Raw genomic sequence first — 46064 nt, 5'->3', positions numbered from 1 at the left:
TCCCACATTGTTATGAATCCTTTTGTTCCGCGAAAGATATTAAATTGACGCATATTAAAGACTTAATTAAAGTCTCATATGTATCTGAACTTATTCATACTATAGATTATCAACAGAAATCATTTTATCTATATAGTCTGAATCTTCTCTGGCTTCCTCAGTATCTGGACTGTAAAACTTAAGGGGAACAATATTACTATGCCACGCATCTAAAATAACGTCAGTAAAACGCCACATAGATTGAACTTCGTCTGTGCTTACAAATAATGTCTGATCTCCAAGTATGCAATCTAAAAGCAACTTCTCGTACTCCTCCACATATTGAGCCCTCTCACCGTTTCTCCTATAAATAAAATCCAAAGTTCTTTTTTCCATTTCCATATCAAGCCCCGGTTTCTTTGACCAAAATTCTATAGATATCTTCTCTTCCGGTTCAACTGCAAAAATTATCCTGTTTTTAAAATGTATTCCCGGCGGACATAAACAAGGAGTTTTATGTTTAAAAGTTACAATAATCTCTTTTATCTGCTCTTTCATACGCTTTCCGCTCTCCATTATGACAGGCACTCCGCCGAAACGAGAACTATCAAGATAAAAAAGAATCTTGAAATAAGTTTCTGTTTCGGAATCAGGCTTTACTCCTTTTATGTCCCTATAACCTTCATACTGAGCCTTGTAAGAATAATTTTTTATATCCTCTGTTGATAAAATTTTTAATGTTTTAAGAACATCAAAACGTTTTAATCTTATTGAACTAGAGTCAAAATTTAAAGGGCTGTCCATCGTCACCAATGCCAGCATTTGAAGTAAATGATTTTGACCTACGTCACGAAGAGCTCCTATTCCATCATAAAATTCACCTCTCTCTTCTGCGCCGACTTTTTCCAGCAAGCGAATCTCAATCTTCTCTATAAAATCTTTATGCCAGCTGTCTTCAAAAAGATTGTTAGAAAATCGGAAAGTTAAAATATTCTGAAGCATCTCCTTGGCAAGATAATGGTCTATTCTATAAATCTGCTCTTCACGAAAAAGCCTTCCTAAAAGATTATCCAAATCCTTTGCCGTTTCCGAATCTTTGCCAAAAGGTTTCTCCACCAAAACCCTAGTCCACCCTTCCGCCGGAGAACAAGGTAAAGTTAGCCCGGACGATGCCAGATTCTTTAATATCATTTCATAATTTACCGGCGGAACCGAAAGATAAAAAAGCTTATTTGAACATATCCCCCACGATATATCTATATCTAAAAGATATTTTGCAATATTTTTATAATTATCTTCATCGTTAAACTGCCCCGTCTTAAATGAAAAGACGCTGAGAAAAGAATGATATATATAATCCTCTTTGACACCATGACTTCTTAATATCTCACCGACGCGATTTCTAAAATCATCATCAGAAAGAACAGCCCGCGAAACGCCTACGACTTTAAAAAGCTTAGGCAAACGATCTTTCCTATATAAGTTAAAAAGAGCGGGGGCTATTTTCTTCTTCATAAGATCGCCAGTCGCTCCAAATATTACAAACACTGTGGGAATATTTTTAGTTTCATCTATTTTCATAATTATAACAATATAATACACTACAAAATGAAAAACGCCACCAAACAGCAGGATTTTTCACTTTATAAATTATATGTTATTATATTATCCATATGGAAAATGAAAAAGAAAATAAATTTGTAAATCTACCGGACGCAAAACTGTCTAGACTGCCTCATACAAGAAAAGAATTGTTAGAAGCTTCAAAAGAAAGAATCTCTCGCATAGGTAAAGAGTTTACCGCCGGTTTTGAATTTATAAACCACTACCCGAAATCCGTGACTTTCTTCGGCTCAACAAGATTAAATAAAGACAATAAATATCATCAAAAAGCGATACACCTTGCCGAAGAGATATCAAAACTGGGATATACTGTTGTAACCGGCGGAGGTCCGGGGATAATGGAAGCGGCAAACCATGGCGCCTACAACATAGGAGGACCGTCACTCGGCTTCAATATCCAGCTTCCTTATGAGCAGGTACTTAATCCTTATGTCACCAAATCACAAAGCTTTTATTATTTCTTCAGCAGGAAAGTGGCTCTTTCATTTTCTGCTGAGGCATATCTTTACTTCCCGGGAGGATATGGCACGATGGATGAATTTTTTGAAATATTAACGCTTGTCCAAACAAATAAAATACCGAAAGTGCCGATTGTGCTTGTAGGAAGCGAATTCTGGAAACCGCTTGATAAATTTATCCGCGAACATCTCTTTGAAAAATATAAGACTATTGATAAAAGGGATTTCTCTCTCTATAAGATCATTGATGACGAGAAAGAAATTCTAAAAATTATAAAAAGGGCCCCGATGAGAGACGAGTAAACTAAAACTAAAACTAAAAAAATAATCGGTAACCGCCGATTATTTTTTTAGTTTAACGCTTTTTATCTATATGATCCATAGCATAATCAAGACTGCCTCTTACTTTCTTCTTCGGATTAAAAATGCCGTTAGGGTCGAAAATATCCTTTATCTCTTCAAATATATTACACACCTCTTTTCCGTACATCATTTTAAGATATGGGGTGCGGATTAGTCCGTCATTATGCTCGCCAGTTATAGAGCCCTTATACTTAATCACCAATTTATAAACTTCTTTTGAAAGATTCTTTATTATATTTACCGACTCCGGGTTAGAGAAATCCATAAGCGGTATAATATGGAAATTGCCGTCTCCCACATGCCCTGCAACCGTATAGATTATATCGTAACGGCTTAAAAGATTATTTAATTTAGGCAAAAATTCCGGCAATACTTCCGGTTTTACAGAAATATCTTCAATAAAAGGCGCTGTGCGCAGCTTCTTCATATGTTGCCGTAGCAAGTTGAAACTCTCTCTTCTAAATGTCCAAAATTTTTTTGCTTCTCTTTCCGTCTTTGTAACTTTAGTTTTTAAGCCAAAATTTTCTAAACTTTCCTGCGCTTCTGCCGCCTTAGCCAAAGCCTCCTTGTCAGTATCAGCGGAAAACTCCGCGATTAGCACCATCTTAGGCACTCCGCCAGTGAGAAACATAAGAAATTCAGGCAAGAGGTCAAAAGCAAGGCGAAACATATTCCCGCTAAGACGCTTTAAAATAAACGGAAAAAGTTTTATCGCCACTTTAAAAGTATGGTCGTCATAAGACTCAAAACTATCCGGCTTATATTCAAGCACTTTATTTATCACTTGCGCCAAAGGAGCCATATCTTTAAGCATTATAACAAGAAGACGAGATGATTTCCTGGGCTTTATAAGTTTTAATTTTGCCTCAGTCACTATCCCTAAAGTCCCTTGAGAGCCGACTATCAATTTAGTAAGATCAAAAATCCCTTTTTCCTTATCATATACATTCCACAGATAATATCCTGCGGAATTTTTCGCAACCTGAGGCTTAGCCCTTTGGAGTAAATCATAATTGTTATCAATAAGTTTAAACACTTTCTTATATAGTCCTCCTTCAAATGTTTTAAGTTTCTTTTTTTCTTTTAGCTTAGACAAAGTTAAAGCCGAGAAACTATATTCATTACCGTCTGACAAAATAACTTTCAATTCTTCCACATAATTTTCCATCTTTCCATAAGCCAGGGTCTTTTCTCCTCCGGAGTTGTTTGCAATCATTCCACCAATAGCGCAAAGTTCACGCGAAGCAGTATAACAAGGTAAAAGTAAATTATGTTTTAAAGTCTTTTTCTCAAACTCACGATAAAAAACGCCGGGTTCTGTAATGGCGTAATCTCTTCCAATCTTTTTTATATGGTTAAAATATTTAGTAAAACCCAAAACAATAGAATCAGAAAGCGGACCTCCTGTCATATCTGTGCCAGCTGAACGAGCAGTAAGAGAGATATTATGACCTTTTTTTCTTTCTTCTACGGCAAAATTTACCAGATTTTTTATATCTTTCATATCTTTAGGAAAGATTACAAACTCAGGACGTATTTTAAATAAGCTTGTATCACGGCTATATTCATTAAGCACTTCTTCACTGGCACAGACATCACCGCGAACAAATTTTTTTATTTGTTTTAAACACTCTTTATAATCCATTTTAATTGATGTTTGAGACGAAGATGTTAATGTCCACGCTGAGTATCATCATAATCCCCGTTAAATATCTCAGGATTATTTTCTCCGGAGACATTTAAGAAGCCCCATAGCCCTCGGTCTAAGCGAGACAAAGCATGATCTACAAGAATAAATTTGCCGGGAACCTGTAAATCAAATTCTGTAATAACTGCGCCACCTGCCGGCACAAGAGTTGTCTGAATATTATTATGAGGCAGAGATCCTATTGCCCCTTCAGGATAGACACGGTCAAATATTTCACCGATGACATGAAACGATGAAGTGAGATTAACCCCGCCATTACCGACAAATAATCTTACAGTATCTCCTACCTCGGCATTCATATTATCAATCAGCGATTTAGTCTTACCATTGAAAACAATATACTGAGGACGGCTATCTATCATCGCCTTGCCGTCAAAAATCTGCAAACCCCTCTTGCCAAGAGCGCCACTTGTATAAAACTCCCCTTGCATTACATAAAACTCTTTATCAACTAAAGGCAGTCCCTCCTCCGGCTCTACCAAGATTAGTCCGTACATTCCATGAGTCATATGACTTGGCACATTAGCCGTAGCGCAATGATACACATATAACCCGGGATTTAAGGCTTTAAAAACCATTGTTTTTGATTCTCCCGGAGCGACATCTGTAAGAGTAGCTCCCCCGCCTGGACCAGTGACAGCATGAAGGTCTATATTATGATGGTGAAGACTTGATAAATTATTCTTAAGAGTCAACTCCACTGTATCTCCTTGTTTTACGCGAAGAAAGGGACCTGGTATTTTACCATCAAAAGTCCAGTAATTCATAACAATACCGGGAGCCATCTCGGCAATAACCTCCTTTGTCTCCAAATTGATTTTTACTGCCTCCGGCTCTGTCCGAATTATCGGAGGGGGAATATCATTCGGGTCGCGAGCGATATCTGAAACATGCTCCATATTATCAATCTCTTTGAAGAATTTTATTACATTGCCAAGCGGCAACACGGGCCCGTCTGCCGGACCAAATGAAGTAAGAGAAAATGGATATTGTATAGAGTTGGGAAGCCCTTGCGGCACATAAAGAAAAATAAATGCCCCGAAAAATATTATAAAAAGAAGTATCGCATCCCTAAGCGAATGGAGCTTTCTTAAAACTAAAAATAAAAATATCCCCGCAACGAGGATCACAATAAAAAGGCCGAAACCTTGAATGATTACAAATCTTATAAGAGTCAATATTTCCCACATAATATTTTTATTATACAATAATTAAAATATATGCAAAATAAAAATGTGTATAAGTTAGAAATACTGAAAACTTCACCTAGTTTACAAGATTACCCTACTTTTGAACCCTCAAGTATATTATCTTGAGTCTCAAGTAAAGAAAAGTTGTTATCCCCCGAGATGACTGCCAGTACCATGCCATTACTTTCCACCCCGCGGATGACTCTAGGCTCAAGGTTAGTGACAAAAGCGCATTTTTTACCAACTAGCACCTGCTCGTTCGGGTGATGCAAAGCAATACCCGAAACAATTGTCCTCGACTCTTCTTCTCCAAAATCAACTGACAACTTCAAAAGTTTATCTGTGTCAGGGATTTTCTCCGCAGATAAAATTTTCCCTATCTTAATATCTATTTTTTTAAAATCTTCGTAAGTCGCCATAAATTATTTACTTAAGTCTAATGTCTCGTCAATCCTAATCTGACTCACAAACTCGGGTACGTGACTTACCAACACCATCGCTCCTTCATACCTGTTTAATGCATTCGCAATAACAGGTATATGCCTAAAGTTAATGTGGTTAGTAGGCTCATCAAGGATAAGAAGACCGGGTTTTTGTAAGACAAGCTGAGCGAAAGCGACTAATCCTTTCTGTCCCTCAGATAACCTGCCAATCTTCACATTTATAATATCATCTCCAATAAGGAAACCGGAGGCAACCGCGCGCAGATTTTCTTCAACCACTTTTTCCATCACGCTTGCGAGCGCCTCATATACGGTATCCTCAAAGTTGAGGGTGGAAAAATCCTGTCTATAATAGCCGACTTTTACACCTTGCATAATCTTAGCGCCTTTCGCTTTCCATGAAGCGATAACTTCAAGCAAAGTACTCTTGCCTATGCCATTAGGCCCCGTCAATAATAGATGCTGATTCTTTTTTAGAGAAATCTTGGCTTTGTGTTCTGCGGGTTTATGATTCTTTATGACATTATACGACGATATATTTAAAATCTCTCCTACAATATCAGGCTGACAAGGAATCGCAAATGAACGAATAGTCCTATCTTCTTTTCTTACATCCACCTTAGCCTCTTCCATTTCTTCGGCCTTCTCTCTCATCTTTTTAGCAACCAATCTCATCTGTCCGCCTTTATTAGCGAAGAAATTCGCCTTATCTTTATTCTCTTGTATCTCTTTTGCCAGTTGCGCGTTCTTCTTATTCTCTTTTTCAATTTTTGCGGATATCTCTGCCACTAAATCAAAATAATTTCCAACATACTGTTCAACCTTGCGAGTGAAAACATCTAGGTACAAAACTCCATGGGTGAAAGCATTTAAGAAGTCGGCGTCATGGGAGATGACGATACAGGTCTTCTTATAATCAATCAAAAATTTTGTTAAGTGGGCAATCCCTTCTTTATCTAAATTATTAGTAGGTTCGTCTAAGAGAAGTATGTCCGGGTTTTGGATCAAAGCCCCCGCCATAAGAAGGCGAGCCTGTTGTCCGCCGGAAAAAGACTTAACAATACGCTTATGCGGAATGTTTAAATTAACCACATCGAGAACAGCGTCAATCCTCGGGTCGATGTCATACACTTTCTCTTGGAAGCGTTTTTCAAAAAATTCTCTTATCGTCAAATCCATCTCTTCGCGCGGGATAACTTGCTTAGAAGAAGCGATACTAACTCTTGGCGCAATATGAATAGAACCCGACTCAGGCTTAAGTTCGCCTTCAACAAGCCGGAAGATTGTACTCTTACCAGCTCCATTTTGCCCCATTAGTGTAATCTTTGACCCTCTTCTAATAGGAAAGCTCACCTCATCTAAGATGGGGTTATTATGCCCGTATTCAAAGGACACATCATCAAATCTAATTATAACTTCATTTTTTGCCATTGTTTTTTATATTAGTTAATGCCATATAATAACACGCATTGTTAAAAATGACAAGTGGATATTCCTAATTTACGTATTACGAGTTTTCTTTTTCTGAAACTTCTTTAAGAAGAGTCTCCTTTAATTCTTTAACTTTATCATCATCGTATAAAGAAACGGTAAAAACTTTCGGATTGATTTTCTTCATTTTTGCGATAATTTTTTTAATATAAACCGAGTCGTTTATAATGTCTGTTTTTGTAAGAACTACTACTTCTTTTTTAGTCATAAGTTCAGGGTCATACTCCTTAAGTTCTTTTCTGACTGTTTGATATGTTTTCACAGGATTATCATTCTCAAGCGAAATCAAATGAACTAGCATTTTTGTGCGCTTAATATGCCGCAAGAATTTATGCCCAAGCCCCTTGCCTAAAGAAGCTCCCTCAATAAGACCGGGGATATCTGAAATAATATAACCGAAACACTCGCCGAGATTTGGCTCAAGCGTAGTAAATGGATAATCCCCAATCTTCCCCTTGGCAGATGTTAAAGAATTTAAAAGGCTTGTTTTGCCCGCGTTCGGCAAGCCTATAAGCCCGATATCGGCAATAAGTTCAATCTCTATGAAAAAATCAGCTTCTTCGCCCTGTTTACCCGGTGTCCAATTCTTAGGACTGCGGTTTACGGAACTTTTGTAAACTTCATTGCCCTTGCCACCATTACCGCCCTTAAGCAGGAGAACCTTCTCACCCTCCTCTTGTAGGGATATCTTTTTACCAGTCTTCAAATTCGTAATTATAGAGCCGACAGGGAGAAGTATCTCCAAGTCTTTACCGGCCACACCAAAGAGACTATCACTTCCACCATCTTGTCCGCGCTCGGCTTTAAACTCTTTCTTAGCTCTATAGCGAGAGAGTATATGCACGTCACGAATAGCTACCGCATACACGGAACCGCCTCTTCCGCCGTTTCCACCGGCAGGACCAGCAAACTCTTTTCCCTTCTCATGCCTCCACCGGACAACACCGTCACCGCCACGCCCAGCCTCCATGTGGATTTTCATCTCATCTATAAATGCCATTTTGTTTTCCTGTTTCTTTTTTAATAATTCTCCAGTGGTAAATATATAGAGGCAAACCTATCAGTATCAAAGCCAAGTTTAAGGAAGCGTCTCTATGCCTCCTGGCAGATACCGGGTCAATCTCCGCCCTCTCTTTTTCCCAGTTTTTATAGTTTACCAACCATTGCTTTATCTCTGCTTTTTCTTGTTCTGAGAATTCCGCCGCATCTTCTGACTTCTCAAGACGCTCCGTGGGGTAAGGCGCGTAAAATGGCTGCCTGCTCATAATCCTCTGCTCCTGATCCGCTTTAGTAAAGATGAAAGTCTTAAGCCCCATGTCCACGAAGCGTACTCCGCCGACAACAAGAAGCGCCAAGCCAAGGAGCGTAAAAAGATAAAGATAGATTGTCCTGACAAAAGGATAATGATTCATAGTAAATATTATAGCTTATTTCTTAAATTGCGCCATATAAACGGCTCAATTCGCCGCGGCGAATTGAGCCGTTTAGACAAGTATACATTTTGATGCGGTCGCATCATTTTGTATACATTAATAATCCACAAAATTTTTATTCTTTTGAGGATTAATTATAAATAAATGAGTGCTTGAGTAGAAAAATTCTGGGCTCCTCGCGGAGCAAGGGATAATTTTTCACGAATATAACGAATATTATTTATTTAAGACGAGAACGGATAAAAATCTTGTGGATTGATTTAACTAGCCGACTTCTTTAGATACGCTTGCCTCTTTTTCTCCGGGAACCGCTCTATCGCATAGCGAAGCATGGTGCGGGGCATCTTTTTATAATGTTTTCTCAAGAAACTTTCTTCGCTCTCAAGTGAACGCTTCCCCGCCTCTCGGAGCATCCAACCTACGGCCTTATGAATGAGGTCATGGTCATCTTCTAAAAGGATCTCTGCTATCTTAAGAGTATCTCTAAACTCATCATTTTTTATAAAATTAAAAGTCGCGACAATCGCAATTCTTCTCTCCCAAAGATTCTTTGACTTAGCTAACTTATGTAGGACCTCTCTATCTTTCATGTTAGACAAATATGCCCCGACTATCTTGTCTGCCGACAAGTCAACCAGATCCCAATTATTTATAAAACGAGTATTCTTCAGATAAAAGTTAAAGATCTTTTTCATCTCGCCTTCATCACCTTCTTTAAAATTATGAACGAGGACAAGAAGCGCCACGAATCTTTCCTCGTGGATTTTTGATTTTAGAAGCTCACTTATTTCCGGAAAGCTCAACTTCTCATACCTAACGGCAATCTTCCTTGATTCCGGCACCGTCACACCGAGAAAAACATCCCCTTCTCCATACTGCCCCACTCCGGTCTTAAAGAAGCCCTGAAGCACTTTCGCTTTATCCGAGTCGGCTTTATTCCTTAGATCTTTTTTGAGCTTTTTAAGCATAAAGATTATCGTTTCCGATAATATAATGCGAGAGCTAAAACAGACCAAGAACCAAACACGCCTATTGCAAAACTAAACACGATAGGCAAATCTTTCAGATAAATACCGTATAATACCCAAATAAAAGTCCCAGTGCTAAAGATAATATAAGTTAGAATAGAAATATCTCCTGCAAATTTATTTTTATAAATCTTATATGCTTGAGGGAAATAACCAACAGACATAAGCACATCTATCAACGTTACTATTGTTTCTATCATAAATTAATTAATTTTTATTCCTGTTCACCCACCAGCCATCATCCTTGTCACCAAACCACCAATCATCTGAATCCGTTTTAACTATAACTTCAGCAAGCATCTTTGCTTCTTCAGTAAGAAATCTTTTAATAAGTGAAGGTATCCATGTCTTTGCTCTCTCATTGCCTATATCCACCTGTTCTTTTAGAGAAAGAAGGAGTTCTAATATATCAGCATCTTTGGCTAATTTCGCCTCTTTTGTTTCCCTGTCTTCATATTCTTTTATTGTCTCTTTTATCTCTTCTCCAAATGGCAATGGCTTCGTCAAATCTTTTAATGCTTCGTCTTCTTTACTTTCAATGTATTTTTGATGGACATAATTCAAATCTGAAATTCTTGTCTCGGCTAAATCATGAAATAGACACATTTTCATCACCTTAGAAGCATCTATACTCTTATCCATTGAAGCAAGAACGAATCCTATATAAGACACCCTATTTATATGCTCTGCCACACTCTGCTCTCCACTACCTAAAAAGAAAAAACCGCTTCTAGGCGTTTTGGCAAGCATACCAACTTCAAATAAGAAATTTGTTATATTCCCCAGATCCTTATTATTCATGTTTTTTATTATAACATAGCACCCCCTGAACGGCTCGACAGGATTGAGCCGTTCAGGGGGAAATAAACAATGTCAACCTGCCACGTTGACATTGTTTTTTTATCGTATACCCGTATCACAAGAAAGATTAACTTCCGACAAGACGGAAGGCTTGATAGTGACAGCCTGCTCAGAGCACCTCGGAAACATCTTCCCGCTCTTGGGTATCAAGACATAATCTCCCGGAGGGAGCATCACTTTATAATTGCCATCCTTATCACTCTCTATCGACGAGAAAAAATTGTCATTCCCTGTGCTAAATACATTAATGATGACAGCGTAAAGCTTGTCATTACAACTATCATCTCCTTCACGGACCACAGGACAAATAGGTCCAAGTAGCACCTTACCCACGACACCGGAATCAAACGGTAAGATATTGTTGACCTCATCTGTCTCATCATCAATAAGCTCGTTGCTGTTGTCTGTGTCGGCATCATTTTCTACTTCATCTGAGAATATGCGTCTTATAATCTCATTAACCGACGACTCGTCTATGACATCAATCCCCATTCTCTTGGACAGATTCATCAATAGCGTTTTATAACCGTCGTCTGACACCGTCTTTTCTGCTGATGTGAAAGGCTGACCTTTTGTCCTCTCATAATGAAGATTTTCTCCATCGAAAGTATAGATCCCTTCAAGCGAGGCGACACCGTCAAAGTCGGCCTGAGTGAGGCTGGGAAAAGCAGTTAGGAGTAGGAAAGAATCAAAGCCTTCAATGGGTTGCCCTACTCTCGCGATACCCTCTTCCCATAGTTCAATTTTAAATTTCTTATAGATCAAATCACCTGACACACCACGGTCTTTCTCGCCTTGAAGTAGTGATAACAGGCCAAGGATAACCACTACTAATATTAATATTAAAAATATTTTTTTCATCATTATCTAAAATAAATTGTCATCTCCAGAGCATCGTCGTGCTCCGGAAGTCCGGAAGGGTTATCTTTCTTCAATATCAATGCTCCTCTATTAGAAAACTCGCCGATAAACTCCGGTTCTTCAAACTCAAGCACCCCTCTAAACGGCACAAAATCCTCCGTCATCCATTCATCAAGAGCTGTGGCATAACTCTGAGCGATAATCCTGCCGTCCCAGTCAGTAAGGACAAGAGGGAAAGTTGCCTCAAAGAACCAGTACCCTCTCGCCTCCCCCTCCACTATAAGCGGGCTTGTTATAACCTGTTCCGGTAAAGGAGTGGTGACGCGGATGATGCCCTCTTTCTCAGCCATACTCGTCATATCCATCGGAGCTTCAGCCGAAGGACTGCTCCAGAAATAGAGTCCTATCAAACTGGCGATTAGTATTAAGATTATAACAATAATCTTCTTCATACTTACATTATGCTCCTTTACACTCCACCCCGCAAGACAAGCATACTCTCCGCTCAAACTACAGCACCTCGATGTATACATTTTGCAACGACCGCTTCATTTTATATACATTTGTATTTTAATTATTTGCTTATCTATAAAAATGAGAAATAATGTGCATCCGCCGCGGCGGATGCACATTATTGCATTATTGATGAATTCAGCGATTTAAAAATTGTTTTTTGCTAAAATTATGTTATAAATTAAGAATCCTGATATCAAACTAAGTTTGATACGGATAAATTGCCGGATCGTCTAATGGTAGGACATCGCCCTTTGAAGGCGAGTATCTTGGTTCGAATCCAAGTCCGGCAGTAAAGGACGAAGCAAGGCGAAGTGCTTTGCTGCCGGACTAGAAAAGCGCCTGCGCGCTTTTCATTGGATTCGAACCGCCGGAGCGATGTTGAGAGCGCAAAACCCGCGCGAACAACCGCGAGGCGCGTCCAGCGTTCTTATGAATATAATGAATTAGAAAAAGCGGGATCAATCCAAGTCCGGCAGTTTGGAACGGTAGTAAAAAACCTACGGACGTCGCACGTCCGTAGGTGCACGTCCGTAGGTGACGTCCGGATTTAATAAATGAGGATATAAAATAAAAATAAATCTAAAACCATGGGAAACAAAGTAATCAAGTTTAGAGATAGTTTGGCAAAGCTGATTCTAGCCGGTGAAAAAGATCTTACTTGGCGACTTTTTGATGATAAGAATTTTCAAAAAGGAGATGTCATAGATCTTATGAATTGGAATACTAAAGAAATATTTGGCAATGCAAAACTTACCGATGTATAGGAAAAGAAAATGAGCGAGCTGGAAGAAGCTGACTTTGACGGACATGAGAAATTTTCAAGCGAAGAAGAGATGTACCAAACATACAGAACATACTACGGAGACAAGGTCGGACCGGATACGATTGTAAAGATTATCCGTTTCAAGCTTCAGTAAAAATCTCATAATGAAATTAATTACATTAAACACATGGGGAGGAAAAGCCGGAAAAGAAAAGTTTTTAGACTTCTTTAAAAAATATAAAGACGTTGATATTTTTTGCCTACAGGAAATGTGGCTTCGTCCTCATAACTTCGGGCAACGTAAAGCCGGTGGCGTTGATTTAGTTTATGAACAACTGATGACTAAAGGAGTGCAAGAGATAGCAGGGGTCTTATCCGGACATACATCCTATTTCCATCCTCACCTTGCCGTCAACTACGGCCTCCAAATCCTCATAAAGAAAAATTTAAAAGTAATTGAAGATGGAGATATATTCGTATATAAACATAGAGGTTACGTCCCCGAAGGAGACCTTGGTACACACGCGCGCAATATCCAGTATGTAACACTGGAGACCGATGGCAGACTGATTACTATAATAAACTTCCACGGGCTATGGAACGGCCAAGGAAAAGATGATAGTGAAGACAGAATAAATCAATCAAAAAATATATTAGAATTTGTAAGCGGTCTCTCGGGCGACTTTATACTCTGCGGTGATTTCAATCTCCTTCCTGGGACCAAGAGTCTTAGAATGTTCGATGAGCACGGTCTCAGAAATCTGATCAAGGAACACAACATCATCTCTACAAGAACATCTTTTTATACTAAACCGATAAAGTATGCTGACTATGTATTTATAACTAATGGAATAGACGCGAAGGAATTTAAAGTATTACCGGAAGAGGTATCAGACCACTCGGCGCTTTTACTAGAGTTTAATTAGAGCCCTCTATCAAAGTGACACCTTGATATTATGATCCTAAACATGGCGCGCTGTAACCACATCGTGATAAACTATGACTATGTATAAACGATTACTGATTATAATTGGGATTGTCGCTGTTGCCGTGATTTTGTTTTGGTATTTTAGCGCAGTGCAAGAAGCCTTCTATGACACAGCTATATTTTTTGAAAGATATGTCAGGCAAAACGAATTATTGGGATTTTTTATTTTCTTATTGATCGCTATTTTGTCAGCGCTTTTAAGTCCACTTACTAATATACCGCTTATACCTGTCGCGGTGGCTCTCTGGGGGGTAGCACCCACTATGATAATTCTTTTTATAGGATGGATTATTGGGGATATCATAGCGTATTATGCGGGAAGACATATCGGCGGACCATTATTTCGTTATATTATTTCCATTAAACGTTTTGATAAGTGGGTTGTAGAAATACAAAAGCATACTCGCTTTTATATGTTACTCTTACTTCGCATTGCATTACCAGCCGAGCTTGGATACGCGTTTGGCATTATGCGTTATCCTTTTGCGAAATATATGGCTATTACATTCTTAGCTGAAATTCCATTTGTCCTTATCACCACATACGCAAGTGAGGCTATTTTAGCTGGTGAACGCCTAAAATTTTTCAGCCTTATTGCAGTTTTAATAGCTGTTTTTCTAGTGGCAATGCACATTGTGCGAGAAAGAAAAACTACAGAGTAAGAGCACAAAATAAGTAAACCTCTACTTGGAGGCCTCATCTCCAAGTGAGATAAAACACAGATTAAGTTAAGCGGATATTTTTACAAGAGCAAGTTCCAGAGGAAGATCCGGTAAGTAACTACTGCCAAGTGAATCATAAGAGCCGAGAAGGATATTAAGCGCTCTGGCAAGCGACTCTATAGATACACTTTCATCATTTTTATAATTTTCCAAAAATTTAAACTCGCTCTCCCCTAGCATATCTTCCAGTTTTCCAACTATAGTCTTATCTATCTTCATAAGTAAGATAAACTGCAAATCACGCAATACTAATTTTAAGAAAATTTTTACATCAAGACCGGCCTCTTTCATCTTCCTTATCGGCTCTATGCCTTTTTCAGTGTCTTTCTTTAAAATAGCTATTATGAAATCCTCTATGAGCTCCTTTTGTGGCACAGCAAGAAATCTTCTCACTTCATTGCCTTTAATCTCATTGCCGTTTATGCCGGAGATAATCTGATCTAAGAGTGACTGCGCATCGCGGAAAGAACCGTCAGAGAGAAGAGCCACGAGTCCTGCGGACTCGTCATCTATCGTGAACCCTTCTTTCTTGGCGATATTGATAATAGACTTTTGAATGATGCTTTCCGGCAGTTTACGGAATTGAAAGCTCTGGCAACGAGATATTATAGTCACTGGCACTTTATCAAGTTCTGTAGTAGCAAGAATAAAGATAGCATGAGCCGGAGGCTCTTCAAGTGTCTTCAAAAGCGCATTAAAAGCTTCTTTAGTGAGCATGTGGACCTCGTCTATGATGTAGACCTTATACGGCGACTCGAGCGGAGAAAGGCGCACTGCCTCTCTCAAGGCTCTTATTTCATCTATACCCCTGCTTGAAGCGGCGTCTATCTCAATGACGTCATTTAATGATGCACCTGCTTCACTTGCTAAGATACGAGCCACACTCGTCTTTCCCGAGCCTCTCGGCCCGGCAAAAAGATACGCGTGGGAGATGCGCTTAAGCTTCACCGCGTTTTGTAAAATGTTTACAATGTGATCTTGACCCAAGACTTCAGCAAACTTCTTAGGTCTGTATTTCCTATATAAAACTGCGCTTTCCATTAAATAACAGTATAACTTAAACTCCGCTTATTTTCAAAAAATCCGCGAAGAAATTACTTCTTAAACACTAGAAATTTAAAAGCGTAAAAATTCCAAGCCATAGAAGCAATAGTGGCGAAGACTTTCGCCGTGTTCTCAAGCAGGGGGCCGTCCACACCGCCAGGAAGGCGGGTGAAGGTCGTGATAAAATAGACGACAGTAGTGTTTATAAGAAGTCCTGTGAAGCCGGCAATGGCAAAATAGATAAACTCTCTCATATGAGCTTTTTCTTCCGATCCGAAAGTCCAATACTTATTCCAAAAATATCCGTTAGTCGTGGAGAAGATAGCGGCGACTGAGTTAAGCACTATTATATAACCACCCGAATAAATACCCGTCATAAGACTGAGCAAGTTTAAAACGCCGAAATCTATCATTGTATTCAAGAAGCCGACTGAGGCGTATTTTGAAAACTGGTATATCCACACAAACCTCCTGGCAAAAAATGAAGATATATAAACCCCGATAATAAAAGATAACGGCACTCCGACAATAAAGAATGTTCTTATGTATCGGAAGTCTATTCTTAAGTTCTTCAATATTGGCAAAGATAAAATGCCGGTCAGTATGCCGGCGATTATAGTTAATGTAAAATCTCTCCTTGTAAACATCTTAATAAGCCTGACCTAAAGTAGCCATAATTAAAAGTCCAACGATAATAATGAGGGTAAAACCAAGAGAAAATTTCCAAAAATTTTTATTAAAGATACTCATAAATTATTTAATAATGTTTTTAAATTCTTCTATCAAAGGCACCTGACCAGAAACCACCTTATATTCTCCGGCCAGATACACACTTGCCCAATAAGCGACGATAATGGCAGAAAATATTTTATGAAGAGCGATTCCCCTTTCAAGCTCCAGTGTCGTCATACTCATATGTCCGAGGAGCTTCGCTGTAGTTTCCATTCTCTTCACTACTCTTGGGTGATCATTGTTGTCTTTTAAGAATATAACATGAAATTTTTCTGAGAGCTCACCCGACAAGCTGTTTGTCTTCACATCGAAGCCTTCCATCTCGTTGTGATTTAACTCCGGAAAAAGATTATAGAAAGAAGGGATCTTCACACTTTCATTAAATGTAATCTTGTAGATATAAGCGATGGCGCTATTTTCGGCAGAGGCATACACAAGCGGAATGCTCCCATTAAGTCTTTCGGCCAGGCTCTTCCCTGTCTCCCTAAGACCTTTAATGTCTAAAGAAGCGACCAAGCTCCTCGCCTCTTCTAACTTACTGCCGTCACCGATAAGCTTCAACAAGGCGATTATACTATAACCAAGCGCCATCCTCGGCGGGATATCTTCCTTGGGTAACTCTATGTACGGAAGATTATTTTCTTTAGCAAGTGAGAGCAATTTACCGCCACTTGAGATGACGGCCACACTGAGATTTTTATTTATAGCGCCAAGAAGAGAGCTCACCGCCTCCTCCGTATTACCTGAGTAAGAAGTTACTATCACTAATCTTTCTTTCATTCTCTCGCCAGACATTTCCGGCAGGCCATAATTATTGTGGATTACCAAATCCAAGGTTGGATATGCCTGTCTTAATATATCAGCCGATAGATGAGAGCCACCCATACCGCAGACTATATATCTATCTTTCTGCTTGAAATTATCTATATTTATAATCTCGGGATTAAATTCAAATTGCTTGGGAAAATTTTTTATTATTTCATCCATTATTAAATTATACCAAAACCCGCCGATAAGGGCGAGTTTTGCAAGATTAAATTTAAAATTATTTAATAATTTTTTCTTTCTTATTATTTCTATATTATTGAACTAAATAGCCTAAAAATGTGCATGATGCATTTATTCTAGGATTACCGTCCATTCCCCTAGAACAACCAGAAGAATAATAATAACAAGAAGCTCCAGTTGTAAGTTGACCATTACAAGTATTACGACAACTACTAACCCCTAATGTGGGACATTGATATATCTTAGAACTTTTCACCTGCTCATTATCCACATTATCAGCAAACCCTGCAGGTTTATTAATCATGGTATTCCAATTTGCAACACCACCACTTGGCCAACTGGTCATATAAACACCGCCGAGAGTGATTCCTTTGCCGTTTGCCACTTCTAAATCTCCACCAAAATATCCTCCTCCGGAAGAGCCGATAAAATTATCTGACCATAAAGAACCTGTCTTTGTCTGACTCACTCCGCTCACGTTTATCGGCGCCGCAACATTACCACTTGGCGGATTAGAAGTTGGCGCGGTCCAGGCGAAAGCGTAGCTTAAGCCGACGGCAACCATAAGACCTAGGGCTACTATTTTTAAAGATTGGATTATATTTTCTTTTTTCATATTGTTTTTATTTTACTTTACATAATATATAAACAAAAGAAATATTGGGGATAAGTCACTTAGCGGTTTAACCGCCAAGTGATGCCCGAAGCAAAACAAGGTGTTGTGGCGGTTGAACCGCCAAATATTTACACTGTATATTTTTTTCTCCATTCTTCTATCTTTTTATGGTTACCAGATAGAAGGATTTTGGGCACTTTATAATTCTTATCTTTAAACTTCACTATCTCCGGTCGAGTGTAAACCGGTATGCCGAGCCCTCTTTCATCCTCAAGAGACTTATCACTCCCAAGCACTCCTTTAACTTGTCGAGATATAGAATCAATAAGCACCATCGCTGGAAGCTCCCCGCCTGTTAATACATAAGGGCCGACAGAAACTTCTTCCGCTTTAAATATCTTTTTCACTCGAGCGTCAATCCCTTCGTATCGTCCAGCGATCAAGATGATATCCTTATACTTCTTTGAAAAGTCTCGGGCCAACTTTTGATTAAACTGTTTACCGACTGGTGAAAATAAAACGATTTTTGTTTTATCTTTTATTTTTGATTTTTGATTTTTGATTTTTAAAATTGAATCAATCGCCCTAACAATTGGTTCAATTTTGAACACCATACCGGGCCCGCCGCCATAAGGCTTAGCATCTACTTTCTTATGTTTATCTTTACTGAATTTCCTTAAATCATATACCTTTATCTTAATCAGTTTGTTTTTCTGAGCGCGCTTTAAGATGGACTCATTAAGATATGAATCTAAAATATCCGGAAAAATTGTAATTATATGAAAGGTTGTCATTGTATATCATTTTACCATAAGAAAAACCGTCCGTCCGCCAGCTGGCGGACGGACGGTTTTTGTATTTAATAGAATTTAAAAGATTAGATCTTCAAATCGTCTATGGCCTCATCAACACTTCTTGAAACGCTTGACCTCGTGCTTCCCTCCGGCTCTTCAATCTTTAAGTTAACACGGGCATTGTTCTTCATACCCACAACCCTAAGAAGAGTCCTGATGGCTTTCGCAGTATTTCCGCTTCTACCGATTATTTTTCCCATATCGGCAGGGTCAGTCTTAAGTGTAATAAGAACACCCATCTCGTCAACTTTCCTATCTACCTTAACGGCATCTGGATTGTCAACAAGCGACTTAACAACGTATTCAAGAAATTCCTGATCTGTATTTTTCATTTTATTCTGAAACTTTATCTTATCTTATAAATGAGTAGCTATCGACCAACCGCGCTACCTGTTTAAACACATAATACACGGACTCTATATTTAAAGTCAAATTTTTATTATTCTGTAACTTTAGTCTCTTCTTCTTTAACCTCAGTAGCTACGCCTTCTTCTTTTGCTTCTTTAACGACGACTGACTCTTTCTCAGCAACTTTGATAGTTGGACGAACATCTCTCTTCTTCCCATCAACTATCTTTAAATTAACAAGTAGATTATAAACTGTATCTGAAACTTGAGCGCCTTTGGACATCCATTCTTTTATTTTATCGGCATTTAATTTTGAATTATTGCGACGAGGGTCATAAGTTCCTAAAAGCTCTTTTTCTCCTTTGCTAGCCGCTTTCCTTGAGTCAGTAAGAACAACCCTAAAACTCGGGTCATGTTTCCTTCCTACTCGTTTTAATCTTATTTTAAGCATTGAAACATCTTACCAAAAAAGGCTTTTTTGGTCAATCCGCCACGGCGGATTTCAAAAAAAATCATTTTGGTCAATCTTAAGAAATTATCTCTTTGTTCATATATTTTCGCAGAACTTCGGGGATTGCCACCGACCCGTCCGCCTGCTGATAATTCTCAAGAAGAGGCACCAAAAAGCGCGGAGTGGCGATAGCCGTATTGTTTAGAGAATGGACAAAGCGAACCTTTCCATCTTTATCTCTATAACGAATATTAAGACGTCGCGTCTGAAAATCATGAAAATAAGAAGCCGAATGCGTCTCGCGATATTTGCCTTCGCTTGGAACCCAAGCTTCTATATCATATTTCTTAACCTGGCCAAGTCCAAGGTCTCCTCCGCAATTTACAACCACTCTATACGGGATGCCGAGCGCTTGCATTATCTTCTCGGAATTTTTAGTAATTTCTTCATGCCAACGTACAGACTCTTCGTGATTTGCCTCGCAAAGCACTATCTGTTCCAGTTTATAAAATTCATGCACCCTGACAAGTCCCTTCGTGTCTTTGCCATAACTGCCCGCCTCCCTCCTATAACAAGGAGAAAAAGCGACGTAAGTCTTTGGCAGTTCAGATGTATCTAAAATCTCATCTTTATGATATGCCATCATTGAAACCTCGCTTGTCCCTGTGAGAAGAAGATTATCCTGAGTCTGATATACTTCTTCTCTGCCCTGAGGCAACCAACCGGTACCGATAAAACTTTCTTCTCTTGCAAGAGATGGAGAAAAAAACACATCTTCAAAACCGCTTTCCCTTAGAGCATCAATAACAAAATGCCAAAGAGCCATCGTTAAAAGGACGGCATCATTTTTTAGAAAATAACTTCTAGAACCTGAAACTTTCGCCCCGCGAACAAAGTCCGCAAGATTAAGGCTCTCAAGAAGTTCAACTTGGCTTTTCGGCTCAAAATCAAACTTAGGTATCTCGCCCCACTTTCGTATCTCCTGATTACTTTCATCACTGCCCCCTTCCGGCACAGAAATATCCGGAATATTCGGAACTTGAAGCATAAGAGTCTGCCACGCTAGCTCAACTTTTTTCAATTCTTCTTCATCTTTATGGAGAGATTCTTTAAGCTCCTTCATCTCTGAAATGATAATCCCTCTTTCTTCGCCGGCAAGCTTGGAAATTTTGTCTGAAACTTCATTCTGTTTGGCCCTGGCTTTTTCAACGATAGAAATCAAATCCCGCCTCTTATCATCAACTTTTATAAGCTCGCCAACATTAAAATCAACCTTCTTTTTACGAGCGGCTTCTTTTATCAAGTCCGGATTTTCCCTTATGAATTTTATATCCAGCATATTTTAAGCAATTTTCAATTACCAATTTTCAATTACCAATAATCGGACAGGCTCAAAGTCATTTGAAAATTGAAGATTGGTAATTGAAAATTAAAGATTATATCCATATAATATCAAAAATGTTAAAATATACAACATGTCAGACGAAAAACTAAAATCTCGCCGAAAGATGAGCTTCAGTGAATTTCCTTCCCTTTTGAAAGAAATTCCCGACCCTCCCAAACAATTATATATAGAAGGAGAGTTTCCAAGCGAGGATTCTATCTTCTTAGGCGTAGTCGGCACAAGAAAATTCTCCGCTTACGGTAAACAAGCCTGCGAAAAAATCATAGAAGGACTCAAGGGCTGTAATATAGTCATAGTAAGCGGACTTGCCATTGGTATAGACGCTATTGCGCACAGGTCTGCGCTGGGTCAAGGACTAAAAACAATTGCTATACCAGGCTCAGGCATAGATAGGAGTGTCCTTCACCCGAGAAGCAATCATCGGTTAGCCGATGAAATTATAAAAAAAGGAGGAGCGCTCCTCTCAGAATTTGAACCTGAAATGCCGGCTGGCATACATACATTTCCGATAAGAAACAGAATTATCGCCGGACTCTCACATGCAATACTCGTAATAGAAGCGCCTGAACGCTCAGGAACATCTATCACAGCCCGCCTCGCCCTTGAATACAACAGAGATGTTTATGCAGTACCAGGGTCAATCTTCTCTATAAATTCTGCCGGATCAAACAAACTCATAAGACAAGGCGCAATACCAATAACATCAAGCGCTGAATTGATTGAAGGATTAGGCTTAAATCCGCAAACATCAAAACAAGAAGAAATAAATTTCAACGATAGCGAAAAACAGATACTTGATATGCTGAGCGAGCCGATAGAACGCGATGAGTTGCTAAGAAATACAAAATTAACATTGAAAGAATTCAATCCTCTTCTTATGACAATGGAAATAAAAGGACTTATAAAAGAGACGGGTGGAAAAATTTTTAGAAACATATAAACAGTTTGTTATTTGCAAAAAAAAATTATTTATATTACTACTTATAGGTAATGACAAAATTAATTATCGTCGAGTCGCCAACAAAAACAAAAACAATATCTAAATATTTAAAAGGCGATTATATCGTTCGCGCGAGCGTGGGGCATATTCGCGACTTGCCTAAGAGCAACAAAAAAGCAATTGATATCCCAGCCGGATTTGTGCCTCACTATGAGATATCAAGAGGAAAAGAAAAAGTGGTGGCAGAAATAAAAGAGTTGGCAAAAAAAGCCGATGAAGTGATACTTGCCACCGACCCCGACCGCGAAGGCGAGGCTATATCTTGGCACATCAAAGAAGCTTGCGGACTTAAAAAACCGAAGCGTATAGTATTCCATGAAATAACCGAAAATGCTGTTAATGAAGCGATGAAACATCCCCGCGATATTGACGCTAATTTGGTAAAAGCGCAAGAAGCGCGCCGCGTTTTAGACAGGCTCGTCGGTTATGACCTTTCCGGCCTCATTTGGAAAAAGGTTCGCTATGGGCTATCGGCCGGACGTGTACAATCACCGGCACTTAGGATAATCATGGAGCGCGAGCGCGAGATTCGCGCCTTTGTGCCGGAAAATTATTGGGTGATTACCGGCGAATTTGAAACAGAAGGAAAAGACAAACTCACTTTAACTTGCGACGAAGAACCAAAAGATGGAAAAGAAACGAACCGCATACTGAATATAGCGCGCAGTAATCCTTGGAAAGTTATAGAAATAAAACAAAGCGAAGCTAAAAGGTCTCCGCGCGCACCGTTTACCACTTCCACTCTGCAACAATCAGCCAGTTCTCGTTTGGGATTTTCTCCCTCGCGCACTATGGGTATCGCGCAGAAACTCTACGAACATGGTCTTATCACATACATGAGGACGGATAGCGTGAATATCAGTAAAGACGCTCTTCCTCAAATCTATAAAGAGATAGAAAAACAATACGGAAAAGAATACCTTTCTCCCCGGGTATATAAATCTAAGAGTAAGAATGCCCAAGAAGCGCACGAAGCGATTCGTCCGACAAATTTCAGCCAAAAAATTGCCGGCGCAACAGACGAACAGAAAAAATTATATAAATTGATATGGGATAGAACTGTGTCTTCACAGATGGCTGACGCCAGAATGATGAAGACAAAAGTATCGGCTAATGTCGCAAGTGGTGACACTATCCCAAACTTCTCTGCAAACGGAAGCGTGACTATTTTCTCGGGGTGGCTTTCAGCAGACACAATGGCGCAAGGCGAAGAAACTCAAATACCGAAAATATCCAAAAATGAAAACTTGAAGTTAATTAATATGGAGAGCCAAGCAAAGCAAACCGAACCACCAGGAAGATACACAGAGGCTGGCTTAGTAAAAGAGCTGGAAAAACGCGAAATTGGCAGGCCATCAACTTACGCCTCAATCATTAAAACTATCAATGACCGCGGATATGTGACAAAAGAAGGCAAAACTTTGCATCCGACTGACACTGGCGATGTGGTCAGCACATTTCTTGAAAATAATTTCAGTGAGTACATCAGTGACTCTTTCACCGCAGAAATGGAAAATAAGTTGGACGAAATAGCTGACGGAAAAAGACAGTATGAAAAAATGCTCAAAGACTTCTATGAACCTTTTTCTAAAGAAGTAAAAACAAAAGGAAAATCTGCGGAGAAAATTACAAATCTTGGCGAAGCTGATAAAAATGTGAAATGCCCTGTCTGCAAGGGGCCAATGGTTATCAAGCTTGCAAAAACAGGAAAATTCCTAAGTTGCGCTAAGTTCCCGAACTGCCTAGGGGCCAGAAAAATGGACGGTTCGGAAATGGAAGGCCCTAAAGAGACAGGTGAACTGTGCCCGGACTGTAGCGGCAAACTAATAGAGAGAGAAGGAAGATTTGGTAAATTCATCTCCTGCGCTAATTATCCTAAATGCAAATTTATAAAGAAAAGCCCCGAAGAAGAAGCCAAGGCTAAAACAGGAGTTAAATGCCCTGCCTGCCGGCAGGCAGGCCTGAATGAGAAAGACGCAGGCGAAATTGTTGAAAGACGCGGCAGATTTGGCCCGTTCTTCTCCTGCTCTAACTACCCTAAATGCAAATTCGCTATGAAATCCCGACCGACGGGAAATATCTGTAAACTCTGCGGATCACTAATGATGGAAGGGACCAAGACCATCCCCGACCGATGCTCTGATAAAAACTGCCCGAATCACAGACCGGATAAATTGAAGAAGTAAAATCAACCCCCTCCCAAAGGAATTTCCTTTGGGAGTTCTTGTCAATACTGCGCTTTTTGTGGATAATGAAAGTAATGACCATCACAAACATCAAGAAGCAAATAGTGCCTATTTTAAAACGCCAAGGAGTCACCAAGGCGGCGCTTTTCGGCTCTGCCGCGCGAGGGGAAATGAAAAAAAGGAGTGATATTGATATTTTAATAAAATATAAAGATAGAAGCAGAAAAAGTCTTTTAGATTTGGTTAGTCTACAATTTGAGTTAGAAAAAAAGCTTAATAAAAAAGTTGATCTTTTAACATATAAATCTATTAATCCTCTTCTCAAAGATATTATATTAAAAGACGAAAAAATAATTTATGAGAAAAGACCCTAAAATTTTTCTTCAACATATCGAACAAAGTATTGATGAAATTGGAAATCACATTAAGAGTATTTCCAAAAACAACTTTACTAACGATATTAAAACTCAAGACGCTGTTATCAGAAGAAAGAAAATAAAAAAAGCCGGAGGACAATGTTATGTCACTGCCGGCTTTTCTAAAACTCTTTTCTTGTCTAGAACATACAGAGAATAACAATCTATATGTTCTTTAAATATTACAATGCCTCCGAAATTTTCTTTACCTGTAAGAAGAAGGGATTCAGGCTCGTCTTCCATAAAAAAATTACCATTTTCATGGAGGACTTTATGAAATTTTAATAGCTCTGCCATTTTTCACCTCCCCTCTTTTCACTCCCGTTTTCTAACAAAAATCTATTAACAGTTGCCGATGAAAATCACAACCCGACCATCAACCTCCTCTTCCCCAGGGAACAACGGATCGAAATCATCCAAAACATCTTCCCTTTTCCTTTTCTCTTGTTCTTGTTCTTCTCTTTTTTTAAATAACAAAACATTCCCCACTGTACAACCTCCTTTTTAAGGATTATGGGTTTCTCATACCTCATTGGCTTTTCAACTTTCTTTATTTATTGTATAATAAAATGATTAGAAAAGTCAACCTAAATACCAAATTTATGGAATGCGACTTACAAGAAATATTAAGCTTGCTTAAAGAACCTAAAGAGGCGGATGTTAAGATTATAGAGAAGGCTTACACCTTTGCCAAAAACGTTCATAATGGACAAGAAAGATTCTCCGGGGAACCTTACTTTTCTCATCCTTTTGAAACAGCAAAGATTTTAGCTTCTCTGCATCTAGATACTGCCACTATTGCCGCAGGGCTTCTCCACGATATAATAGAGGATACCGCTGTAACAGAAAAAGATATTAGAAAAGAATTTGGTGAAGAAATATTAAACCTCATAAAAGGAGCGACAAAACTTGGTAAATTAAAATACCATGGAGTGGAACGGCATGTAGAAAACTTGAGAAAACTCTTTCTTGCCATGGCAAGAGATATTCGCGTAATACTTATAAAACTCGCTGACAGACTTCATAATATGCGGACATTGCAATATGTCAGGGAAGAAAAAAGAAAAAGAATAGCGCTGGACACATTTGAAATATATGTTCCTCTCGCCAACAGGCTCGGTATGGGCTACTTCAAAGGAGAACTTGAAGATCTTGTCTTCCCTTATCTTCACCCTGAACAATACAAAATAGTAAAAAAAATCTCCCGGGAAAAAATTAAAGAAAGTGAAAAACATTTATTAAAAGTTAAGCACACAATAGAGACAGAACTTGCAAAAGATAGTGTCAAACCCTTAAGTATTAACAAACGAGTAAAACGCCTCTGGAGCCTGTATAAGAAACTCAAAGATAACGAGATGCAGATAGAGCGTGTTTACGACCTGGCAGCGATGAGAATTATCGTTGAAAATGTTGAAGATTGTTATAGGGTTCTCGGTATTATACATAAAATATGGAAACCTCTTCCAGGCAGGATAAAAGACTACATCGCTCTTCCTAAATTAAATGGCTACCAGAGCCTGCATACTACCGTTTTTACCGATAAGGGAAAAATCGTGGAAATACAGATAAGAACAGCAAAAATGCATAAAGAAGCTGAATATGGTATTGCCGCTCATTGGGCATATAAAGAAAATGTGGCTAAGAAGAGCTGGGTCTCAAATCCTAAGCTCGCTTGGGTAAATCAGCTTCTTGATTGGCAAAAAGACGTATCAAATCCTGAAGACTTTTTAGAAAACTTGAGGATAGATTTCTTTGAAGATCGTGTTTTCACTTTTACACCGAAAGGTGATGTGATAGACCTACCAAAAGGATCCACTGTAATAGATTTTGCTTACGCTATACACTCTGCAATAGGAAATAAAGCAAGCGGCGCCAAAATAAATGAAAAATTTTCATCACTTGATACTATTTTAAACAACGGTGATATTGTAGAAGTACAAACTATAAAAGACAAGAAACCGAATATAGTATGGCTGAAAAATGCAAAAACAACCCTTGCTAAAAAACAGATAAAATTATCACTTAAAAAATATGGCTATATACCTTCCGATACTCCGGAGAAAAATATTAAAAATATTGAAAAAATAGAAATAATAATAAAAGCTGAGAATCGAGTAGGCCTTCTAAAAGATGTCGCTTCTGTCTTCTCGGAATTTAGAGCCAATATAGAAAACACAAACTCAAGACAAGAAGGTGAATTTAAAATAATAAATCTCCTATTCACACCGAAGAATCATATTCAATTTGATAAGATAAAATCAAAACTTGAAAATATAAAGAAAGTGAGAGAAGTTACTTCCAGAATTAGATTGTAAAGTTATCTAAAGCGCTATCATTGTCAGTATCCACAGACTGAGAAAGAGCAGTTGGAAAATCTTCAATATTATTTAAGTTGCCGGAAGGATTATTATCTCTATTATTAGACTCAGAATATAACGCGCCATAGTTATCTGTATTAGTATTAGATGGCTCTTTATTCCCGAGCTTTAGGAGTAGCGCTTCAAACTCTTCCATTGAAAAAAAATTTATAACTATCTTGCCCTTTTCGCCTATCCTCTCAAGCTGAACTCTTGTCCCGAGCTCGTCAGAGAGCTTGTTTTCAATATTCTGAGTCTCAGGATCAATCGGGATATCTTGCTTCCTAACACGCTCTCTTGCTATCCCTCTGGCAATACTTTCCGCTTCTCTGACAGTCATCTTCCTCACTATTATCTCTTCAAACAGAGTCATCTGATCGTCAGGCCTGTCGGTAAGCATAAGAAGCGGGCGCGTATGACCTTCATTTATTTTACCCTCGCTTAACCCCATCAATATGATCTCCGGCAAGGCTAATATCCTGATACTATTTGATACGAATTCCCTGCTCTTGCTGACTTTAGCGGCCACCTCATGGTGCTTTAACTTAAACTCATCTACAAGTCTTTTAAAAGCTCTCGCCTTTTCAATAGGATTCAAATCCTCTCTTTGGAGATTCTCTATTATGGCAATCTCTAATTTAACCTTTGAGCTTTCATCGTTTCTTATAATAACAGGCACTTGGAAAAGACCTGCCTTTTTAGACGCCCTTAGCCTTCTTTCACCGGCTAAAAGTTCATATTCTACTCGAATGCCCGTATCCGTCTCAAACTCCTTTCTGGTGACGACTAACGGCTGTAGGATGCCATACTGACGAATAGACTCGGCAAGATCGCCAAGCTTCTCTTCATCAAACTCCCTTCTTGGTTGATACGGGTTGGGGTTGATCTTATCAACCTCTATCCAAAATATTGAATTGCTGTGTAGGTTAGACATAATTAAATCAATTATATCAAAAGTAATTATAAATTCAACTCACAAAATTCTCAGAAAAAATAAATTGATTTTTAAGGTAAAATTTGATATTATTTTCTAAGATTTCAATTGCCGCTGTGGCGAAATTGGCAGACCTGCCTGCCGGCAGGCAGGCGCGCAAATAAAACAACAATTATGTATTATACATATGCAATAAAAAGTGAGGTTAGAAACTATATTTATGTGGGGTTAACAAATAACCTTGATAGAAGAATCAAGCAGCATAACGATAAAAAAGAGAGGACTACGCGTGCTTATGCACCATTCAGAATTTTATTTATAGAAAAATTCACAACCAGAACAGATGCTAGGCAAAAAGAAAAATATCTAAAATCAGGCGCTGGTAAGGAATACTTAAAAACATTAATATATTAACATGCCGGAGTGGCGGAATTGGCATACGCGCACGACTCAAAATCGTGTGGATTTATTTCCATGAGGGTTCAAGTCCCTCCTCCGGCACAGACAAATAAAGCTCTTTAAAAAATATCACATCAATTAACCTGTACTAACAAGGAGGAAACAATGGTGACGATCAAAGTCTACGGGCACGAAGCGCCTGCTGGAGTCATAGAAGAGCTAGAATCTTTGATAAAAGAAGCAGGGATCAAATGCAAGGTGCATATCTTTGGCATACCTTCATTTTCAATGATTGAAGGCGAAAGACAGCCCCCCACGATAAAAATCATCAACTCGACATGGAACCATTTGGATGAGATAGCTAACGCTATCCACATCCTTACCAAGCCCCCAATCAATTATAAAGTTGAAAAAATAATAAATTTTCAACCGAAAGACACACTGCTTCGTTAAATACAAAAGATCACTTACGCACACGCCCCGGCAAGCTCTTTGCCGGGGCATTTTTATATACTTTTCACAAAAATTGCTAATTATGTTATCTTAAATTATCATTATGCTTAAGACTTATCACATCACAACTTTCGGATGTCAATCAAATCTTGCTGATTCTGAACGAATAGCCAGCGTTCTTGAAAATACCGGTCTTATAAAAACGGAAAACAAACAGAAAACCGATATTCTAGTCTTTAATACTTGCTCCGTCCGTCAAAAAGCCGAGGACAGGATATTCGGCTACAAAAAAGAGGTAGAAAAATTAAGAAATATAAATCGTAAATTGAAAATTGTCTTAACCGGCTGTATGATGCACTACAGCGACAAAGACCTCAAAAGACGCCTCCCTTTTGTAGACATCTTCATAGATATTAAGAATATCTCCACCCTCCCCAAACTCCTAAACATAAAGAATGTCAGACGTCGGACGTCTGACATTAAGAATGATTATCTGAATCTGGAGCCGAAATATACTTCTAAATTCTCCGCTAATATCCCAATCTCATACGGTTGCAATAATTTTTGCACATACTGCATAGTTCCCTATTCCAGAGACCGAGAATATTCAAGACCGGCTAATGACATCATAAACGAGGTAAAAAAATTAATTGGAAAAGAATACAAAGAGCTCTGGCTTCTGGGGCAAAATGTGAATTCTTATAACGATAAGGGTCTAAAGTTTCCCGATCTATTGCGAATGATAAATAATATTCCGGGCGACTTCTGGATACGATTTACTTCCCCTCACCCTAAAGACTTTTCAATCGATACGATAAAAGCAATGAAAGAATCCGAAAAATTCGCTCATTATATAAACCTGCCGGCGCAATCGGGAGACAATAAAATATTAAAAAAAATGAATAGGCCATATACTGCCAATCACTACAAAAAACTGGTTAAAAAAATAAGAAAAGCTATCCCTGATATTGCAATATCAACCGATATTATCGTCGGATTCCCCGGGGAAACAAAAGATCAATTCAAGAACACAAAAAACCTCTTCAAGAGTATCGGCTTTGACATGGCTTTTCTTTCTGAGTATTCGCCACGACCTGGCACTGCTGCGGCAATGATAATGAAAGACGATGTCCCTCATAAAGAAAAAGAGGATAGGAAAAATAAACTTAACAATATTCTTGCAAAAACCGCTCTTAAAAACAATAAAAAACTGAAAGGAAAGACAGTTCGTGTCCTTATAGACAGAAAAGATAAAGGCAGTTTTCGGGGAAGAACTGAAGGAAACAAACTTGTTGAAATAAAGCCGTCAGCAAAAATAAAAGTGGGAGAATTTAGGGATGTAATAATCACAGATATAGGACCATGGAAACTAAAAGGAGAAATAAAATAATAGTCATACTTGGTCCGACTGCCGTAGGTAAAAGCGATTTTGCCGTAAAAATTGCCGGAAAGATAAATGGCGAGATAATATCTGCAGACTCTCGCCAAATCTACACATCGCTTAATATTGGAACAGGTAAAATTAAGAGTAAAGAAATGAAAGGAATTCCACATCACCTTATGAGTATAATAAGTCCGAGAAAAGCTTTTTCCGTAGTTCAATATAAAAAGCTCGCTGATGAAGTAATGCAAAATATATTAGATAAAGATAAAATTCCTATAATTGTCGGCGGAACAGGATTATATATACAATCTATAGTTGATAATATCTCCATTCCAGAAGTGCCGCCAAATAAAACACTGCGTAAAAAACTTGAAACAAAAACAAACGAAGAACTTTTTAGGATATTAAAAAAAATGGATTCGCGCCGAGCCGAAGCGATTGATAAAAATAATCCTAGACGGCTTATCAGGGCTATTGAAATAGCAAAAATGCTCGGCAATGTCCCTGAATTTAAATCGTCACCAGATACTAATTATCAATTTTTGCAAATAGGACTAAATTTAGACAACGAAAAATTAAAACAAAGAATCGAAAAAAGGGTCAAGAAAATGCTGAAAGCAGGATTGCTAAAAGAGATAAAAAATGTACGACAAAAAGGCCTAAGCTGGAAAAAACTTTATGAAATGGGCTTTGAATACAAGTATCCGGCCCTCTTTATAAGAGGAAAAATCAGCAAAGACGAGATGCTCCAAAAAATGCTGACAGCAAACTATAAATATGCCAAACGACAAATGACATGGTTTAAAAGAGACAAGCGAATTAAATGGCTTACTGCCGAAGAAGGCAGGTTAAGAAAATCTGAAAAATTGATTAACGATTTTCTTCTTTGATTTTGCCAACTTCGGATGTTTTTGGCTTCATCGTTGGAAACAAAATAACTTCTTTTATATTTTGAACATCAGAAAAGAGCATCACCAGCCTATCTATGCCGACACCAACGCCTCCCGACGGAGGCATGCCATATTCCATCGCCTCAAGATAACCTTCATCGCTCGGAGAAACTTCCGCCTCTCCTTCTTTTCTTTTTCTATCTTGCTCTAAAAATCTTTCTTTTTGATCAAACGGGTCATTAAGCTCCGAAAAGGCATTTACTATCTCAATCCCGCCAACAACAAGTTGGAACCTGTCTATAAAAGAAGCGTCATTATCTTTCCTCTTAGCGAAAGGTGAAAACTCAGCCGGATAATCAATTATGAATGTAGGCTGGATAAGTTTCGGACGGCATATTTTCTTATAAATATTATCTATAATTTTCTCCTTTGCTTCGTGATTTTCTACCGTTATGCCGAATTGTTTTGCCTTAAGAGCTACATCGGCCAGGCTTAAAGAAGATGGGTTTACAATTAATGTATATTTTTTCAATAAATCAAAATAAGATATTACTGAGAATTTTTTTGAAAAATCTATAGTACTACCGCCGTATCCAATAGAAGATTTTTTAAATATATTTTTCACCAAAGCCCTAAACATTTTTTCAATAAAAGCGCGTTGGGCTTCGGCATTGGAATACGCCTCATAAAATTCAAGCATTGTAAACTCCGGATTATGAGTAGGAGATATGCCTTCATTTCTAAAATTTCTTCCTATCTCATAAACTTTTGAGAATCCGCCGACCAATAATTTCTTAAGATAAAGTTCAGGAGCTATTCTTAAGTATAGATCAATATCAAGCGCATTATGATGGGTTATAAAAGGTTCTGCAGTGGCTCCTCCGGCCAAAGGTTGAAGTATCGGCGTTTCCACCTCTAAATAGCCTTCTTTGTTTAACAAATTTCTAATTTCTGAAATAATTTTAAAACGAACAATAAAACGATTTCTAACATCAAGAGACATCAGTAAATCAAGGTATCTTTTTCTAAACCGCTCCTCTACGTCTGATAAACCATGCCATTTGTCAGGAAGAGGCCTCACTGACTTAGAAAGCATTTTCCACTCGGAAACCTTAAGCGTCTTTTCATTTTTCTTTGTTTTAAAAAGAGTCCCTTTCAACTCTACAAAATCGCCGATATCAACCGCGTCAATAAATAATCCATAGGAATCATCGCCAATTTCATCTTTTTTCAAATAAGCCTGCATTTTTACTCCATCGTCCAAAAAATCAAAAAAAGTTGACCCGCCGTGGCCCCTGATAGTCATAATTCTGCCTGCCATAAAAAACGATTTTTTCCTTTTGGACAGCTTGGAAAAATCATTAATAGCTTCCGATGTTGAATAATCCTTATTTGCTTCTATCGGATAAGGATTTACACCGGCATCTTTCAATATATTTAATTTATTAATTCTTTCGTTTCTTATCTCTTCAAATGAACTCATAAAAATTATTCTAACACAATCTATCAATATGACAAAGCGCGGAGCTGTGCCATATTTCTCTTATAAAATAGTCTAATCAGTAAGATATTCGGGTCTATTTTTTAACAGCCACTCTATTGACTGTCTTGCGACATAAAGCGCGCCGATAGTATTATCCCTGTCTCCTTTTTCCATCACAAGAGAAAATGCGATTTTAGGATTATCATAAGGAGCAAATCCTACAACCCATGAATTCACATACTTTGATCCTATCTCCGCTGTCCCTGTTTTTGCCCCAATCTTAACTCCATAAATATTTAAACCTTGCGCGGTACCCTTTGTTACCGCCATTCTCATCCCCTCTTTTACCACTTCAAAATACTCCTCCGGAATATTAAGCTTTTCAATATTATTAAATTTATCTGTTGAAATACCGCCGCAATTACCCTCGCATTTTTTTATCAAATGAGGATTTAAAAGATTACCCTCAGTGGCAATAGCAGAAACCATTTTTACCATTTGAGCAACCGTCACCTGAAAATCTCCCTGCCCGATAGAAGCATTGTAAGTATCTCCGATGCGCCATATATTATCTCTATCGGAAGACTTGGCTATTTTTTCTTCCGGACTTGGTACTAATCCGATACTCTCGTCTAAAAGATCAATCCCGACTGCCTTCCCCAACCCAAACATTTTTGAATAATATCCTATCTTTTCAATGCCCAATCCTTTCATCCCCTCAAAACCGCCTCCAATTTCATAAAAATAAACGTTTGATGAAACAGCTAAGGCTTTTCTCATATCCACAAAACCGTGAGCTTTCCAATCCGGAAAAACCGATACTAATTCAGGGAAAAATGGATTAGGAATAGAAATAGAGCCTGAACTGAAAATTTCTTTATCAGGCTCTATAATCCCTTCATTTAAGGCGGCTACTGACATAACGAGCTTCATAATAGAGCCTGGAGTATAAATGCCTGAAACAGCCCTATTAACAAAAGGATTCCTTTTATCCGCCAAATAAGAATTGATTTTTTCTTTAGGTTCGCCCTTGGATAAAATTTCAGAATCGTATTCCGGAAAACTCACAATAGATAATATTTCACCTGAACCAATATCCATAAAAATACCGGCTCCACCCGTAAAACCCTTGTCCAAAGACAGGCTTTCTATGTATTGATATAAATTATTTTGAAATTCAGCATCAATTGAAAGATAAATACTATCTCCGTCAACAGGCATCTTCTGGACGCTTTCCGACTTCACATTATTATGCGCGTCAATTTCAATTAATTTCAAACCGGCCTTTCCGCTTAAAATATTATTATAAATCTTTTCAATACCGGCCTTACCAATCATCTCTTTAGAATAAAGCATCTCTATATCATCAGTATCTCCTTTATTAGGATAACCTATATAACCGACAACATGAGAAAGACCGCCGCCAAAATACTTTCTTGAGTCTGTGTCATTCCAAGCAAGTTTCTGCCCGAATTTATCATAAATAACCCCTCTGCTAGAAAAAAGTCTGACTGATCTCAATCTGTTATTTTCGCTCAATATTGAGAAAGCCTCGCCTCTGGAAACTTCAACAGTCCAAAGTCTGATCATAAATAAAATTTCCACAACTATAAAGAAAATAATAAAAAAAGAAAAAATTTTTTTATTTATCGGCTTTTCTATCCTGCCCTCAAGCTGGTCAATCTCAAATCTAGGGATATTTTTTGAATCCAGAAAAATCTCATCAGGATCTATCTCAAAATTTTTCCTTGATACAAATGAATTTCCCAATCCGGGCTTGACGCTCTTTTGATGATTGTTTAAATATTTTTTTTTCACTGGCATACTAATTATTTATAGAAAGACAAATGTTTTTTAAATTTATCTATCATCAGAAAAATTGTCAGAAGAGATATCGTAAAAATCCAATTATTTAAACCAAAAAGAAAAGCAAGATTTGACGGGCCGCTTAATGAATCTATTAAAACACCAAAAATAATCGCTTCCCAAAAATGCTGAAAAATAAAAGCGGAAAAAATAACCAATATGACCGGCAGCCACCACCATGGCGATAAAAATATGCTTGATAGAATAATTATATTAAAGATGATTCGCCTCAACATCTTTTTATTTTAACAGATTATCTCTTAAAAAAGAAAAAGGCCGCAAATGGAGCAATGAGCCACCAGAAAAATAAATTGCCTGAAGAAAAAAGATATTTTGAAATATCTGAAAATTCATAGAGAAAATCCGCCTTGAAAAAATGTAAAAGAAAGCTCACTATAAGGCCGACGCCTAAAATAGTAAATATGATTGCCTCATACCATTTGGCCTTAGAAAAACTGCTCTCTGAAATGCCTATTTTTACCAGCAATACATAAAAAATAACTACAAATATGACGAATATGCCCAATCTGTAAAAAAGAGCTTGTGTTGAATCAAAACTGTCTAAAACAGTAAATTTTAAATAAGGAAAATTTAAAAAGATAAAAATGGATATATATAAAGACATAAAGAGAGCGATGATTTTCCCTTTTTTAAAATACATCGTGTAAAACAGCATTGAAACAAAAAGAAAAGAGTATAACAAAACTTCCCAAGAAGGATTTGTTAAGATGGAATCTAATTGAGCAAGTAACGGCATATTTATTTTATCTATATCCCTTCTTTTTGCAGGTCTTCTATAAGAGATTTCGCTTTTTTAGAAAGATTTTTGGGAGTTTTAACGATAACCTTGATTAAAAGATCGCCCCTTTTTTTATTATCATAAAAAGCTCCATACCCGCGCGCTCGTAAAACTTCACCGGAATCAATCCCTTTTGGAATATTCACCTTTATAAGGCCGTCTAATGTATTTATATCTCTCTTAACGCCTATAATAGCTTCGGAAAACTTAATATCAAGATTCATCAATAAATTATTCCCTTCTCTTTTAAAAATTTTATGAGACAATATATGAATCTTTACATAAAGATCGCCTGACGCTCCATGAGAGACAGCCTCGCCTGCGCCTGGAAGTTTTATCATTTCTCCATTTTGAATCCCCTTAGGGATAGTTATGGTTATTTCTCCGCTCTTCTTTAATACTCCCGCACCATGACAAGTAGAACATTTTTTATCGGGAATTTTACCTTTACCATTGCATTCTTCGCATTCTCTTACGCTTGCGAAAGTCCCAAAAATAGATTTCTTAGTCTCTCTTACCCTGCCTTGCCCGCGACAAATAGGACATTCTTTCATGCCTGAACCGGGCTCTCCTCCGCTTCCACTGCACTTATCGCAAGTGGCAAGTTTATTTAAAAGCACTTTCCTTTCTGCTCCAAAAATTGATTCTTCAAAAGAAAGCTCAAGATCAATTGATATGTCGCGTCCGCGCCGCGCGCCTCTTCCGTATCCTGCATTAAAACCGCCAAAGATATCTTCAAAAATATCTCCAAAATCAAAACCGGCTGCGCCGCCATCAGCGGAAAACCCCCCAAAATCAAAACCCTCAAATCCACCATTTGCTCCGCCTGCCCCACTGGCGCCGTCAAAAACCCGTCCGTATCTATCGTACTCGGAACGCTTTTTATCATCTGTCAGCACATGATAGGCCTCATTAATCTCTTTAAAAGCGGCCTCATCACCGCCCTTTTTGTCAGGATGATGTTTATGAGCAAGCTTTCTAAACGCTTTTTTAATTTCTTCTTTAGAAGCGTTTTTAGGTACTCCAAGGGCGTCGTAGTAATTTTTCATACTGAATAAAAGGTCTTAGCCTTATTTGTATATATTATAGATTTTATTCCTTTTTGTCACCTTCACCCGGAGCCGGCTTGTCATCATCCATTTCCGCATCACGAATATTCTCATCGCCAGACGAAGGATTATTTCCTTGTCCTTCTCTATTTCCACCTTCAGCGGATTTATACATACTTTGTCCTATCTTTTGAATTTCTGCGGATAATTCCTCTGTAGCCTTTTTAATCTCTGCCGCATTGTCACCATCTTTTACTTTATTAAGATTGATTATCTTTTCTTCTACGGCTTTTTTAACATCTTCCGGCAATTTATCGCCAGCATCGCGGAGCGCCTTCTCCGCAGTATACACCAGCGCGCTAGCGTTATTATTAACATCTATCATCTCTTTTTTCTTTTCATCTTCTTCACGATGAAGTTCAGCGTCTTTCTTCATCTTTTCTACCTCTTCTTTAGAGAGGCCTCCTGAGGCCTCTATCCTGACAGATTGTTCTTTACCGCTTGCCTTATCGCGAGCCTTAACATTGAGAATACCATTTGCGTCTATATCAAAAGAAACTTCAACCTGTGGAACCCCGCGAGGAGAAGGCGGGATACCATCTAATATAAAGCGACCCAATGACTTATTATCCGATGCCATCTGCCTGTCGCCTTGAAGAATGTGAATCTCAACAGAAGTCTGATTATCAGCCGCCGTTGAAAAAGTTTGAGATTTTGAAGTCGGAATTGTCGTATTTTTCTCAATAAGTTTCGTTGACACGCCGCCAAGAGTTTCTATGCCCAAAGAAAGCGGTATAACATCAAGCAAAAGAATATCTTTAACATCCCCCTGCAGTATTCCAGCCTGAATAGCCGCGCCGGCAGCCACAACTTCATCCGGATTGATTGACCTATTTGGCTCTCTTCCGAATAACTTTTTAACTGATTCTATAATAATCGGCATCCTGGTCTGACCACCAACCAATACGACTTCGTTTATATCCTCAATCTTAAAACCGGAAGCATCAATCGCTCTTTTTGTTATAACCATAGCCCTATCTACATATTCAGAAGCCAATTCTTCAAGCTTTGACCTGCTGAGTTTTATCAGTAAATGCTTAGGTCCGCTTGCGTCAGAAGTTATAAAAGGAATATTTATTTCAGATTCAATAGTGGAAGACAATTCATGTTTTGCTTTTTCGGAAGCCTCTTTTAACCGCTGAAGAGCAAGAACGTCGTTTCTTACGTCTATCCCTGACTCTTTTTTAAATTCTTCGGCAACCCAATTTACAATCTTCAAATCAATATCTTCCCCGCCCATATGACTGTCGCCGTCAGTTGATTTAACCTCTATCACATCATCGCCGACTTCCAATATTGATATATCAAATGTACCTCCGCCAAAATCAAAAACCGCAATCTTTTCATCTTTCTTTTTGTTAAAACCGTAAGCTAAGGCCGCGGCCGTAGGTTCATTTATAATCCTCCTTACTTTAAATCCGGCTATCTCGCCAGCATCCTTAGTCGCTTTTCTTTGCGAGTCGTTAAAATATGCAGGGACAGTAATAACAACTTCCTCAATTTTTTCACCAAGCTTAGTCTGAGCGTCCTGCTTCAGCTTCTGCAGAATCATTGCGGATATTTCCTCCGGGCGAGAAGTTTTATCAGCCATTTTTATCTTAATGCTTCCGTCTGAAGACTCTTCTATTTTATACGGTATCAAACCTCTGTCTTTCTGTATCTCCGGATCAGAAAATTTATGCCCTATCAGTCTTTTAACTCCAAATATCGTATTTTCCGGATTAGTAACCGCTTGACGCTTAGCAAGAAGACCCACCAATCGATCGCCTGTTTTACTAACAGCCACTATTGATGGCGTAGTTCTATTCCCTTCGCTATTCTCAAGAATTCTCGGTTCTCCGCCTTCCATTACAGCCATGGCTGAATTAGTTGTCCCTAGATCTATACCTAAAATTTTTGTCATAATAATTTTAATTTAATTAACCTTTTTATAAATCCCTATTTTCACCTGGGAAGGTCTTACAACTTTTCCTCCTAGCCTATATCCTCGTTGTAACTCCTCTAAAATAATATGATCTTTTTCTTCACTGTCAACATCTATACTCCCGATTGCCCTATGTTCTTCCGGATTAAATTTTTTACCATCTGACTCTATAATGTCCAAACCATGAGATTCCAAAACGCTTATCAATTGGGCATATATGTGCTCAATCCCCTGGCGCCAGCCCTTAGGCAATCCTTCCCAAGCGTCTTTATTGGCAAAAGCCATTTCAAAATTATCAGTAACTGTCAAAAAATCAACGAGAACAGCCTCTTTAAAAATTGCTTCCATTTTTTTTCTATTATCAATTTCTTCCTTTTTAAAATTGATAAAGTCCGCCTTAGCTCTCTGCCAGCCTTCAAGATATTCTTGTCTTTCTTTCTCGCATTGACTCAGTTTTAAATTAAGCTCTTTGGCGATATCTGACGAAGAAGAGCTTTCGTCTTGAGCGATTATATCATCGTCTATATTGTTATTTTTTTCATCTTTTTCCATATTTATTATTATTTTATCATTATATCAATAGTAAAAATGAAAACAATGCCTGCAAAAAACAGCTTATATAAGATATTTAAATAAATCTTGCAATAAATTAGCAAACGATAATCTTTATTATCGGCAAACGATAATCTTTATTATCGTTTGCTCCATTGAGGCGACTTTCTTGCCTTTTTAAGCCCAAATTTACGTCTTTCTTTCACTCTGGGGTCACGCTTTAGAAATGTAGCTTTCTTTAATCTCTTTCTAAACTCAAGATTAAACTCAACTAAAGCCCTAGCGAGCGCGTGCCTTAGAGCTTCAGCTTGGCCTTGTATACCACCTCCCGTAATCTTTGCCGTAACTTTAAAACGATCATCTGCTTTCATTATATCAAGAGAACTTATTGCCGTCTTCTGCAATTTATCTGTAGGAAAATAATCTTTCAAGCTTTTGCCATTTATAGTAACATCTGACTTATCCTTACCCTTATTAAAAAGACGCACTCTAGCAACAGCTGATTTTCTTCTTCCCACGGCCTCATAATATGACCCCTTGGGAATATCTTTAGTCTTAGTATCAACAATATTCTCTGTTTTTTCTATTATTTTATCTGTAGGCATATTAATCTTTTATATTTAAATTTTTCATCATTAATTTATTCAATTTATTTTTAGGAAGCATATTTTTAACCGCTATTTTTAGAGCTTCACCCATTCCCAATCGCTCTATAAGCTTTTCTAAAGTTTCAAAACTTTGAGAACCCGGGTATCCGGAATAATTTACATATTTTTTCTGCTTTAGTTTTTTTAACGGCACATTTAAAGCCGATGCATTTAACACCGTTAGTTTTACGGGAGCAACTTTATTAGCCTCGTAATCAGGCGACGTCTTACCGTTAAGTATTTTTGCCGCCTCTGAAGCAACCCTGCCTAAAGACCTGCCCTTTGCATCAATTGTATATTCCTTTTCCATAATTAAATAAAATTAAACAAACTCTATTATTGCCATAGGACTCGCGTCGCCATTACGGCTTCCAAGTTTTATAATCCTTGTATATCCTCCTTTTCTGTCTTTATATTTCGGCGCTATTTCATTAAAAAGTTTTTTTGTATTTTCCTCTCCGATTTCGGCAATAATAATCCTGCGAGAAGCAAGACTGCCTGTTCTCGCTTTAGTAACCATTTTTTCAACAATAGGCCTTAATTCTCTGGCTTTAGCCTCTGTGGTCTTTATCTTCTCATGCTCAATAAAATTCTTAGTCAAAAGACGCACGAGCGCTTTCCTCTGATTTCTAACTCTGCCAAATTTTCTCCCTTTTTTTAAATGATTCATAATTCCATTATTCCTTCAAAGTAAGCCCTAAATTTCCCAAAGCGCGCCTAATCTCCTGAACGCCTTTTTTTCCCAAATTATCAATAGCTAAAAGATCTTCTTCTTTTTTCCTTGCCAATCCTCCAACTGTCCTAATACTTGCTTCTGAAAGAGATTTTAACGTTCTTGAAGACAGGTTAAGATCTTCTATCCTTGTCTTAAGATAATCTTCTTCCGTAGAACCGGAAATGTCCTCTTGTTCTTCTTTACCTGGCATTTCTTTTAGAATATCTTCAGTAAAATGCTCCTCCTCAAAACCAACGATTGCTTTAAGCTGTTTAATAAGTATTTCTATAGATTTCTCAAGGGCCTCTCTTGGCGAGATGGTGCCGTCAGATTCTATGATAAAGCGCAATCTATTATAATCAGTTCTATCGCCAACACGCATATTTTCCACTTCATAATTAACTCTTCTGATAGGCGTAAAAGCCGCGTCAAGGACAATTGTTCCAACTTCAACTTTATCTTTCCTTAACACCTCCCTTGGAATATAACCCAATCCTTTCTCAATAGTCAACTCTGCTTCAAACTTGGAATTTTTATCTGTAAGTGTGGCAATATGGACGCCCTTGCTTACAATCTCAATCTGGCCTGATGTCTTAATATCGGCATCTGTCACATCTTTCACTCCGTTTACAGATATAGTGATTTTTTGCGGTTCATCGGTAAGCATCTTGAATTTCACTTGTCGTAAATTTAAAAGTATCATTATCACATCTTCTTTCACTCCCGGTAAAACCGAAAATTCATGAGGAGCTCCCTCAATCTTAACAGTAGTAATAGCGCTGCCGGGCAAAGAAGACAGAATGGCCCTCCTTAGAGAGTTTCCCAATGTATGCCCATAACCGGCGTAGAGGCCATCTATTTCATAAACACCTTTTGTCGCCTCTTCCGAAACAACTCTTGGCTTTGATGGTAAAATTATTGAATAGTCCATATTGTTTAATTATTATTTATAAAATTAACGTGAATAAAGCTCAATAATAGAATTAAAATTAAACCTAGTATCGTCTGAAACTGCATCAGCGATGACGGTCGCTTCTTTTTTATCTTTATCAACTGATAACCATAAAGGCGCTTCAAATTTTTTCCATCTATCACTCAAACTGCCAAAAATACCTTTTGTAGCGCTCCCGCTCCTAATACCTATTTTATCTCCTATTTTTACCTTGTAAGACGGTATATTATTTCTTCTGCCATTAACAGTTATATGCCCATGAGAAACAAGCTGTCTTGAACTTGCCCTATTTGAAGCAAGACCAAGCCTATAAACAACATTATCAAGTCTAGACTCAAGCAATTTTACAAGTTCCAGAGATGCGACACCTTTTTTCTTTGACGCTTCCTTCACGTAATTTACAAATTGGCGCTCTCTTAATCCATAAGAGAATTTTACTATTTGTTTATCTCTTAACTGAGTGCCATACTCGGAAGACCCTCTTCTCCCTTTTCTTTTTCCTCCGCTTTTTCCAAGTGCGCCCGGAGCATAAGGCTTAGTTGTCATTGCGCACTTAGGCGTAACACACCTTTCTCCTTTAAGAAAAAGTTTTGCTCCGGCCCTTCTGCAAGTTTTACATTGTGAATTTTCCATAAATAAAATTATTATACTCTCCTTGGCTTTTTGGCTTTAGGTCCATTATGAGGAACAGGTGTTGTGTCCAAGATAGAATTTATCTCAATTCCCCTTGATGCAAAAGTTCTTATTGCAGAATCTCTGCCGGCGCCCACTCCTCTCACTATGACATCAGCCTCCTTTAATCCAATGATTGAAGCCTTATCAGCGACAACTTCGGCAACTTTAGAAGCGGCAAACGGCGTACCCTTCTTCGCTCCCTTAAATCCTAAAGAGCCGCTTGAAGACCATATCAATACTCCGCCGCTGTCATCTGAAACAGATACTAAGGTGTTATTATAAGTTGATAAAATATTAATTATGCCTTTTGATATCTTCTTTTTAGGAATATTAGCCATAGCCCTGGCTTTAAGCCCGCTATCCACAGCTCCTCCCTTTTTTTTAATTATACGTTTTTTTCCCATATCATTAATAATGATTATTTCTTATCAACTTTTGTTCTTCCTGATCCCATTGTCTTTCTTACATTTCCTCTTCTGGTCCTTGAATTAGTTTTCGTCCTTTGGCCTCTTGAAGGCAGCGATTTCATATGCCTTGCGCCTCTGTAGCATTTTATCTCTTTAAGTCTTTTAATATTCTCAGCAATTTCTTTCTTCAAATCTCCCTCTGAAACATAATCCTCAGCAAGTGTTCTGACTTTCTTCTCCTCTTCCGGCGTAAGGTCGCCGGCAAGCTTGTCTTTAGGCACACCCGCTTCTTTTAATATTCTTGTTGACCTAAAACGCCCAATACCATAGATGGCTGTAAGCGCTATCTCCAAATGTTTTTTCTCCGGAATATTTATACCCTTTATTCTCATATATTTATCCTTGTCGTTGTTTATGTTTAGGATTTTTCTTGCAAATAATATAAACCCTGCCTTTTCGTCTGGTCATTTTGCAATCTTTACATATTTTTTTAGTTGCGGCGCGGATTTTCATAATAAAAAATAATATATCTGTAGATATATATTAACTTTTCTTAAAATCTTTTTTTAATTCTCCCTTTTGTGTCTGTCGGTGAATTCATCTCTATTCCGACGCTATCACCAACCAAGACCTTAATACGATGTATGCGCATTTTGCCTGAGAGATAAGCTATTATTTCTCTGCCGTCCTCAAGACGGATACGAAATGTAGCGTTTGGCAAAGCCTCTATAGCTGTCCCTCGGACCAATTGATCTTGTTCTTTATTTTCTGTCATTTAATTACAATAGAGTATAATATATCAGACATTATATAGATTAGTCAAGCTTTTTATCAAGCAACAGTATTATAATTCTTCATTTATGATTAAAATCTTCAAAATTGGCTATTCTAATAGCCAATTTATTGATAAAATATGGCTTATTTTAAACTTATAATTCTGATTTAAGGATTTCTTCATATTTCACCTTGGAATCATATTTTGGAACGAATTTCCACCAAGAAGGATGAAATATTATGTCAGCTGTTTCTATAGGGTAATTTTTTAAAAATGATTGTATATTATTCCCATTCTTGATTAAAAAGTCTTTTTTAAGATTTTCTTCATCTATATTCCACACAAAGTGTCCTATGCCTTTTATATTAAAGACTATTCTTTCATTATCTTTATCTCTTTCAGATAGAGACACTGACATATCTTTTAAATTTGAAACTCTTAGAGGAGCGCCGCTTTCTATATATTTAGAAATAAGCGCATTAGACAAATCCGTCTCCCTCGGCAAGAAAACCTTAAGAGAGCCGATTTCTTTAAAAGAAAAATTCTCCGCTTCGTCTCCTGCTTTAAAATTATCATCCTTCAATTTAAAATCCAGCATAACCAAATCATCATAATACAAAAATCCGTTTGGAATACTCATTTTCGCTTTTTTAATAAGAGAATCTTTTATTTCGTCTCTTAATGTATTTTTCACAGAAGTAATGTCATCATCAGAAATAACTCTTAATTTACCGATAAAACCGCCGGAAATTTCTGTCTTTGATCTTGCATAAAATTTTTCATACCTGGCATCGCCCTTAAACCCGGGAATTGTAAAATCACTAAGACCTATATTATATTCTTCACCGGGAATATCGGCATATACGACAGCTTCAATAGAACTAGGGACTATATTCCCGTCTATAATTTTAGCCCCCGGAACTATAATCTGATTGTCTATCCTGTAAATTTTCCCGTCAGATGAAGAAAAACGAGTTCTCCTGACAAGCGTCTGGGGCGCGGAACTATATGCATTATAGATAATAATCTGCCCGCTCGCTTTTCTTTCTAATTCCTTAATGCCGGTTGATTCAACAGATTTCTCTCTTTCTTCGCTTATCTCCATAAGCTCAAAATATATATTCTGCCCGCCTTGAGACCTTGAAGCGCCTTGCGCTGTCCCTATAAATGCCTCTAAACTGGTATCTAAATTTATAAATTCCTGTTTTGGAGTAACAGCAAGCGTAACCCATGAAAAACTTTTCAATATGAAAATAAAGGCAAATATAAAAAATAGCGCGATTGCAAATTTATAAGATAATTTAAACTTTGAAATAAAAGATCGCCTATTTGCCGCTGTCTCGCTTATCGTGTCTCTCTTAAGATAAGACTGTTTTTGAGGTTCAGGACGAATTTCGGGCGCTTTTTTTTCTTCTGCTATAATCTGTCTTTTTCTTTTCCTGACTATCATATCCTGCATTATTTTTTTTGCCATATTATTTAATTATTATTTAATTTTATTATATTATAAAAATCTTTCCGCAAAAAGCGCCTCAAGGACAAGAAACATATCTTTTTCTTCTTTAAGTCCCGAAGGAAGCTCGAAAGATTTATCCAAAGATTCGTGAGATATTCTTTTAATATTAAAAGGCTTGCCAAGGATTGAAAACCTGGAAAAGAAATCGTCTTTTATGCAAGATGAAAATTCCTCAACTATTTTATCGTTTCCCACTAAAAATAAATTCTGAGGCAATGGCGATGTTTCGGCTATTTCTTCTACCGCCGTCTTTAGAACATCACACCACTCATCTTTTGCCTCAGTCATAGCTTTTGAAATTTTCTTTGTTGCGCTTTCTTCCGAATGTCCTCTCTCAATACGAGATAAGACAGATGCAGTCTCTCTAATAAGCGTATTCAACGCCTTGCCTATCTTCCTTAAAACAAAATTTTTTCCCAAAGGGAAAGAAACTGTCTCTTGAAGAACACCCCTCTTAACCAAAGAGATATCCGTAACCTCGCCGGCGATATCAACAAATATAAAACCTTCTCTATTGTCGGTCAAACCTTTCAATATATTAAATATCACAAAAGGGAAAGTACTGAAGATTATAGGCGAACCGGCAAAACTCTCATTTACTATATCCTCTATTTTCTCTTTCACCTTTGCCTTACCCATACTCATATAAACATACAGGTCAAGCTGCCGCGCTTTCTTGCCAAGAGGATTCAGCGTATCATAGCCGTTTAAAACAGATTTCATAACATTGTGCCCAAATGGATCCACCTCACCGCTTAGAGAAGAAGAACCAAGCTCCTTAACGTATGTTTTTTTAAATATTTCCGTCTCTTCTCTTATCAAATCGTCTAATAATTTTTTATTAATCTCAAAAGGCTTTTCCCTGCTGACTTTTATTATTCGCGTTTGAGATACATACAAAAGAGAACTTAAAATACAAAATATAAAATCCGGCGCCTCGCGAGTTTTACTCCTTAAAGATTGAACTGTCTTTCTAAAAGCTTCTTCCATCGCCCGGTGAAATAGATGATTGTCAATGTCTTCTTTAAACTTGATGTCGGACCTAGCACTGACTAAAATTTCAATTCCATTTTTACGGCTATCGCGAACTAAAAGACCGCCGATAGATCCGCTACCTATATCAAAGACTGCGAATATTTTTTCCTTTTTGCCAAACAGAAACATTTGCTTTAATTTTAACACAAATACAATAAAAAAAGCCCCCAATCCTGTGGACTGGGGGCTACGTTCACTGTTAGGGTGGCCTTGATGAGAATTTCCTTCCCATCTCTGAGACCTCCTTTCTAAATAATTTCAAATTTCATCACAAAAGAGCTCGATCAGCCCGGCATTGTCCTTAGAAGGGCGTCATATACGCGGGCATGGCGTCGCCGACGGTGATGGTCTTCCCAATGGTCATCTTGTGGCCCTCGCGATCGGGGACGGGGGCTTTCTGGACTTTGAAACCCACTGACTTTCCTGGTATTCTTCCCATGTTTCCTCCTTTCTGGCTCCATTGAGCCTTATTTTTGGCCGTTATTGGCCTTTCCCCTGAACAGAAGCCACTGCGAAACAATGACCCTTTTCCATTCAGAGAAATCACAAGGAAATTAACTATCTTTCTCTATTATATATATCTATTCTTTTTTGTCAATCACACACTTCCTGAATTCAACCTTGAAGTGCAACACTCCATACTTCTAATGGGGTCTTCCAGTCGAGGCGTTTCCTCGGACGATTGTTAATTTCACTTTCAACATA

Annotated in this window: 53 protein-coding genes and 2 tRNA genes; 15 read left to right on the top strand and 40 right to left on the bottom strand. The window is 38.0% G+C overall.

The window, feature by feature from the left end:
- Positions 1–99: 99 nt before the first annotated feature.
- Positions 100–1560 (bottom strand): glucose-6-phosphate dehydrogenase, encoded by a 1461-nt coding sequence (gene zwf, locus NUV40_03945; protein MCR4343021.1) that lies wholly within the window; start codon positions 1558–1560, stop codon positions 100–102.
- Between the two features lie 92 nt (positions 1561–1652).
- Between zwf and NUV40_03940 the strand changes: the two genes are divergently transcribed.
- The gene (locus tag NUV40_03940) at positions 1653–2363 is read left to right on the top strand and encodes a TIGR00730 family Rossman fold protein (GenBank protein ID MCR4343020.1); all 711 of its coding nucleotides are present in this window, start codon (positions 1653–1655) and stop codon (positions 2361–2363) included.
- Between the two features lie 52 nt (positions 2364–2415).
- Here the strand turns inward: NUV40_03940 and NUV40_03935 are convergent, their stop codons facing one another.
- From NUV40_03935 to NUV40_03885, 11 genes are all read right to left on the bottom strand, one after another.
- Positions 2416–4068, bottom strand: a complete 1653-nt coding sequence (locus NUV40_03935) for an FAD-binding oxidoreductase (protein ID MCR4343019.1) — start codon at positions 4066–4068, stop codon at positions 2416–2418.
- Positions 4069–4094: 26 nt separating this feature from the next.
- Positions 4095–5321: a copper-containing nitrite reductase gene (gene nirK, locus NUV40_03930; protein MCR4343018.1), complete on the bottom strand. Its 1227-nt coding sequence runs from the start codon at positions 5319–5321 to the stop codon at positions 4095–4097.
- Between the two features lie 89 nt (positions 5322–5410).
- Positions 5411–5740, bottom strand: a complete 330-nt coding sequence (locus NUV40_03925) for a hypothetical protein (protein ID MCR4343017.1) — start codon at positions 5738–5740, stop codon at positions 5411–5413.
- A gap of 3 nt (positions 5741–5743) precedes the next feature.
- On the bottom strand, positions 5744–7195 hold the full coding sequence (locus NUV40_03920) for an ATP-binding cassette domain-containing protein (protein ID MCR4343016.1): 1452 nt from the start codon (positions 7193–7195) through the stop codon (positions 5744–5746).
- A gap of 76 nt (positions 7196–7271) precedes the next feature.
- On the bottom strand, positions 7272–8255 hold the full coding sequence (gene obgE / locus NUV40_03915; protein ID MCR4343015.1) for a GTPase ObgE: 984 nt from the start codon (positions 8253–8255) through the stop codon (positions 7272–7274).
- The gene (locus tag NUV40_03910) at positions 8239–8667 is read right to left on the bottom strand and encodes a hypothetical protein (GenBank protein MCR4343014.1); all 429 of its coding nucleotides are present in this window, start codon (positions 8665–8667) and stop codon (positions 8239–8241) included. Before NUV40_03910 ends, obgE begins: the two co-directional genes overlap by 17 nt.
- Before the next feature lie 281 nt (positions 8668–8948).
- Positions 8949–9656, bottom strand: coding sequence for a DNA alkylation repair protein (locus NUV40_03905; protein ID MCR4343013.1), 708 nt, complete (start codon positions 9654–9656; stop codon positions 8949–8951).
- Positions 9657–9661: 5 nt separating this feature from the next.
- Positions 9662–9916: a SemiSWEET family transporter gene (locus NUV40_03900; GenBank protein ID MCR4343012.1), complete on the bottom strand. Its 255-nt coding sequence runs from the start codon at positions 9914–9916 to the stop codon at positions 9662–9664.
- A 7-nt stretch (positions 9917–9923) separates the two neighbouring features.
- Positions 9924–10517 carry an HD domain-containing protein gene (locus NUV40_03895; GenBank protein MCR4343011.1) on the bottom strand — a complete coding sequence of 198 codons (594 nt, stop codon included), beginning with the start codon at positions 10515–10517 and terminating at the stop codon, positions 9924–9926.
- A 99-nt stretch (positions 10518–10616) separates the two neighbouring features.
- On the bottom strand, positions 10617–11441 hold the full coding sequence (locus NUV40_03890; GenBank protein ID MCR4343010.1) for a hypothetical protein: 825 nt from the start codon (positions 11439–11441) through the stop codon (positions 10617–10619).
- Positions 11441–11890: a Gmad2 immunoglobulin-like domain-containing protein gene (locus NUV40_03885; protein MCR4343009.1), complete on the bottom strand. Its 450-nt coding sequence runs from the start codon at positions 11888–11890 to the stop codon at positions 11441–11443. Before NUV40_03885 ends, NUV40_03890 begins: the two co-directional genes overlap by 1 nt.
- A gap of 283 nt (positions 11891–12173) precedes the next feature.
- On the opposite strand from NUV40_03885, the gene NUV40_03880 reads away from it, so the two are divergent.
- The 5 genes from NUV40_03880 to NUV40_03860 all read left to right on the top strand — a co-directional run bounded on the left by NUV40_03880 (position 12174) and on the right by NUV40_03860 (position 14367).
- Positions 12174–12244, top strand: a tRNA-Gln gene (locus NUV40_03880).
- Between the two features lie 297 nt (positions 12245–12541).
- Positions 12542–12718, top strand: a complete 177-nt coding sequence (locus NUV40_03875) for an ASCH domain-containing protein (protein ID MCR4343008.1) — start codon at positions 12542–12544, stop codon at positions 12716–12718.
- A 9-nt stretch (positions 12719–12727) separates the two neighbouring features.
- A complete protein-coding gene (locus NUV40_03870) occupies positions 12728–12871 on the top strand; it encodes a hypothetical protein (protein MCR4343007.1) in 144 nt (47 codons plus the stop codon).
- A gap of 10 nt (positions 12872–12881) precedes the next feature.
- Positions 12882–13643, top strand: coding sequence for an endonuclease/exonuclease/phosphatase family protein (locus tag NUV40_03865; protein ID MCR4343006.1), 762 nt, complete (start codon positions 12882–12884; stop codon positions 13641–13643).
- 79 nt (positions 13644–13722) lie between these two features.
- Positions 13723–14367 carry a VTT domain-containing protein gene (locus NUV40_03860; GenBank protein MCR4343005.1) on the top strand — a complete coding sequence of 215 codons (645 nt, stop codon included), beginning with the start codon at positions 13723–13725 and terminating at the stop codon, positions 14365–14367.
- A 66-nt stretch (positions 14368–14433) separates the two neighbouring features.
- Here NUV40_03860 and dnaX read toward each other — a convergent pair whose 3' ends face one another.
- The 8 genes from dnaX to serS form a co-directional block, all read right to left on the bottom strand.
- Positions 14434–15468, bottom strand: coding sequence for a DNA polymerase III subunit gamma/tau (gene dnaX / locus NUV40_03855; protein ID MCR4343004.1), 1035 nt, complete (start codon positions 15466–15468; stop codon positions 14434–14436).
- 53 nt (positions 15469–15521) lie between these two features.
- On the bottom strand, positions 15522–16118 hold the full coding sequence (locus NUV40_03850; protein ID MCR4343003.1) for a GtrA family protein: 597 nt from the start codon (positions 16116–16118) through the stop codon (positions 15522–15524).
- Between the two features lie 106 nt (positions 16119–16224).
- Positions 16225–17190, bottom strand: coding sequence for a hypothetical protein (locus tag NUV40_03845; GenBank protein MCR4343002.1), 966 nt, complete (start codon positions 17188–17190; stop codon positions 16225–16227).
- 94 nt (positions 17191–17284) lie between these two features.
- Entirely contained in the window at positions 17285–17827 is a 543-nt protein-coding gene (locus NUV40_03840) for a hypothetical protein (protein ID MCR4343001.1), read from the bottom strand.
- 128 nt (positions 17828–17955) lie between these two features.
- Positions 17956–18621, bottom strand: coding sequence for a tRNA (guanosine(37)-N1)-methyltransferase TrmD (gene trmD, locus NUV40_03835; protein ID MCR4343000.1), 666 nt, complete (start codon positions 18619–18621; stop codon positions 17956–17958).
- A gap of 83 nt (positions 18622–18704) precedes the next feature.
- Positions 18705–19013: a KH domain-containing protein gene (locus tag NUV40_03830; protein ID MCR4342999.1), complete on the bottom strand. Its 309-nt coding sequence runs from the start codon at positions 19011–19013 to the stop codon at positions 18705–18707.
- Between the two features lie 107 nt (positions 19014–19120).
- On the bottom strand, positions 19121–19480 hold the full coding sequence (gene rpsP / locus NUV40_03825; protein MCR4342998.1) for a 30S ribosomal protein S16: 360 nt from the start codon (positions 19478–19480) through the stop codon (positions 19121–19123).
- Between the two features lie 76 nt (positions 19481–19556).
- Positions 19557–20819, bottom strand: coding sequence for a serine--tRNA ligase (gene serS / locus NUV40_03820; protein MCR4342997.1), 1263 nt, complete (start codon positions 20817–20819; stop codon positions 19557–19559).
- A 136-nt stretch (positions 20820–20955) separates the two neighbouring features.
- Here serS and dprA point away from each other — a divergent pair, with 136 nt between their 5' ends.
- The 3 genes from dprA (at position 20956) to NUV40_03805 (ending at position 24445) form a co-directional block, all read left to right on the top strand.
- The gene (gene dprA, locus NUV40_03815) at positions 20956–21825 is read left to right on the top strand and encodes a DNA-processing protein DprA (GenBank protein MCR4342996.1); all 870 of its coding nucleotides are present in this window, start codon (positions 20956–20958) and stop codon (positions 21823–21825) included.
- 50 nt (positions 21826–21875) lie between these two features.
- Positions 21876–24071 carry a type I DNA topoisomerase gene (gene topA / locus NUV40_03810; GenBank protein ID MCR4342995.1) on the top strand — a complete coding sequence of 732 codons (2196 nt, stop codon included), beginning with the start codon at positions 21876–21878 and terminating at the stop codon, positions 24069–24071.
- A gap of 74 nt (positions 24072–24145) precedes the next feature.
- Entirely contained in the window at positions 24146–24445 is a 300-nt protein-coding gene (locus NUV40_03805; protein ID MCR4342994.1) for a nucleotidyltransferase family protein, read from the top strand.
- Between the two features lie 144 nt (positions 24446–24589).
- Here NUV40_03805 and NUV40_03800 read toward each other — a convergent pair whose 3' ends face one another.
- Complete coding sequence (locus NUV40_03800) at positions 24590–24784, bottom strand: hypothetical protein (GenBank protein ID MCR4342993.1); 195 nt, start codon at positions 24782–24784, stop codon at positions 24590–24592.
- Positions 24785–25089: 305 nt separating this feature from the next.
- Between NUV40_03800 and NUV40_03795 the strand changes: the two genes are divergently transcribed.
- On the top strand, positions 25090–26802 hold the full coding sequence (locus tag NUV40_03795) for a RelA/SpoT family protein (protein ID MCR4342992.1): 1713 nt from the start codon (positions 25090–25092) through the stop codon (positions 26800–26802).
- On the opposite strand, the gene NUV40_03790 is transcribed toward NUV40_03795, so the two are convergent.
- Positions 26792–27778 carry a ParB/RepB/Spo0J family partition protein gene (locus tag NUV40_03790; protein ID MCR4342991.1) on the bottom strand — a complete coding sequence of 329 codons (987 nt, stop codon included), beginning with the start codon at positions 27776–27778 and terminating at the stop codon, positions 26792–26794. The two genes, NUV40_03795 and NUV40_03790, sit on opposite strands and share 11 nt — an antisense overlap.
- A 174-nt stretch (positions 27779–27952) precedes the next feature.
- Between NUV40_03790 and NUV40_03785 the strand changes: the two genes are divergently transcribed.
- From NUV40_03785 to miaA, 5 genes are all read left to right on the top strand, one after another.
- A complete protein-coding gene (locus tag NUV40_03785; protein ID MCR4342990.1) occupies positions 27953–28192 on the top strand; it encodes a GIY-YIG nuclease family protein in 240 nt (79 codons plus the stop codon).
- Positions 28193–28195: 3 nt separating this feature from the next.
- Positions 28196–28279 (top strand) — tRNA-Leu (locus NUV40_03780).
- Between the two features lie 63 nt (positions 28280–28342).
- Positions 28343–28630 carry a hypothetical protein gene (locus NUV40_03775; GenBank protein ID MCR4342989.1) on the top strand — a complete coding sequence of 96 codons (288 nt, stop codon included), beginning with the start codon at positions 28343–28345 and terminating at the stop codon, positions 28628–28630.
- Positions 28631–28733: 103 nt separating this feature from the next.
- Positions 28734–30020, top strand: coding sequence for a tRNA (N6-isopentenyl adenosine(37)-C2)-methylthiotransferase MiaB (gene miaB / locus NUV40_03770; GenBank protein ID MCR4342988.1), 1287 nt, complete (start codon positions 28734–28736; stop codon positions 30018–30020).
- Positions 29993–30904, top strand: a complete 912-nt coding sequence (gene miaA / locus NUV40_03765) for a tRNA (adenosine(37)-N6)-dimethylallyltransferase MiaA (protein MCR4342987.1) — start codon at positions 29993–29995, stop codon at positions 30902–30904. Before miaB ends, miaA begins: the two co-directional genes overlap by 28 nt.
- On the opposite strand, the gene lysS is transcribed toward miaA, so the two are convergent.
- The 18 genes from lysS to NUV40_03675 all read right to left on the bottom strand — a co-directional run bounded on the left by lysS (position 30885) and on the right by NUV40_03675 (position 45798).
- Positions 30885–32387, bottom strand: a complete 1503-nt coding sequence (gene lysS, locus NUV40_03760) for a lysine--tRNA ligase (GenBank protein ID MCR4342986.1) — start codon at positions 32385–32387, stop codon at positions 30885–30887. The two genes, miaA and lysS, sit on opposite strands and share 20 nt — an antisense overlap.
- A gap of 72 nt (positions 32388–32459) precedes the next feature.
- A complete protein-coding gene (locus NUV40_03755; GenBank protein MCR4342985.1) occupies positions 32460–34211 on the bottom strand; it encodes a penicillin-binding transpeptidase domain-containing protein in 1752 nt (583 codons plus the stop codon).
- A gap of 295 nt (positions 34212–34506) precedes the next feature.
- A complete protein-coding gene (locus NUV40_03750; protein MCR4342984.1) occupies positions 34507–35010 on the bottom strand; it encodes a hypothetical protein in 504 nt (167 codons plus the stop codon).
- An 11-nt stretch (positions 35011–35021) separates the two neighbouring features.
- Positions 35022–36101, bottom strand: coding sequence for a molecular chaperone DnaJ (dnaJ, locus tag NUV40_03745; GenBank protein MCR4342983.1), 1080 nt, complete (start codon positions 36099–36101; stop codon positions 35022–35024).
- Positions 36102–36144: 43 nt separating this feature from the next.
- The gene (gene dnaK / locus NUV40_03740; GenBank protein MCR4342982.1) at positions 36145–38064 is read right to left on the bottom strand and encodes a molecular chaperone DnaK; all 1920 of its coding nucleotides are present in this window, start codon (positions 38062–38064) and stop codon (positions 36145–36147) included.
- Positions 38065–38076: 12 nt separating this feature from the next.
- The gene (locus tag NUV40_03735; GenBank protein ID MCR4342981.1) at positions 38077–38637 is read right to left on the bottom strand and encodes a nucleotide exchange factor GrpE; all 561 of its coding nucleotides are present in this window, start codon (positions 38635–38637) and stop codon (positions 38077–38079) included.
- A gap of 140 nt (positions 38638–38777) precedes the next feature.
- Complete coding sequence (gene rpsI, locus NUV40_03730; protein MCR4342980.1) at positions 38778–39242, bottom strand: 30S ribosomal protein S9; 465 nt, start codon at positions 39240–39242, stop codon at positions 38778–38780.
- Position 39243: 1 nt separating this feature from the next.
- Positions 39244–39594, bottom strand: a complete 351-nt coding sequence (locus tag NUV40_03725) for an uL13 family ribosomal protein (protein MCR4342979.1) — start codon at positions 39592–39594, stop codon at positions 39244–39246.
- Between the two features lie 12 nt (positions 39595–39606).
- Positions 39607–39954, bottom strand: a complete 348-nt coding sequence (rplQ, locus tag NUV40_03720) for a 50S ribosomal protein L17 (GenBank protein MCR4342978.1) — start codon at positions 39952–39954, stop codon at positions 39607–39609.
- A gap of 7 nt (positions 39955–39961) precedes the next feature.
- Entirely contained in the window at positions 39962–40930 is a 969-nt protein-coding gene (locus NUV40_03715; protein ID MCR4342977.1) for a DNA-directed RNA polymerase subunit alpha, read from the bottom strand.
- A gap of 24 nt (positions 40931–40954) precedes the next feature.
- Complete coding sequence (gene rpsD / locus NUV40_03710; GenBank protein ID MCR4342976.1) at positions 40955–41584, bottom strand: 30S ribosomal protein S4; 630 nt, start codon at positions 41582–41584, stop codon at positions 40955–40957.
- Between the two features lie 11 nt (positions 41585–41595).
- On the bottom strand, positions 41596–41964 hold the full coding sequence (gene rpsK, locus NUV40_03705) for a 30S ribosomal protein S11 (protein MCR4342975.1): 369 nt from the start codon (positions 41962–41964) through the stop codon (positions 41596–41598).
- Between the two features lie 80 nt (positions 41965–42044).
- Positions 42045–42425, bottom strand: a complete 381-nt coding sequence (gene rpsM / locus NUV40_03700) for a 30S ribosomal protein S13 (GenBank protein MCR4342974.1) — start codon at positions 42423–42425, stop codon at positions 42045–42047.
- A 4-nt stretch (positions 42426–42429) separates the two neighbouring features.
- Positions 42430–42546, bottom strand: a complete 117-nt coding sequence (gene rpmJ, locus NUV40_03695) for a 50S ribosomal protein L36 (protein ID MCR4342973.1) — start codon at positions 42544–42546, stop codon at positions 42430–42432.
- A gap of 40 nt (positions 42547–42586) precedes the next feature.
- Positions 42587–42808: a translation initiation factor IF-1 gene (gene infA, locus NUV40_03690; protein ID MCR4342972.1), complete on the bottom strand. Its 222-nt coding sequence runs from the start codon at positions 42806–42808 to the stop codon at positions 42587–42589.
- A 154-nt stretch (positions 42809–42962) separates the two neighbouring features.
- Positions 42963–44282 (bottom strand): hypothetical protein, encoded by a 1320-nt coding sequence (locus NUV40_03685; protein ID MCR4342971.1) that lies wholly within the window; start codon positions 44280–44282, stop codon positions 42963–42965.
- Positions 44283–44312: 30 nt separating this feature from the next.
- The gene (locus tag NUV40_03680) at positions 44313–45506 is read right to left on the bottom strand and encodes a hypothetical protein (GenBank protein ID MCR4342970.1); all 1194 of its coding nucleotides are present in this window, start codon (positions 45504–45506) and stop codon (positions 44313–44315) included.
- Positions 45507–45660: 154 nt separating this feature from the next.
- The gene (locus NUV40_03675) at positions 45661–45798 is read right to left on the bottom strand and encodes a hypothetical protein (GenBank protein MCR4342969.1); all 138 of its coding nucleotides are present in this window, start codon (positions 45796–45798) and stop codon (positions 45661–45663) included.
- Positions 45799–46064: the final 266 nt, after the last annotated feature.

This window comes from Patescibacteria group bacterium (assembly GCA_024654625.1).
GTDB lineage: Bacteria > Patescibacteriota > Minisyncoccia.
The sequence above is the reverse complement of the archived record's forward strand: the minus strand, read 5'-3'. Positions and strand labels throughout refer to the sequence as shown.

Excerpts from the sequence above, each read along its gene's own strand:
- NUV40_03725 (MCR4342979.1), bottom strand. The coding sequence starts at position 39,594 with ATGGAAAAGGAATATACAATTGATGCAAAGGGCAGGTCTTTAGGCAGG.
- NUV40_03910 (MCR4343014.1), bottom strand. The coding sequence starts at position 8,667 with ATGAATCATTATCCTTTTGTCAGGACAATCTATCTTTATCTTTTTACG.
- miaA (MCR4342987.1), top strand. The coding sequence starts at position 29,993 with ATGGAAACTAAAAGGAGAAATAAAATAATAGTCATACTTGGTCCGACT.
- NUV40_03775 (MCR4342989.1), top strand. The coding sequence starts at position 28,343 with ATGGTGACGATCAAAGTCTACGGGCACGAAGCGCCTGCTGGAGTCATA.
- NUV40_03790 (MCR4342991.1), bottom strand. The coding sequence starts at position 27,778 with ATGTCTAACCTACACAGCAATTCAATATTTTGGATAGAGGTTGATAAG.
- lysS (MCR4342986.1), bottom strand. The coding sequence starts at position 32,387 with ATGAGTTCATTTGAAGAGATAAGAAACGAAAGAATTAATAAATTAAAT.
- dprA (MCR4342996.1), top strand. The coding sequence starts at position 20,956 with ATGTCAGACGAAAAACTAAAATCTCGCCGAAAGATGAGCTTCAGTGAA.
- NUV40_03840 (MCR4343001.1), bottom strand. The coding sequence starts at position 17,827 with ATGAAAAAAGAAAATATAATCCAATCTTTAAAAATAGTAGCCCTAGGT.
- NUV40_03925 (MCR4343017.1), bottom strand. The coding sequence starts at position 5,740 with ATGGCGACTTACGAAGATTTTAAAAAAATAGATATTAAGATAGGGAAA.
- zwf (MCR4343021.1), bottom strand. The coding sequence starts at position 1,560 with ATGAAAATAGATGAAACTAAAAATATTCCCACAGTGTTTGTAATATTT.
- NUV40_03715 (MCR4342977.1), bottom strand. The coding sequence starts at position 40,930 with ATGGACTATTCAATAATTTTACCATCAAAGCCAAGAGTTGTTTCGGAA.
- NUV40_03860 (MCR4343005.1), top strand. The coding sequence starts at position 13,723 with ATGTATAAACGATTACTGATTATAATTGGGATTGTCGCTGTTGCCGTG.
- NUV40_03755 (MCR4342985.1), bottom strand. The coding sequence starts at position 34,211 with ATGCCAGTGAAAAAAAAATATTTAAACAATCATCAAAAGAGCGTCAAG.
- miaB (MCR4342988.1), top strand. The coding sequence starts at position 28,734 with ATGCTTAAGACTTATCACATCACAACTTTCGGATGTCAATCAAATCTT.
- NUV40_03885 (MCR4343009.1), bottom strand. The coding sequence starts at position 11,890 with ATGAAGAAGATTATTGTTATAATCTTAATACTAATCGCCAGTTTGATA.
- NUV40_03750 (MCR4342984.1), bottom strand. The coding sequence starts at position 35,010 with ATGCCGTTACTTGCTCAATTAGATTCCATCTTAACAAATCCTTCTTGG.
- rplQ (MCR4342978.1), bottom strand. The coding sequence starts at position 39,954 with ATGAATCATTTAAAAAAAGGGAGAAAATTTGGCAGAGTTAGAAATCAG.
- NUV40_03870 (MCR4343007.1), top strand. The coding sequence starts at position 12,728 with ATGAGCGAGCTGGAAGAAGCTGACTTTGACGGACATGAGAAATTTTCA.
- rpsD (MCR4342976.1), bottom strand. The coding sequence starts at position 41,584 with ATGGAAAATTCACAATGTAAAACTTGCAGAAGGGCCGGAGCAAAACTT.
- serS (MCR4342997.1), bottom strand. The coding sequence starts at position 20,819 with ATGCTGGATATAAAATTCATAAGGGAAAATCCGGACTTGATAAAAGAA.
- infA (MCR4342972.1), bottom strand. The coding sequence starts at position 42,808 with ATGACAGAAAATAAAGAACAAGATCAATTGGTCCGAGGGACAGCTATA.
- NUV40_03875 (MCR4343008.1), top strand. The coding sequence starts at position 12,542 with ATGGGAAACAAAGTAATCAAGTTTAGAGATAGTTTGGCAAAGCTGATT.
- NUV40_03865 (MCR4343006.1), top strand. The coding sequence starts at position 12,882 with ATGAAATTAATTACATTAAACACATGGGGAGGAAAAGCCGGAAAAGAA.
- dnaK (MCR4342982.1), bottom strand. The coding sequence starts at position 38,064 with ATGACAAAAATTTTAGGTATAGATCTAGGGACAACTAATTCAGCCATG.
- nirK (MCR4343018.1), bottom strand. The coding sequence starts at position 5,321 with ATGTGGGAAATATTGACTCTTATAAGATTTGTAATCATTCAAGGTTTC.
- NUV40_03850 (MCR4343003.1), bottom strand. The coding sequence starts at position 16,118 with ATGTTTACAAGGAGAGATTTTACATTAACTATAATCGCCGGCATACTG.
- NUV40_03845 (MCR4343002.1), bottom strand. The coding sequence starts at position 17,190 with ATGGATGAAATAATAAAAAATTTTCCCAAGCAATTTGAATTTAATCCC.
- NUV40_03935 (MCR4343019.1), bottom strand. The coding sequence starts at position 4,068 with ATGGATTATAAAGAGTGTTTAAAACAAATAAAAAAATTTGTTCGCGGT.
- NUV40_03795 (MCR4342992.1), top strand. The coding sequence starts at position 25,090 with ATGGAATGCGACTTACAAGAAATATTAAGCTTGCTTAAAGAACCTAAA.
- NUV40_03890 (MCR4343010.1), bottom strand. The coding sequence starts at position 11,441 with ATGATGAAAAAAATATTTTTAATATTAATATTAGTAGTGGTTATCCTT.
- dnaJ (MCR4342983.1), bottom strand. The coding sequence starts at position 36,101 with ATGAAAAATTACTACGACGCCCTTGGAGTACCTAAAAACGCTTCTAAA.
- dnaX (MCR4343004.1), bottom strand. The coding sequence starts at position 15,468 with ATGGAAAGCGCAGTTTTATATAGGAAATACAGACCTAAGAAGTTTGCT.
- trmD (MCR4343000.1), bottom strand. The coding sequence starts at position 18,621 with ATGACAACCTTTCATATAATTACAATTTTTCCGGATATTTTAGATTCA.
- NUV40_03685 (MCR4342971.1), bottom strand. The coding sequence starts at position 44,282 with ATGGCAAAAAAAATAATGCAGGATATGATAGTCAGGAAAAGAAAAAGA.
- NUV40_03785 (MCR4342990.1), top strand. The coding sequence starts at position 27,953 with ATGTATTATACATATGCAATAAAAAGTGAGGTTAGAAACTATATTTAT.
- NUV40_03895 (MCR4343011.1), bottom strand. The coding sequence starts at position 10,517 with ATGAATAATAAGGATCTGGGGAATATAACAAATTTCTTATTTGAAGTT.
- NUV40_03830 (MCR4342999.1), bottom strand. The coding sequence starts at position 19,013 with ATGAAAAATACAGATCAGGAATTTCTTGAATACGTTGTTAAGTCGCTT.
- rpsM (MCR4342974.1), bottom strand. The coding sequence starts at position 42,425 with ATGAGAATAAAGGGTATAAATATTCCGGAGAAAAAACATTTGGAGATA.
- NUV40_03920 (MCR4343016.1), bottom strand. The coding sequence starts at position 7,195 with ATGGCAAAAAATGAAGTTATAATTAGATTTGATGATGTGTCCTTTGAA.
- rpmJ (MCR4342973.1), bottom strand. The coding sequence starts at position 42,546 with ATGAAAATCCGCGCCGCAACTAAAAAAATATGTAAAGATTGCAAAATG.
- NUV40_03800 (MCR4342993.1), bottom strand. The coding sequence starts at position 24,784 with ATGGCAGAGCTATTAAAATTTCATAAAGTCCTCCATGAAAATGGTAAT.
- rpsK (MCR4342975.1), bottom strand. The coding sequence starts at position 41,964 with ATGGCTAATATTCCTAAAAAGAAGATATCAAAAGGCATAATTAATATT.
- topA (MCR4342995.1), top strand. The coding sequence starts at position 21,876 with ATGACAAAATTAATTATCGTCGAGTCGCCAACAAAAACAAAAACAATA.
- NUV40_03900 (MCR4343012.1), bottom strand. The coding sequence starts at position 9,916 with ATGATAGAAACAATAGTAACGTTGATAGATGTGCTTATGTCTGTTGGT.
- rpsI (MCR4342980.1), bottom strand. The coding sequence starts at position 39,242 with ATGCCTACAGATAAAATAATAGAAAAAACAGAGAATATTGTTGATACT.
- obgE (MCR4343015.1), bottom strand. The coding sequence starts at position 8,255 with ATGGCATTTATAGATGAGATGAAAATCCACATGGAGGCTGGGCGTGGC.
- NUV40_03940 (MCR4343020.1), top strand. The coding sequence starts at position 1,653 with ATGGAAAATGAAAAAGAAAATAAATTTGTAAATCTACCGGACGCAAAA.
- NUV40_03735 (MCR4342981.1), bottom strand. The coding sequence starts at position 38,637 with ATGGAAAAAGATGAAAAAAATAACAATATAGACGATGATATAATCGCT.
- NUV40_03805 (MCR4342994.1), top strand. The coding sequence starts at position 24,146 with ATGACCATCACAAACATCAAGAAGCAAATAGTGCCTATTTTAAAACGC.
- NUV40_03675 (MCR4342969.1), bottom strand. The coding sequence starts at position 45,798 with ATGGGAAGAATACCAGGAAAGTCAGTGGGTTTCAAAGTCCAGAAAGCC.
- NUV40_03905 (MCR4343013.1), bottom strand. The coding sequence starts at position 9,656 with ATGCTTAAAAAGCTCAAAAAAGATCTAAGGAATAAAGCCGACTCGGAT.
- rpsP (MCR4342998.1), bottom strand. The coding sequence starts at position 19,480 with ATGCTTAAAATAAGATTAAAACGAGTAGGAAGGAAACATGACCCGAGT.